Consider the following 57671-nt stretch of genomic DNA (forward strand, 5'->3'; position numbering starts at 1 on the left):
AGGATGGGCGCTGGATGAGGCCGAATACCGCGAATTCGAAGTCCACCACATGCCCACCCACGCCGGCCCCACCACGGGAACCGGGTTCGTGGACTACGTCCTTTGGGGATCCGACGGCAAGCCCCTCGCCGTCGTCGAAGCCAAACGATCAGCCAAGTCACCCTACGAGGGGCAGCAGCAGGCCAAGCTCTACGCCGACGCCCTGGAGACGGAGAAGGGCCAACGCCCGGTCATCTACTACAGCAACGGCTACGAGCACTGGATCTGGGACGACGCCTCCGGCTATCCGCCCCGTCCCGTTCAGGGCTTCCACACCCGGGACCAGCTCCAGCTCATGGTGGACCGCCGCACCACCCGGAAACCCCTCGCCACTGCGGCCATCAATACCGAGATCGCGGGCCGCGCCTACCAGCAGGCCGCCATCCGGGCGGTCACCGATGCCCTGGAAGCCGACAAGGAGCGTAAGGCGCTGCTCGTCATGGCGACCGGTTCCGGCAAGACGCGCACCGTCGTCGCGCTCTCCAGCCTGCTGATGCAGGCGAACTGGGCGAAACGCGTACTCTTCCTGGCCGACCGGGTCGCCCTGGTGGATCAGGCCGCCCGGGCCTTCAAGACCAATCTCCCCGGATCATCACCCGTAATTCTGGGGCGGGACGTGGAGGCTGACAGCCGCATTCATATCGCCACCTATCCGACGATGATGAACCTGATCAACGAACGGACCGACGACGGCACGGTCCTGAAGCAGCGGTTCGGGATCGGCCACTATGACCTGATCGTCATCGATGAGGCCCACCGTTCCGTGTACCAGAAGTACCGGGCCATCTTTGAGTACTTTGATGCGTATCTGGTGGGCTTGACGGCCACCCCGCAGTCCGAAGTGGACCGCAACACCTATTCCCTGTTCGACATCGAGGACCATGTCCCCACGTTCGCTTACGAGCTGACGCAGGCGATCTCCGACGGCTACCTCGTACCGCCCCGGACCGTGTCCATTCCGTTGAAGTTCCCCGTCGACGGAATCCGATACGAGGAACTCTCGGAGGAGGAAAAGGAGGAGTGGGACTCCGCTGAATGGGATGAGGACGGCGAGATCCCCGACGCAGTGGATCCGGCCATCCTGAACACCTGGCTGTTCAACGCCGACACCGTGGACAAGGCACTCGAGGTGCTGATGACCCGCGGGCACAAGGTCGCCGGGGGAGACCGGCTCGGAAAGACGATTATCTTTGCCAAGAACCAGAAGCATGCCGAATTCATCGCAGAACGGTTCAACACCAACTACCCCCAGTACGGGGGCACCTTCGCGAAGATCATCACGCACAGCGTCAACTACGTCTCCACCCTGATCGACGCCTTCGCCCGCAGCGAAGACAGTCCACACATCGCCGTGTCCGTGGACATGCTGGACACCGGAATCGACGTGCCCGAAGTGGTCAACCTGCTCTTCTTCAAGGTGGTGCGCTCGAAGACAAAGTTCTGGCAGATGGTGGGCCGCGGCACCCGGCTCAGACCGGAGCTGTACGGACCGGGCGAGGACAAGCAGGACTTCTTCATCTTTGACGTCTGCCAGAACATTGAATACTTCAACGCCGAGCTGCCCGGTTCCGAGGGGTCCCTGGGACAGTCCCTGGCGCACCGCAGCTTCGCCGTCCGGGCACAGCTGCTGGCCGAAGCCCGCGCTGCCGGGCTCGACGGCGACTTCATGCCGGCTCTTCAGGCGGGCCTAGTGGGGCAAGTAATGGGGCTGCCCCGGGAGAACTTCCTGGTGCGCCCGCAGTTGGAGTGGGTGGAGAAGTTCGCCAAAGCCGAGTCGTGGGGCACCCTTGGCAACCAGGATCTGACGGACCTGCAGACAAGGCTGGCACCCTTGGCGACGCTGGCTTCCGCCGCTGACACTGAGGAGGCCAAACGCTTCGACCTGCTGATGTACCAGGCACAGCTGGCCTCACTGACCTCTGCGGCCGCCGTCGAGCCGTACCGCAAGAAGATTGTCGAGATTGCGTCCGCGCTGCAGGATCAGCCGAACATCCCCGCCATCGCGGCACAGATGAACCTGATCCAGGCGATTCTGGAGGGCGAGGAGTGGGGCCAGGTCTCGCCGCAGTGGCTTGAGCTGATCCGCGTGCGCCTCCGGGGGCTGGTGCACCTGATCGAGAAGAAGCGCCGGAAGGTGGTCTACTTGAACTTCGAAGACACTCTCGGCGAGATCGTGGAAGGTGAGCTGAAGGGGACCGTGACCGGGTCGATAGATCTGGCCCGGTACCGCGAGAAGGCCCGACTGTATTTGCAGGGCTTCCTGGACCACATGGCCATCCATCGCCTCCGCCGCGGGCTGCCCCTGACCGAGACGGACCTTGCTGAACTCCAGCGCATGCTGATTGAAAGTGGCGCGGGATCACCCGAGGAACTTGAAGCGGCCACTGAGCAGGCCAAGGGTCTCGGACTGTTTGTCCGTTCTCTGGTGGGTATGGACCGCCAGGCTGCGTTGGATTCCCTGTCCGGGTTCCTGGGGGACAAGACCCTCAAAGCCAACCAGATGCACTTCGTTGACATGATCGTCCAGCAGCTCACCAAGAACGGCGTCGTGGACGTCGGGGCGCTGTACGAGTCTCCCTACAGCGATGCCGCCCCCGCCGGGCCGGAGAGTCTGTTCCCTGAGGCAGATGTGGATTTGCTGACCGAGGCGTTGAACCGGGTGCGTGCCTCGGCGATGGCGGGCTAGCAGCGCTGTGGAGCACGTTCTCCCCGACCATGATCGATGGACCACCCCACTGCCTAATCAAGGCTATGACGTACAGGCTGGGCATACCGCAACCAGACGTCAGGGAAGTGTTGCAAATTTATTTCGGTGGGACCGTCAGCTTTTGGTCCTTCAGCACTAGGAGCTATGTTGTAACGTCCCCAGTCGACGTATGCGCTGTTATCGGGGTTTTGCGGCAGCGCCCCGAAGGAGACACGGAATGCTGCACCGGAGCGGTGTCACCCGGCATGCGACCATTGCGGCCGGGGGCCACACAAAACGGAGCTTCAAAAGGAGAAGTTGATTGAGCAATTTTCCAATGCTTGCAAAGGTCGAGCCTGAGGCAGAGCTTTACCTCCTGACTGCTAAGTGCATCAACGCGTGGGGTATGGCATTGCTTGCTATACCGGGTCTGCAGTACAAGCAGCGTCAGGCGATCGTCAACTGCACGGAGTCCCTGCACAGGTTGGCGAGGAAGAGGGCCCAGGTAGTGAAAGCCGTCGGGGCCTGGGAGCAACCGAACGTCTCTCCAACTGAAGAGGCCCAGCACATGATTTATGACCTTTACGAAAGCTATTTTCAGTCGACGTATAAGAACGTGTCTCAGGTTGCCCAAGTTGTTGGTCTCTTCCCTCGGGTGTTCGGGAACGTGCCAGTACGCAGCATGAAGAAGTTCCTCGAGTTTTGCTCAAGGCTCGATGCGGAATGTGAAGACCCTTGCCGTGTCTTGGAAAAAGCAAGGCTGTATAGGACACTCCTGGACCACCCGGCAGGAGCCCAGGTCTCAAACTGGATGACGTTCCGTACGACGGATGACAGAGGGATCGTAGTTTTTCACCATGGAAAAGCGAGTCAGCAGGGTAACTTCCCGGAGGGAGCAGAAGCGCCCCCGAGCGGATTCCCGCCGGTTGCTGACTGGTACTTCGATCCCCCTTTTGTCCCCCATGTGGATGCGGCTCTCGCAAATCTAACCGCCCTTTTATTCTCCAGAATCCAGAAATTTGAGCTAGAACTAGCGCAATAGGCTGTCGTTTCGTTAGCAAGCTCATCCTCGAACACAGCCACATCGCGTACACGCGGAACGACGACCTGCCCAAGCTCTAGAAGAAGTTGTACCTTCTGCTCGCCTCAATGCCGAGCAGTCAAGCCAGCCAGCGAGTCCTTAGCCCCTCACCACCCAGAAAATGAGCAGGAGCATCATGTCGCGAACGGCTCGTTAGACCCCCGTTTGGGCACTGGCTGAGTCATTCTCCTGATCGGGGGAGTTCCTGGCCCACCAAGCTTCGACTACATCTACGAACTTGTTGTCTCCGGCAGTGAGCTCTGCTTCGGGTCGCAAACCCGCCCCTAACGATTCATGAACTTGTTCAACGTGTTCCCTTATCCGTTTCAGCACGCGATACGTGGCTAAAGGGCTGATGTCTGCACGTGTGGGCATGAATGATTCACGAACCAGCATCTGAGTCTTCTTGGAGAATTTCGTCTCATCACCAAAGAAATATGCGGAACCTGAGTAACCAAGGGCCTCCTCTTCGGGCTTAATGGAGCTGGTGTCGAACTGGCTGTAGAGCTTCCGAGCGAGGGCTGTCCGACGGGCTTCGGTAGTTGGGATGCCGTATCCATGCGTGTATAGGTCACGAAGCTTCCGTAGAGTACCGAAACCGTTACTTTCGATTTTCAATGGCCGCAAAGCAACGGACTCGAAGAAATGGCCTTCCCACTCCCTGAACCAAAGCTGGCCCTTCGGAAAGACCCAATGGTCGGGATTCTTGAATTGGCTAGCCGCCATTCGGGCGAACATGACCTCACTAAGGGAGATTGCCCGAGTCACGGCCATGAGGCCAGCATGCGAGGCTACGTTCCACGGGTTGATGCCTAAGGCCTTTTCAGCGTCCCACACAGCGTCCCCGCCGTTATAGTCTTCGCTACCGCGCTCGGACAACAATCGTTCGTATTCGGCGGTGAACTGTGCCTCTGTGACGGTCACAAGATACTTGTGCATAGCAAAGATTCTGTCTAGTTCTTCATTGAAGTCATGAAGATGGATGTGCCAGGAAGTTCTATCAGTAAGAAGATTTAAATATTGCATCCAGCTATTATTGCCTCGTCTGGCTCTAGTTGCTCATGGAATGGATCTTCTCGCGCGCAATGTCACTGCGGAGAGCCTAAACACTGACCCGCACCAAGCGGCAAGGAGCGCCGGCAGAAACTGAGGGACGAGGCAACCATTAGCTTTGGGTTACGAGACTCGCCGCCAATGCGGGTGCTGGCTGTCTCCGGCCTTATCGAGCACGAACGCGACGCTCTGCTCGGCACGAGTTACTCCGACGTATAGCTTCGCCGCAGCGAGCTCTTCGAGCGGCGTTCCCCTCTGGAGCAGCTTTTGCATCTTGTCTGTAGGAAAGATCAAAACTCGTTTACGTGTGAGGCCCTTCGCAGTGCCGAAGTTCATGAACGTCAAGTGGTCGTGGCTTTTCCAGGAACTGACATCCCAGCGCAGATTCTGGGCGCAAACCCTTCGATGTACGCTTCGACGTCTTCGGTTCGGACGAGAAACACGCCGTCATGACCCGTCGCGGTCGCATTCAATGACACTGTTCTCGGAAACGCCCAGATGCTGCCGAAAAGCGAGTCGGCGAACGCGGCGATTTCAGGCCGGCACCGCCACGTTTCCGACCGGTGAGTGATGACCAATCTGCCGGCTGCCTCCTGGCTACGGAACCAGTTCCACACCTGCATGTTTTTGTACTGCTTGTGCTTCCGTTCCGACGGGCTGGTCGCGATGACCGCCTGTCGTATGTCTCCGACCATTGTCAACGGAACGGTGGAACGCAGAAGTCCGGGATACGTTCGACCTCCTTGCCGCCTATAGGGACCGCGGCTGACACCTCGCCCTGAAGATTATGGGATGCCGCACATGGGGCCGTCGGTTTGGGAAGCGAAGACGTGGTCAAGCATCGACGCACTAGGCTTGCATTAACCCTGATGGGACACGTATGAAAAAGCGTGTACCTAGTACACGAATGCCGCACCCGGTGCTGCGCGACGGCGTCGGGTCCTGACAGTCCTGACGGACTCACGCTCCGCCCTGGACCCGCTGGCCCGCTGCAACCCGCGAAATGGGTGTCAATGAAGTTATCAACGCCCGGATGGTCGCGGGTGTCCGCGAAGACGCGAAGGTCGCGGTGGCGGCCTTCGCCGACACTGCCGGGAAAACTGCAGCGGCAGCCGGACTATCCGGCACTAGCCGTGCCAGAATCTGGGGGGATTAACCAGCCAGGGGATAGTCATGGATCGCTGACGTCGCCAGGTTCTCTGTAGACTGGCCGGTGTTTTTGGGCTGCAACTGAAGATTTTGGGGCACGGAACCGAATTGGCGGCCGTCCTGGTCAAACGCGGGCCTCCGAAACGAGCGGCAAGAACGGCCTCACTTTGACGATGACCCGAGGCCATTTCGTGTACCTCTCGGCCCAGAACCAGGGCGCGAAAGGAACCATCACCCGCCGGTTCACCGTCGACGGGGTAGTCGTGTCCACGAAAACCCCCAGCGGCGCGTACGCAATCGCCAGCTGTGATGGCAACGCGCGCTAGAAGCGGGTGAGAGCGTTCATGGTCTCCACCCAAGAGGTTCAAGCAAGGACAACCGCCTCGGCAGCAAGTCGCATCCGAGCGAGAGATGTGTTTCTGCGCGGCTACCACGATGAGTTTCGCATCGAACCGATGGGTCGAGGGCCCAGGAATGGGGCGGACGTGCTCAAGGATCTGCGGCGCTTTCGTATGGGCGTCGAGTACCCGGTCACTGACCGGACCGATGTCTGGATCTCCGACTACGACGAAAGCAGCCAGCAGCACCTTTCCGGTGTCCGGGTCGCCGGCGGTGTCGTGGTCGTAATGACGGATGAAAGGGACTGATAACGGCCCGGCGGAGAGATTCGAGCAGGGGGCCGCGCACATGGCGTGAAAGGCCCGGCTGCCGGGCATGTATTCTCGTACTAAATAATGAATTGGGGGACTAATTGCCAACTGTCTATTCCGTCATGTCTACATGGAAAATGCTCGATTCCCAGCCAAACAAGGGCCGGGTGAACCCCCGAAAAATCATTGCCGCCGCAGGAATTGTGGGTGCGCTGATCTTCAGTTCCGCATGCTCGGCTTCCGTGGCTGCGTCCCCGGACAGCACTTCAAGCCCCTCTGAAAGCGCATCAGCAACGCCGACCCCGTCAACGACACCCACTTCTTTGGCGCGGGGCGTTGTCGCCAAAGGCGTAGCCAACGACGGCATCGGCGATTATCTTCAGACGAGCATCACCGATGGTGACCCCGCGATGCAGTACGACCCCACGATCGTCGATGACGCCGCCAAGGCGCACTTCTCGGAGGCCGAACTCACCGAAGCCCAGAGGATGATCGTCAGGTTCATTGCCGAGGAGGCTATCGACTCCACCCTCAACGGCGGAACCGACATTGACGGCTGGTGGGCCGCCCACAAGGATCAGATTCACCCGATTAATCATGAGCCCATGCTCAATGACATGAAAGCGGGGAAGGTCATCCTCTCGACCGAGGCCTGGATGGCAAAACGGGCCGCGTCCTACGACCACGGAGCCAATACTTCCCGTGTCAAGACACGGGACATCACCCCATTGAAACTCGCCTATGTGGAGGGCGACGGAGGAGTCCAGGCTGTGTATCTCGACACGTCTGCATCCTACGAAATGCCCGTCACTTACGACGAACTCGGAAAGAAGGTCCAATCCACAACAGCGGAAATCTCCTTTACTGCCGCCAAAGACCCTGCTGACGGTAAATGGAAAATTGCCGGTTACTACACGGACTACAACACGACCGAATTCTTCAACGAATAGCACTCCGGCAGAGGCTTCTGGCGGCGGCCCAAGCTCACAGAACTCACACCGGCTCACAGAGATAACACTCATCGAGGCCGACGAACGTCCTGAGCAGGGCCCGGGGTGTGTAGGCTCCTGCTTGAGACGTTCAACCAGAGGAGTCAAAGTGAGCCAGAGCCACCAAGGCGATGAGTGGGTCAACAAGGATGTCCGAATTCCAGAGGGAGCGTATCTGGCGACATCGCATGAGACTCCTGGCGCGGATCGTGCACTCCTTTTTGACCGTGAATCCGGCAATAACTTGGGTCCGGCAGAGCTAAGAGATCCTGAGCAACTGCAACTAACAGATGAGGAAAAAGAGCGGCTCATAATCACCGGCCTGGCGGTGGGCGCTGCAGTAGGCTCTGCGGTGACTTTTGTTATTGCCAAGGGCCCAGAGATCAAGCGCGGATGGAATGAAAAGTTGTTGCCTGCTGCGAAGGCGAAGTTGAGCGCAATTAGAAATCGCAGGGCCGGCAGCACGGCGGCTGGAACGGAAGATGAGCCGACCGGTGGAACCGGCCCAGACGCCACCGCCAAACCACACCTGACTTTGGTGGACCCCGAAGCTGACAAGTCATCTCCGGGATCCGTAGCACCTGCAGCTTGAGGGACGGATCGGAGGGCCGGCGAGACGCCGGGAAGCGGACTCCGGGCGTCCGCACACATGGTGGGGCATGGAAACCACTGCCGCCGTCTCTACCAATATCGAAGCCGTCTCCGACCTTGTCCTGAAGCCCCAACTAGTCGATGTCCAACGTGACGGTCCTGGGGTGCGCCGCCGATGGGGCAGGTACGAAAATGCGTGTACTCCAATTCTGCCTTGGTCAGCTTTTGGAGTTTCCGCACCCTCCTCTCCTTCCTGGAAGACAGGGATTTCCTCGACCCCCGACGTGGAGGCGCGGACACCGACTCCGAGCAGGAAGTGCCGCTCGTACTGATCGTCAGGGTCGGCCGAAGGCTTGGCTGCGTTGGCCAATCCGGTGCTGTGGGGCAGCGACGGTCGTGTCGACGGCCTTCCAGAGCCCGCGGAGCCGGGCGAGTCGCCTGTCCGCTGGCCTTCTTGTTGCGCTCGGACGAAGCGATCGTCTCGCCATTGCCGGCCTTGAGCCGCGTTGCCCGTTACTGCCCCAGCATCGGCCAATGCAGAGGGAACATTGCGGGGCGGCCCGGCTTTCTTGGATGTTGGGATCATCTGCCGAACGCGGCAGTGCCCTGTGGAACCATACGATTACAAGCGGGTCTAGGGTCTGAGATGACTATTTGATGGAACTGCGTGAGAGGCCGCCTGAAGGGTCGCCGGGTGCGACACCCGTCAATTCCGAGATCACGTCTACCTGCTGCGGTGCGGTGCCAGCGGGAATGGGAATCTGAATGTCGTACTGCCCCTTCTCATCCACGGTGACGACTACCGGCGCGGTGAGCTTAACCTGCTCCCCGACTTGGTGGTACATGCCGGTTGAGTCCTGAGACGGCATGGCCATGAGCTGCGCGACGTAGACCGTGGCAATGGCACCGGGCTTCATTGTTCCGCCAGTGACTCTCATGCTGTCACCGGCCTTGGTTCCCATGGGGTCCGCATAGGCCAGCGCGTCGAATTCGTAGGGCATGGTGTACTGAGCGGCAGCGCTCGTCTCTGCCGTGTTGGTCGGTGCGGCTGTGGCCGAAGCGGACGCTGGAGCTGCGGGAGCCTCAACCGCCTTCACCGAAGTCGCTGCACAGCCCGTAGTCAGCAGGAGCGATGCCACCCCGGCGACCAGAAGCGACTTCTTGAATACGGTTGTCATGATTTCCTTGTTCTGCACTGCGTTCCCCCAAAATTGTGGCCGCGGTGCGGCGTTGAACTGATCCCGCCGGATGATACCGGCGGGCCTTGTGGCGATTCCCCTGGACCTAGAGGGAATTCTTCTTGCTCACGGCGCGGACGAGCGAGGCGCGGGCAGGGCGGACGAACCAGACCAGGGCCGCTGCCAGCAGTGCCCCGCCGATGCTGAAGAGCAGCGGGGCCGGGTTGAACGCTTCGGTACTGGAAGTCTGCGCGGCCGAAACCGTGACCGACTCAGGGGCGGCCGCTGCATCTGTCGCAACAGGTGTCGGCGCCGGGCTGGGCGTTGTTTCGGCAACAGGAGCCTCGGCGGCTGGCAAATCGGAGGCTGCCGCTGGTGCCGGGGCGGCCTCCGCGGGCACTTCGGCTGGAACGGCTCCCGCGGGAACACTGGTGTCCGGGCCGACAGCCGGACCGTACTGCGGCGCGGGGACGAGAGCTGGGGCCGGGGCCTGGTTGGCGCTGCCGGTCTTCGGTGCGACGGGGGTGTTCACCGGCGCCTTGGACACCGGGGCGGTGACCGGCGCCGGAGCCTGGACGGGTGCCTGGTAGGCCGGGGCAGGTACGGGCTGCGGAGCCGGAGCAAGGTTGGCCGGCGGGGGCGGAACCGTACCGTAGGAACCACTGCCGCCGTTTCCGCCGCTGCCGCCGATCTGGCCGGCCCCGGTGCCGCCGCCGGCGCCGTTTTCGTAGCAGTATTGCGCTCCGTTGGGTGCGGTCTGGCAGACGGTTTCGGCGTGGGCCGGGGCGGGTGCGAGCAGGAAGGCGGCCCCGGCAAGCAGGACCGTCACGCCGGCGCGGCGGGTAGGCGAAATGGTCAACATGGTTCCCCCAAGGACGGTGCCGGGATACGGCTCTGGACTGATCCTAACCGATGAAAAGACCATTACCGCAGGTCAGGGGTGCGTTACAGCGCCGCGGTTGGCACGCTGAACCGGTTCCGCTCAGTTAGGCTAGCCGAAGCCGGTCCGCCTGAGGACCCGTATTGGGGGATACACCATGACCACCACTTCGCACGTCCGCGCATCACGCACCGCTGCCACTCTGGGAGCCGTCCTCGTGGCCGCAGCCCTCGCACTCGGCGCCGCAGGACCCGCCCAGGCCATCACCTGCGCGCCGGGTTCGGTCCCGGCCGTGGCCGCTAACGGTGCCGAGTTTTGCTCACCGACCGGTACCGGCGGAGTCCCGGGCGGCGGCAGCGTCGTTGTCGGCGGGGGAGGCTCCACAGTTCCCGGCGGCGCGGCTCCGATAGGTGGCGGCAGCGGGGGAGGCAGCGTCCTCGTCTACCAGGCGCCGGCAGCCCCGGCACCGTATGTCCCTCCGGTCAAGGTCCCTGCCCCGGTGATCGCTCCGGCCCCCGCCCCGGCCTATGTTCCGGCAGCTCCCTCCCCGGCCCGGAACCAGGCAACACCGAACCCGCCGGTGAAGGGTGTGGATCCGGTTGAGAACCCCGTCGTCGCCGGCGTCCCCGCGGAAGCGCCAGCAGCCGGAGCTACCCCGGCGGAGCCGCCGGCGGCCGCTGCCCCGTCAGAGGCCGCTGCGACTCCGTCGGCTACAGCATCAGCCACCCGCAGCCCGTCGGAGACAACTTCGACGGAACCGATCCGCAGCGAGCAGGCGTCCCAGACCGACAACGGGACGGCCGCAGGGTTCATTGCCGGCAGCCTGGGTGTTCTCGTCGTGGCGGCCGCGGCCGTCTACTGGCGGAAGCAGCGGGCTGTCAAGGACTCCACCGTCGAGTAGCGACTTCGCAACAGTGCACAAAATGTCGCTGACGCTGTCCCATTCGTCGTCGTCAAGCTCGTCCACGTCGAGGGCGTCTAGGAGAGATTCGACTGACTGACTTGCTGCCCAGAAGCGGGAGGCCAGGGCTGCGAAGTGCTGGCGGGCCAGGTAGTGGCTAGGTCGACTACTCCATCAGGTCCTTTACGCTCCGCGAGGTCCTGGGCCATCGAGCGCATTTCTTGCGGTGAGTGAACCGGCTGGCGCCTTCCGCTAGTCAGCCGAAGCCACGGAAGGTTATCCGTTTCTGGTCCAGCTCGTTGGCTCCTTCCTGTGGCGCGAAGCCGAGCGTCAACAGGTGTTGACGATTTCTACGGGGCCCGGGCAAACGAGAAGGCAACGACCCGCTGGAACGCCGTGGCGCACCGCCGTCCACGTCCGCGTGGACAGCCAGCTGTACGCCGACCTTGAGACGCAGCGGTGATACGGAAGCGCGCGTCAAGAATTCTTTTCTCCGGCGTTTAGACTTCTACAGACTCCGCACATATCGGGACTGGGGGCAGCCGATGTGGACGCCCCCGTATCTGCCCTCCAAACAGAACGGGAACCATGTCCCTCCGCACCAAGACCCCATCGAAGGCACTCGGCCGGGCAACTGTCGCCGGTCTGGCCCTGACTTTGTCCCTGTCAGCTTGTTCCGCCAGCGGCGGGCCGATAACTTCAGCCCCGGCAGCCGCTCCTGGCCCTCCAGTAGTTTCCTACGGCCACGCCAAAGGCACCGGGCAAACAGTGGACACCGCGACCGGCCCTTACGAAACCCTCGCCCTGGACGCGAGCTCAAACCTCGTCGACTTCGGATACGGAACCACCCTGGCAGGCACAGCCTGGACGAAGGAGGACGGCGCCGCTGCCCAAAAGGTTGCCGTGGACTTCGTTATCGAAGAATTCCTGGACTCTCCTGCTCTCGAAGGAGGACCGGCCGAATACGAGGCGTGGCGCCTCTCCGACGGCAAGAAGTACCTGACCGAGGCAGCTTCGGAATCCGCGGCGTCACCTGAGGCGCAGGGTGTCATCCTGAGCAATGCCAAGGGCAAGACCCTCATCCCCGTCCTCATCCACGACGGCAAACCCCGAGTCAGCAAGGTCAGCCTGATGATCAACTCATTTGGGGAATCCAGCCTCGCCCGCGGACTCTCGTTCAACTTCGACTTCTCAGCCGACTACCGCGTCAGTGACGCTGAGGCCGCCGCATATGTGGGTGCCCAGTTCACCGGCCAGAGCGGCGCTGACTTCCTCAAATCCGACGCGGCGAAGCCCCAGCTGAAGGACGGCACCGGGGAGAACATCTACCGAGGCTTTGGCAGGGTGAACATCACCCTCGACAAGGACGAGACCGGCGCGATGAAAATCATTGGAGCCGAATCCCAGGCGACGTTCAACACGGATGACTTCACTTTCTAACCGGCTTTGACGACCGGAAGTTCATCCCATTCCGTCGTGTACCGCGGGGATAATGCCTGGCGTTTCATCCCCCAATCGGGTTGTTCCGCGATCCCGGCGATGCCGAGCCCGATGGCCCCGGTCCCGAAGCGGTCCATAATGTCTCCGAGCAGAGCGCCGATGCGCTTTTCCTCGTGGGCGGTCGCGAACATAGGCAGCTGCGGGCCGGCGCCGGCCGGCGAGAGGTCTGTGAGCATCACTCCGGCGCGGGCGTAGGGAACCCCGTCCACGAGGGGCCCTCCACCGCCCCTGTGGCGGTGGTGAGTAGAACCGGGTCAGCGGTGGGTGCGGGCAGTTTGACAATCGCAGAGGGGAACGAGGAGGCTTTGTCGTTGAAGTGGGAGGTGCCTGCGAAGCGCGACTTAGAAGTGGTTACAAAGATCTGTACCGAACGGAGCCGGCGCCACAAACTTTCAATTAGACGGGCCGCTCCGCGCCAGTTCTCAGGACAAGTGCCCCGCGGGATCCCGCCGATAAGTTCCTGGAAGTTCTTCCAAGTAGGTCTACAACTCACAGTCCGTCCTCGTCCTTCCTCGTTCGAATAGTCCTGAAACGGCTCCGCACGCAGTGTGAGATTCGGAGCCAGTTGAGCTATTAGGAACAAGTTGGACCAAGTCTGGTCAACTTGACCTTGATCCAACTTGCTCCGAATTTCACCATAGGCCGACGCACCTGGGAGCACCGAACTCTGGACGGATGAAGTGACGAGGGTGGTCGGAAGCCATTGGTTGCTGAATTTGTCCGTGCCGGCGGGACGAAGATCGACGCACCGGGCAAGGCCTGAAAGACTTCACTCTCCTGGTGACACTTGCGCCGCTACGAGCGGCGGATTCACCTCATGATCCGGTTCGAGGACTTCATCGCCGCGGTGCCTGCAGGGTTGCCGACAAAACCTGTCGGTCGCCCCACTGCGATGGGCGGCGAGCCGACTAGCCTCGCCGCCCATCATGGACCGTCTGGCGTCAGTCGGCGGCCTCCTCCAGCAGCGGCTTGAGCGCCGGGTGCTGGAGCGCCTCAGCGGCGTCGGGGCCAGCCAGCACCTGCTGGAATGCCGTCTGAACGCGCTGCGCCTTCAGGATCTCCTGCACCGTCCCCGGGTATACCATGAGGAAGTCGGACGCGGTGACCTGGTTCACGGTGAGGAACTCCTTGATCTCGTGCACACTCATTCCCGCTTTATCCTTCCCCTCGTCTGGATAGCCCTCACAATGGAGGAGGAATTTGTCCCAGCCGTCGAGTACGGCCGACGCGGAGAAATCGTCGATGTAGACGTCCCAGTCACCATCGAACGTCGTCGCGATCAGCAGGCGCGTTCCGTTGTCGAACAGGACGTACCTGGCGTTATGCAGGGTGCCGAAGTGGGTGATCGCCTTCGCGTTCGCGGCCTTTTGGTCCGGGGGCATGTTGTCGAAGACCTCGCGGATGGCTTGCTCGTGGCCAGGCTTTACCTTGAGAAAGACGCTCAACTCGGCGACCGGTCCGTCGTGCTTGCCCTTCCTCGGGGAAGTGACGGCGGGGTCGTATTTGTACTCAGACATGATCTTCTCTCTTTCGTTTGGGTTCTTGTGATCGGGGCGGGTCGTCCGCCGTCGGGCTAACTTTCGCGGCCGATTGGGTGACTCGTCATCGCCCAATCCATTGTGATTCCGTGGGACCCCCGCTCTGGAAGGGGCGTTTGCGTTTCAGTTCCCGCTCCCGGTCCGCGCGGTTGACGTCCCCGGGTCGTACTGGAGGGAGGCGGCGTTGGGCAGCCAGGCCGCCTCGTCGTAGAGGCTACTTAGCCGGCGCGGGAGCTTCTCCAGAACACGGTCGGTGCGGACCTGCTCCAGAGCGTCCACCAGGTAGTACGTGCTGGTCGGATGACCTTTGGCCGACGCGGCGGAACCGAGCTCCTGCACCACTGGGCGGGTCACGACCGCGTCCTGGTAGTCGCCAAGCAGGTCCTGGAGCTTCTTGGCCTGCCGGCCCAGCCGCCGGGCGGGTTTGCCGACGACGGGGGTGGCGACGTCGATCACGTAGCGGAGTTGCTTGTCGGCCTTGCGGGCCTCGTGCAGCGCCTGATCCCGCTCCGTCCCCGCCGGCAGCGCCTGGGCGGCCACGAGGTGACGGTCGAGCGTGCGCAGCGCCTTCGCGATGCTCTTTGGCAGCTCCTCCGCCGCGGGCCGCGCCGCGCGCTCGGTGAAGGGCGGGTCGGCCGGCGGCCAGTCCAGCTCCTGACGGAGCGCGGCGTAGCGATCGCTGTCGAGCGTGGCATGGGTGGTCTCGCTGCTACTGACGGCGAGCTGGTCCAGCTGGGTCCGGGCGTCGTCGACCACCGGGCCAACGATCAACTCCGACGGCAGGGCGTCGTGCTGTCGTTTCAGCTCTTTGAGTGTCGCCTGGGTGTCGTTCTCCTCGCCGAGCTGGCGGCCCAGCCAGGCCAGCTCGGCGCGCACCGGCCGGGTGACCTGCCGATCGAGGATGCGGGAGAAGCCGCGAAGGGTGGAACGTAGCTGGCGGATGGCGACCCGCATCTTGGTGACCCCCTTCGGGTCGCCGTCGCGCACCTGGCGCTCGGTCTCCCGAAGCGCTCTGGTCTCGGCGCGGAGGGCCTGCAGCACCACCTCGCCGGCCGTGGGCGGGGACGCGGTCGCCGTCTGGTTCTTCGACGACTTGGTGCGGCGGGTGGACGGCTCTCGGGTGTTCGTCGCGGTGGTGGTCATTAGTGGGCTCCGATGGTGGTGAGGCGGGCGCGGTCGGCGGAAGGGTCTGCCGGGGCGGTCTCGGGCAGCTCGGTGTCCAGGACGCCACCCTGGCGCAGGTACACGGTGCGGGTGGCCAGCGCAGTGACCGCGGGCCGATGCGTCGTCGCGATGATCGTGCGACCTTCGACGAGCCGGCCCAGCGCCTGGACGACGAGTTCCTCGGCGTGAACGTCCAGGCCGGCGGTAGGTTCGTCGAGGAGCACGACGGGGGCGTCGACGAGCAGTGCGCGGGCGATGCCGACGCGTTGGCGCTGCCCGCCGGACAGCCCGGTCCCGCCGGTACCGACGGTGGTGTCGAGCCCGTCGGGGAGGTCATCGGCGAACTCGCTGACCAGGGCCGCCTCGGCGGCGGCAGCCACCTCGGCGTCCGTGGCGTCGGGGCGGCCGTAACGGATGTTGTCGACCAGCGTGCCGGAGAACAGGAAGGTGTCCTGCAGGACCATGGCCACCTGCTGGTGCAGCCAGTGCTCCGGGACGTCGGGGACCGAGTGCCCGTCGAGCAGGACCTGGCCGGTGGTGGGGCGGTAGAGGCCGCCGATCACGGACAGGAGGGTCGACTTGCCGGCGCCGTTGTCACCGAGCAGGGCGATCCGCTCGCCAGGGGTGACGGTCAAGTCGACGTCGGTGAAGACCGGGCCGCGGCCGGTGCCGTAGTCCAGCGCGACCTTGCGCAGCTCGATGCGGCCGTCGACGCGGGCCGGCAGCGGCTCGTCGGTGCCCTGGTGGTCGGTGGGCTGGTCGAGGATGTCGGCGATCCGTTGGGCGGAGGCGGCGCCCTGGGTGAAGCTAGGTGCGAGCTTGGCCAGGGACTTCATCGGCGAGAGCATGCTCTTGAGGTAGCTGGTGACGACCACCAGCACCCCGACCTGCCACCAGCCGTTCAACGCTCCGTAACCGCCGACGAACAACACCAACGCGGTGCCCACGGCGGCGACCAGCTGCAGGGTGGGGGAGAACTTGGCGCTGACCTTGACCGAGCGCAGCGACAGGCTGAGCACGTTGTCGTTCTGCGTGGCGAACCGCTGGTCCTGCACCCGCTGGTTGCCGAACGCGTGAACGGTGCGGATACCCATCAGGGACTCGGTGACGAGCCCGGTCAGGTCTCCGGTGGCGGCGCGCTTGCGACGGGCGTACTGCCGGGTCAGGCCGGCGAAGTGGTTCGCGGTCAGGAACACCAGCGGGGCGACGACTAGCCCGATCAGCCCGAGGCGCCAGTCCACCGCGACCATCACGGCGGCGGTACCGGCCAGGGTGAGCACGGACGGGACGAGGTCGGTGGCCACATCCCGCAGGGTCGATTCCACCGTTGATGTGTCGGAGACGACCCGGCTGGTCAGCTCGCCGACGTTCTGCCGGTCGTGGAAGGCCATCGGCAGCCGCTGGGTGTAGGCGAACACATCCGCGCGGATGCGCGAGGTGATCCGCTGGCCGGACCCGTTCATGTAGATGTCGCCCAGGTAGGAGAACATCCCCGCGGCAGCGGTGATCACCAGCACGGCGGTCGCCGCGACCACGAGCATCGCCATCGACGAACCGCCGAACCAGCCGGCGACGGTGTGCAGGATCCCGCTCTTGCCCTGGCCCGTGCCTTGGCCCTTGTCCTGGAGAAGGTCGTTGATGACCAGCGCCAGCGGCCAGGGGGCGGCAAGATTGGCGGCCATTTGCCCGCCGTTCATCAGCACGCCCAGGAACAGCGACTTCCGCTCGGGCCGGCCGTAGTCCTTGAACCGCCACAGCTCGCACAGAGTGCTGAGATCCCAGCGCGGAGACCGGATGGGTCGCGGGTCGTTCTTGGACTGTGTGGTCATGGGTTGCTCCTTTGTACAGGGCTGGGATGGGCTATTGCGCCGGCGATGCGGACATGCATTGTAGTTCCGTACGCTGTATGGAACTACAAACATACAGCGTACGGAAGTCGCCCGCAACCCTGAGCCGTAGCCCAGGTTATTTCCATACGCTGTATGAATCTGATAGTGTCCGGGTATGGAAAAGGTGAAGAGTTCCCCGCGGGGAACCAGGAAGAGAGAGGTGCCTCTGACCGAGGCCGGGATCTATGCCGCCGCCCTGCGGCTCATCGACGCGGACGGGGTCGATGCGCTCACCATGCGCAAACTCGCGACCGCACTCGATGCGAACCCGATGTCGCTCTACTACCACGTGCCGAACAAGGACGCCGTGCTGCGCGGCGTTGCCAGAACGGTCGGCACCCAGTTCCACACCGTGACGCTGGAGGACGCACCCTGGCAGGAGCGCATCCGCCTGCTCGCCAAGGATTTCCGGACGCTGGCGCACAGCCACCCCAAGCTCATGGGCTACTCGTTCAGCCTCCAGTCGGACTTCATCCAACCCGACGACCCGTTCTGGATGGAGCTCACCGCGATCCTGGACGCCGCAGGGGTGCCGCACCCGGAGCTCCCGCATTTCACCGCTCTCGTGGGCTTCGCCATCAACGGTGTCCTCACCGCCGAACTCACCGGCGCGCTCCACCGGTGGTCAAGCCTCGATACCACGACTGCCGGCGAAGACGGGCTCACCCCTCCAGGCCCTGACGAGAACCGCGTCTTCCGCCTGACGCTGGACACGATCATCATGGGCCTTGAGAGCCAACTCGCCGCCGTTGGTGAGGGCCAAAGCGCCGACCATTGATTGTGCATTCCTGAAAACAGCCGTTATGCCGGGCAGGCAGGGAGCTACGGCGCCGGGGAGCAAATGACCGGCCTGGCCGCGGAGTCCGGCATCAGCCGCGAAACCCTCCACCAGTACCTCAGGTCAGGGAGCTGACGCACCTCGTTGTATATCGCAAGGCGTGGCCCGCAAAGAACCCTTAGATGCTTCCTGTGATGTGGTTGTTTTTTCACGTGGCATCGGGGGCCCTGGCCCGCCTGCGTCCGGGAAAGTCGTCCCGGCTTGTCCTCCGCGCGAGGGTGACCTTATGTGCGCACCTCCGAGGTTCTCAGTCAGATTCAGTCTCGCAGTACCAGCCGGCCCATGGCGTATGGGTCAGCACGCCGGCGCGCCGGCGCTCAAGGCGACCAGACGGAACTTGCGGTGGCGGAGATGTCGTTGCTTCATTGTTGCCGTTGGCTGTCATGATGCCTCCTTGATGGGCGTCTGTGGGAGGGGTTTCCGTTGCCATGGCGACTCCTTTGTTGAATTGCTTGCCTGGGTAGTTGAAGGTCGGACCCATCGGTGATGGGGAGGTGCCGGGGGCTGACGCCGGCCATGGTCGCAGGTCGCTCTTGGACTGTGTAGTCGTGGCGTGCTCCTCTGGGCAGGCCGGGGTGGGCGACGGCGCCGCCGGTGCGGGGTGCCCCACTGAAACATGCGCCGTATGGCAATGTGACTGCACAACGTACGGAAAATCGACCGCAATCCGGATCCAGCCGGCGGCGGTAATTCCCTCGCACTGCGGTTCATCGACTCGGAGGGGTCGCGGCGTTCACCATGGACAAACCTCGCGACCGCGCTGGATGCGAACCCGATGTCGCTGTATCACCACGTGCCGAACAATGGGCTACTCGTTCAGCCATCGGGCGGACTTCATCGGGCCAGAAGACCCGTTCTGGATTCTGCTCACCACGACCCTGGAGGACTTTCAGGGGTGTTCTTTGACTCTGAGGATGACCGGCGGTTCCACGATCCGCAGCCGGCAGGGAGTAACCGAGGAGTCGAGGCCAGAGGAAAGAATGGACTGGCGGGCGTGGTCCTGGAGTTCATCAAAGGCCGCGGCCGTGACCCTGGCATGCGCGAGATGAACCACGATCTCATACCCTGGCAACCTGGTGACGGCCCGGCGGCAGACGACGTAGAGGGCCCGGAGGTTGGTGCGCGTCACAACGCCCCGAACGTGGACTTTGGCTGTCTCCTCGACGGCGTCTATTCGGACGACTACTTTGATCCGCAGATCCCTGTGGGACGGGTGGGCAAAGCACGAGCCGGACTGGTGGTGTTGGGAATGGTTCACGGAGCAACAGGGCTCCCCGGCAGCCCAGTAGCTGACTGTGGCGAGTCGTTCATGGACTGTGCGGTCATGGGTTGCTCCTCAGTTCAGGACGGGGGTGGGCGAAGGCGGCCGGCGATGCGGAGGTGCGGAGGTGCACCAAAGAAACATACCTCGTATGAAACTACAACCGTACGGCGTATGAAAGTTGCCCGCAACCCGGGCCCCGTGCGGGCGGCTATCATTACGCCGCGACGCTGCGCCAGTTCCATACGCTGTACGACTCTGGTATTGTGCGCGTATGGAAAAGGCAAAGAGTTCCCCGCGGGGAACCAGGAAGAGAGAGGTGCCTCTGACACAGGCCGGGATCTACGCCGCCGCCCTGAGGCTCATCGACGCGGACGGGGTCGAGGCGCTCACCATGCGCAAACTCGCGACCGCGCTCGATGCGAACCCGATGTCGCTGTACCATCACGTGTCGAACAAGGACGCCGTGCTGCGCGGCGTGACCCGAATGGTCGGCAGCCAGTTCTGCACCGTGACGCCGGAGGACGCACCCTGGCAGGAGCGCATCCGCCTCCTCGCCACGGATTTCCGGACGCTGGCACACAGCCACCCCAAGCTCATGTGCTACTCGTCCAGCCACAAGGCGGACTTCATCCAGCCTGAAGACCCGTTCTTGGTCGCGCTCACCGCGATTCTCGACACCGCAGGGGTGCCGCGCTCCGAGCTCCCGCATCGCACCGCTCTCGTGGGCGCCGTCATCACCGATGTCCTCACGGCCGAACTCATCGGCGCGTCAAGCCGCAATCCCGCCAGTGTCGGAGAAGACGGGCTCGCCCCTCCAGACCCTTACGAGAACCGCGTCTTCCGCCTGGCGCTGAACGCGATCATCATGGGCCTGGAGAGCCCGCTCGCCGCCGACGGTGACTTCCGGGGCGCCGGCCATTGATTGTGCAGTCCTGAAGCGTTGCGGCCTGAGAGTGCCGTGGTCGGTCGGACTCAGGCCGCAACGCATGAGGAGGGCACCCATGACGTCCGCATAGGAGCTCTCCATGCGGCCGCTGCAGATGCGCAGTGTGCTGCGGCTAGCTTGGGGCCGCGGTCGGGTCGGTCGAGGCGCTGCCGGCAGTGCTCATGAGCTCGGCCAGCCGGGTCAGGCCGTCCACGGTCGCGTCGTGGTAGGCGTAGCTGTAGGTGGGGGTATTGAGCGCGAGTGTGAGGAACAGTTCGACCCTGCCACCGAGTTGGAGAACGACGTGCCCCAGGCCGACGACCTCGGAGGCGATGTCGCCGAAGCAGTGGACGCCGAGCAGCTTGCGGTTATCGGTGCGGAAGATCAGCTTCAGCAGCCCGCCGTGTCCGGCGATCGCCCCGCGCACGGTGGTGGCAAGGTCGCAGCGGCCCACCGTGTAGGGGATGCCGCTTGCCTGGATCTGCTCTTCCGTCGCACCCACGCTGGCGACTTCGGGTAGGCCGTAGACGGCGCTGCTCGCGGTCTGGTCAATCTCCACACCGAAGAAGAGTCCGCAGGCGTGGGCCGCCGCTGCGCGTCCCTGCTGCATGGCGCCCGAGGCGAGCCCTACCCCGACAGCATCGCCGGCTGCGTAGATCCCTGGGGCGGACGTCCGGTAGTAGCGGTCGACGAGGATCCGGCCACGGGCGTCGGTGCGCACGCCGGCCTGTTCGAGGCCGAGCCCTTCGGTGTTGGGCGTGCGACCGGCGCACACCAGGACGGCGTCCGGGTCCAGGACGCTACCGGTCGAGAGTGTGACCCTGAGCCGGCCGTCGACGCGACTGACCCCTTCTGCGCCGGTGCCCAGCACCAGCCGGACTCCGCGGCGCTGGAACTCATCGGCCACCAGCCGGGCCACTTCGCCATCGATGTTCGGCAGCAAGCGATCGGCATTACTGACGAGGGTGGCGGGAATACCAAGGGCGGTGAACACGGTGGCGAACTCGACGCCGATCGGGCCGCCACCGACGATGACGATGTCTTTCGGGACCGTGCGAAGGGAGTAGATCTCGTCGGAGTCGTAGACGTCCGGATCTTCGTAGGCGATGCCGGGGTAGTGCGTCGGACGTGACCCTGTCGCCATCAGGACCGTGCGCGCCGTAACCTCGCGCGCCTGTCCGTCCGGGGCGGTGACGTGGACGGTCCGGGCGGCGTCGAGGCGGGCGGTGCCCTGCAGGTAGGCGATGCCGCGTGCCACGAACCGGTGTGCGACGGCCTCCTGCAGCTGGTCGCGCACCTGCTCGATCCTGGCTTGCAGGGTCGGCATCACGGCCTCCAGCGGCGCCGCCGCCCGCACGCCGTAGACCTCCTCCTGGCGGTACCCGGTGAGGTAGAGCGCAGCTTCGCGCAGGGCCTTCGTGGGCGCGCCGCCCGTGGTCGTGACCACCCCGCCGGGAGTGCTCCGCTCGACGACGAGCACGGTGCGCCCGAAGGCGGCCGCGAGCTCAGCCGCGACCTCCCCGGCCGGGCCCGCGCCGATCACCACCAGATCATAGCTGTTGTCCATCGCTGCATCTCCCTTCGTACCTGTTCGGCCCGGCAAGCCATCAGTCGCTCGGGGAAACGCGGCGGAGCAACGCCGATGCGCCGGCCTCCCGGCTGATGGTGCTCTGCAAGGCCAGCTGGTGCCCCTTTCGCTGATCGCCACCCACGGTGAGCCAGAACTCGGCCGCGTGATCGACGAACGCCTCCGGATGGCGGGACACCAGCTCGTCGTAGCGGGCCGCGGCGCTGGTGCGCCACTGATCCGCCTCCTGGAGCTGGCCAGCGTCGCTGAGCACGCCGGCCAGGGTGGCCGCATACTCAGGGTCATCGCTGTTCACCGCGAGCGGGCGCAGCCGGTCGATGGCGGTGTCCCGGGCGCCCAGGGCCGCGTCGACCTCGGCGAGGTGCCCCAGCGCGGGGGCGAAGGCCGGCACCCGGCTAACGGCGGCGTCGAACCAGGCGCGGGCGGCAAGAAGGTCGCGTTCCCTGAGCCACATCAGGCCGCGCCGGAAGTCGAGTTCGGCGACTGGGAACGGGGAAACCCCCCGATAGCGGCGTCGGGCCTCGGTGAACAGGCGCTCCGCCTCCGGGGCCCTGCCCTGCTCGGCCTCCATCACAGCCAGCCCGCCCAGCGTGGCTAAGTCGGGACAGCGGCTCTCCGCGTCCCGGCGCAGTATGCGTGCTTCGGCGTGGCATCCGGCCCCCTGGAGGATCGCCGCCCGTTCCGCGTCCAGCGCGGCCCGGTCCACACCTCCTCGTCCCCCTGCGTCCAGGTCCGCGGCGGCTTCGGTGAAGCGGTGGAAGGTGGCCCGCGTCCTGGCCCGGGCCAGCCGGGCAGTACCGTCGTCCGGCGCATCGCGCACCATTGTCTCGGCCAGTTTCGCGGCGAGCTCGTAGTCCGCGATACGGCCCAGCAGCTGCCCGTGGAGCAGGAGCAGGTCGACCAGCAGAGCCCGTTCGACCACCGTTGGTCGGGCCCCTGTCCCGTGCCCGGATCGTGCCGCTGCATGCCGCGCCGCCAAGCCGTCGATCTGAGCCTGCAGGTTCGTCAAGGCCAACATCCCATTCGTGGTCCGTGGCCCGTGGTCCTCTTCCGTCAGGCCGGTGATGATGGCGCCTCCTCCGGTGGTGCGGACGCCACGGCCAGCAGCACGGCCTTCACGTCCGGCGGGTCCGGGTTGGGGGGATTCAAGTACGGGAAGCTGCGGCTCGCCGGCTGGGTCGGCCCGTCCACGCCGTCGCTGATCCGCGGTCCGTCCAAGCCGCCGACCAGCAGCGTGTAGAGAATGTCCACGATGTCGTCGTCGGGCGCTCGGCCGCCGCAGGTGGTGTGCGGGCGGCCGGCGAGCACCGCACGCTCGATCTCCAGGAAGCCGCCGTCGGAGAACGGCTTGGACGTGTCGACGACGAGGAAGTCCGCCAGCAGGAGCTCGGTCAACGGATGGACGCCCCGGTCCTCCGGCGCCCAGTCGATCCTGCCGTCGAGCCGGTCGAAGAAGGGAAGGTTCGCGTTCAACCGGGCCCGGTACGCCCCGGCATAAGCCGGGCCCACGTCGAACGTGTCCTCGGCGTTGTAGAGGTCGCGGAGCTCAAGGTCACGGTTGACGGTGTCGAACTTCTTGTCCTGCAGGATGAAGTTCTTGATCTCCGGCCGGCCCATGCGCTCCAGCCGGACCGGGTGGCCGCCGGCCGTCACGGTTTCGCCGACGACGGCCAGCAGCGGGCCGGCGTCGGGGCCGAGCACCGTGGCGGTGTCCAGTTCGAGGACGATGCTGAGCACGTTGGCGCCGTTCACGGCGTTGACGCCGTCCGGCCGGAACGACAGCCGCTCCAGCTTGTGGTTGCTCGACTCGGCTACCAGGTCGATGAAGAACGGATCCATCCGCGGCCCGGCGAAGACCCGCACGCCGTGCATCGCGGTGTGCTTCTCGTCGCCCACCCGGAACGGGATCTCCGCTCCGCCTGGGGTGGTGCACGTCCCGGCCTGCACCACGGCGTCGCCGTCCGGGGACGGAACGGCGAAGTTGAAGTCGAATGCGTACTCGTCGGCGCCTGCCGCGAACGCCGGTCGGCCGCCGGCCGTGGTGGCCGTCACCGCCCGGAGGCGGAAGCGGTAGCGCAGCGCGTCGGAGAACAGCGCGGTGGGAGCGGCGGAGGGGAACACGTCCATCACGAGCACCAGATGACCTGGGCGCTCGGGGCTGGGAAAGGTGAACACGTCGGTGATGTCGGACGCCGGGTCGGCGAGGGCCCGCGGTCCGGAGAAGTGGTCTGCCATGACGAACCTCCTGGTCTCAGGTGTCGAGGTCGGCGAGCCAGCGCGTGGCCCGCAGGCCGGGCATGAAGCAGTATTCACCGCCCCGGTTGACGACGAAATTGGGTAGCCCCTGCATCCGGCGGCGGATCGGACGGTTGGGGATGGTGAACTGACCGCCGTCCTGGACGCCGATCAGCGGGTCCCGCTCATCGGGCGCGCCGATGAACTTGCCGTCGTTGACCCACTGCCGCTGGACGAACTCGAACTGCCGGGCCAGATGGGCGCCGACGAAAGCGAACATCAGGCCGCGGTCGGCGCCGTCGTCCTCGAGGACACCGGGGGGCAGCGATGGGCCGTAGTTGGTGCCGCGCCGGATCATCCGGTGCAGTTGGACGTGGCCGGTGATGACCGCGTCACGGGCGTTCATCCGGCGGGCATGCGACCCGACCGGGCACTTCAGCCCCCGTTGGTCGTCGCCGTAGAGGAAGGCGTTGTGGCGCGCCGGGTCGGCGCCCAGCTCCGGGTCGTCCTTGTCCGGGGCCAGGGCGAGCGGCGCGCCGCTGGGCCAGCGCCCGACCATCTTGGCGGCCAGCCACTGCTGCTCGGCGTCGTCGGAGGCGTGTTGCTGCAGGTAGGTGCGGAAGGCCGCCACCCGCTGGTGCAGCTTGCGGAAGGCCACGTAGGTGCCGTTGCGGCCCAGCACCTCCGGCTGCGGCACGGGCGCCACGTCGCCGGTCTCGTCCTGGTAGCCCAGGACGAACTCGCCGGCCTTCAGCGGTGCCTCGTGCGGGTTGTTGCCGAGGATCCCGGTGCCCTCGACGGCCGGCTGGCCGATGCTGTCCCGGAAGCCGAACTGCTCACGGCCGTCCGGTGGCACGTGCACGTCCAGCTGCCAGAGCGCGGTGACTCCAGGCAGGTCGCGCACGGCGTCACGGGCGAGCAGGAACAGCGTGTCCATCAGCCCGGTGTCCTGGGCCAGGACGGCCACCACGAGGTGGAGGTCCTTCGATCCCAGGGGCGCCTCCCAGTGCTCCGGCGCGTTCTCCCCGACGTCCCCGATGTGCTCCGCGCGAGCCGCCATGCCCTGCTGGAACTCGGGCGCGAAGCTGGCCAGCGACTCGGCCGACACGCCGAGCGCCTCCAACCCGGCGAAGCTGAGACCCACCCCCAACGACACCGGCCTGCCCGGGTCGAACCGGCTGACCGGGTCCAGCAGGGGGATCAGCCGCCGCAGCAGCTCCCGACCTGAGCGCCGGTCGTCGATCCGCAGTCCCAGATAGGCGCCCGCGTACGGATGCGGCCGGGGCATCAGGGCGGCGGCCTGGATGTCATCGAGCTCTAACAAGGTCTTCGCCTGCGTGGCCATGGTGTCTTCAGCGGTCCTCTATAGCGATGGTTGCCGCAGACCGCAGGGCCGGGGAAGACGCTGGGGTCTGCAACCGGGTTCAGTCGGCGGCCTCGTCCAGCAACGGCCTGAGCGCCGGGTGCTGCAGCGCCTCAGCGGCGTCGGGGTCGTCGAGCACCCGCTGGAAGACCTCCTGCAGATGCTGGGCCTTGAGGATCTGCGGCATCGTCCAGGTACCCAGGTTATTGAAGTAGCCGGTGGCCGGGCTCTGTACGGACTGGACGATCGCCTTGAGCCCTCCGACGGTCTGCTTCATGTGCGTCACGACACCGGGGCTGTTCTGATCAAACGCCTGCACCCCACCGGACGACTCCAGCCAGGTCGTGACGTGCGTGTACTGGGCGGTGTGCTGCATCCAGTCCAGGAAATGCTCGATCCCGATCAGGAGGAAGTCCTCGAAGTAGGGGTCCCATTCGTTCTCGAACGTCGTGGCCCACATCATCCGTTTCCCGTCGTCGAAGATCACGTGGCGCTGGTCCCGCAAGCCTGTGTGGATGTTCTTCTCGACGGGGACCTGGGCCAGCGTGTCGGCGAACCGCACAGTGGCCGCGCGCAGCTCGTCCTCGTGGCCAGGGAGGACATCCCAGTACGTGGCCAGCTCGGACACCACTCCGTAGCTGAGCCCCTTCCCCGACTTCACGTTGGTCATGGGAGTCATTGCCTTCCTCCTGTCCGTCCGGTGAACAGGCCTCTTCAAGGAGGGCATGGACCCGACGTTACGAAATATTGAGGCGCAGAGCTGCCGTATCTTGAGGCGCAGGGCTGCCTCGGCTGGGCTTAGAACGATGAATAAGTTGAGTCGCAGAGCTGCCATCTTGAGGCGCAGAGCGGCCTAGGTGAGCTTCGAACGATGGAACAAAGTGTACCCCCGGTGCAATGAATGTGTAAGCGTCGTCGTGCTGGCCAGCAGCATCATCATCGTGATTGTCGTCGACGACGAAGGCGCAGCACGGCTACCGTCGCCCCCGTTCAGGGATCGCGGACGAACAGGTCGGCGACCTCGTTGTCGATCCGCCGGCGGGCCTCGAGTTCAACGAGTGCGGTGGCCTGGTAATCCCTCCAGGCTGCACTCTTCCGGTGGCCGTTCGAGGATCAGAACCGGTTCCATCTGGTCTGCTTCCACACTGGTCCCGTCCTCGTCGGATACCCACGTCCTCGTGGTCATGGCCCTGTCCGGGGCCGGGGTCGAGACTGGCCGTCAGCGTCACGATCTCATGGGGAGAGCTGTCCAAGAATGCGGGAGAGCTCCCACACTTCTATAAGGCGCTGCAGCTTCCCTTGGCCGTCACTGGCATCCATTCGGCGATTCTTGCGTCGGTCGGCCGGGCTCAATAGGGGAGTGACTACCTTTCAGCGCCCGGCGGCGGCCTCACTTTCCGTCTCGTCCCTTGAAGGGATGGGTTGAAACATTGGCCACACGCGCGGTATCGCGAACCTGCCAAGAAGGCAGCGGTCGCGCAGAGGCCTGTGGTGAAGAGATAGCCCAGTGGCGATCGGGCCCTGCTGTCGTGAGATCTTCCCAGTTGAAGCAACAACCCGGCGTTTAGGACGTCTCGGGACCTTAGCCCCTATCATTCCGGTTCCGACGGTCAAGACTGGAGGTGAGAGACAGCGTCCCTCCAAGGTGCTGGAGCGGCTGTTGGAAGCGACTGAGCGTCCTCGGTCGCCCGAGGCGGCGGAGCATCCCGGGGCCCGGCCGTTGACGCCGTAGTGCAGTAACGGCCCGGCGATCGTTAGCGTGGCTCGTCCGCCGCAACTTTCAAGGAGAGCAATGCCCCGAATACAGCCGCCGCCGCCACTGCGCGAACACCCGGTCGTGATCAGGTTCCGGGAGAAGCGCGCCGAGCACCCGCAACTGAGGATCGCCGATGCAATCACCGGCTTTGCCGGATCGATGCCTTTCGTTTACGTCCATGTGGTCGTCTTTGCAGGGTGGATGCTCTTCGTCGAGGAGAGCCCGTGGCCGACGCTGACTCTCGTCGTTTCGCTGGAGGCGATCTTCCTGTCGACCTTCGTCATGATCGGGCAGAACCGCGCATCGGCCTTCCAGCAGGAGAAGGCTGATCACGACTTCATCGAGCAGGAAACCGAGCTGAAGTCCAACACCGAGCTCACCCGTGAGATCCACAAGCTCACGACGGAGCTGCATCGACGTGTGATCGGTCAGTGATGACCTGCGCCTATGGCCCGGGGGGTGCCGCCCCGATTGCCCGGAGGCCCCTGGCTGCCCGCGGTGTGGTCTGGCCGCGGGGCGCGGTGACTCGTTCGACCGGATTCGCCACCAGTTGGGTCGGGGTGTTCATCGCCGGGATGGTGCTCGCCCTGGCGGGCAGCGCGGCCATCCGCGAAATCCGCGCCCGGCGACGGCCGGAACCTGAGGGCCGCGCCGTTTCGGCGGCGGGCCATGCCGCCTTGATCGTGAACCCCCGCAGCGGCGGCGGTAAGGCCGAGCGCTTTGGCCTGGTCAGCGAATGCCGGGCCCGGGGCATTGAGGTGCTCATCCTGGAACCGGGGCAGAACCTGGCCGAGCTGGCCGAGGCCGCGGTGGCCCGCGGCGTCGATGTGCTCGGCATGGCTGGCGGGGACGGTTCCCTTGGGCTGGTCGCGGAGGTGGCCGCCCGGCACGGTGTGCCCATGGTCGTGGTGCCCGCTGGCACCCTCAACCATCTGGCCATGGACCTTGGCCTGGACCGCGGCAATGTTCTGGGGGCGCTCGACGCGTTCGGAGTGGCGGTGGAGCGCCGCATCGACCTCGGTCAGGTCAACGGCCGGGTGTTCGTCAACAACGTCTCGCTCGGGCTGTACGCGCAGATCGTCCGTTCCCCCGAGTACCGAGATGCCAAGGTGGACACCACCCTGAGCATGCTGCCGAGCATGTTGGGGCCCGGCAGCCAACCATTTGACTTGCGCTTCACCGGTCCGGCGGGGGAGCAGTACACCGGCGCGCACGTCGTCCAGGTCTCGAACAACCCGTATGGCCGCACGCCCGCCACCCTCGCCAACCGGGCCCGGCTGGACGGCGGCTTCCTTGGGGTGATCGCGGTCAAGCTCCCGGACGATCCGGCGGAAGCACGGCGCCAGCTGAGCGCGGCCCGCGGACACCCGGAGAGGTTCCCCGGCTCCCTCGCCTGGAAGCCCTCAACGTTTGAGGTGGATTCGGGAGGGCCGATCGACGTCGGCATGGACGGGGAGGCGCTCCGCATGGCGGCCCCACTGCTGTTCAGCATTTGGCCGGGCGCACTGCGGATCCGTCTTCCCCGAGAGACCCGGCTTTCCCCGGCGGCCCGTCCGCTCCCGGCCCGTTCGGCGCAGTGGGACTTGCTGCGCAGCGCTCTCGGCCGTTGGTTGGAGCTCCGACCACTGCGGCCGCGTACCACCCCGCATTAGCCACCGGGGTGAAATGGGATGCCTGTTGCGAAACTGCCACCCTAGACGAGCGAGCTCCTCACCGATCGGGCCTTGCCACAAGTTGCCCGTGACATTGGGTCCGCGAACGCCCGGGATTGATCGCCGGGCCCGTATGACACCTTCTTGCCCTGTCATTGATGACACGGGGGGGTGTCGCCTGCTCGGAGGTGCGCGTCGGCTGCTAATAGGGACACGGTCGGTCCCGCTGGTGCCTGGTCCCTTTGTAACGTGGGTTCCAGCAGCGGGTGTCGTGACCGCGGAACGTGGTGCGAAGGGGCGCAGGATGGACGAAGGATACGAGGTCTACTGCGGACTCGACGGCGGCAAGTCCGGGCATAACGAGCCCACAGTCCCTTGACACACTCCCCGCATGAGCCGCCGCGGGCGAGCGACCAAGCCGGTAACGGCGCGGGGCGAAAACCCTCGCAGTTAGTGCCAGGAAGAAGGCACACAAGGTGACGGGTCTGTCGCTCACAGCAAGGCCCGAGGGAGACTGAGGCAGGCCACGGGCGGGCAGCACGGCGATAGGACTTTCGGCCCTAAAACGCCCGCGAGCTCGAGGCCGGGTGTAGAAGGGGAAGGTGGGATCACCCCGTCCGAATGGACGCCGCCGGTTTCGGAAACAACGATCTCCGGACAAGCCCCAACCAACCAAGTCACAACCACGTCACAACACTGTGAAAGGAATTGCCATGACCCTCTCCGATGATCTGAGCAAGCTCGCGGCCCGCGCCAAAGCTGCAGAGGATCGATCTGCCGCCGCACAGCAGGATGCGCACGCGAAGTTGCAGCAAGACGTCCAGAGCGCGCGTGAATCGCTGCATAAGAACACGGACCAGCTGCGCGAGGCAGCCGAAGCGAACCAGGGCAAGGTCGCCGCGTGGTGGAGCGGCGTGCAGAAGAGCTGGGAAGACGACATCGCGTCGATCCGTGGGGATATTGAGTCCAAGAAGGCAGAGCTCGACGTCAAGGCCGCGCAGCAGAGGGCAGACGACGCCGAGGCAGACGCCAAATTCGCGATCAAGTACGCCTATTGGGCAGTAGAGGAAGCCGAGTACAGGGTGCTCGACGCCGCGTTGGCTCGAAAGGACGCTGACAGCATGGCCGCGGACGGCAGTTGATGCCGGCGTCCACTCCCTGAAAGTTCGCAGTGGACCGGAGGCGGGAATGGTCGAAGAAATCGGAGCCGTTTCTTGAAACGCCCTCTGCGCTCGGGTTTGTGCGTTGCGTCGGGGTGAGACGCCTACATGACCAACGCGTATTCGTTCATCACTCTGTCCGCTCTGTCTTCGCGGCTGTCGAGTGGAATGCCGGCAGGTAGGTGAGGCTTCCCGAGACGGAGTCGGAGGTGAACATCACGGTGCGATCCGGGCGGACAACCGCAGCAGCGATCCGATGTCGGACGAGCCACTGGTGGAGTTCAGATCCGGGGTCGGGGACGACGGGTGCCGCGCCTTTGTGAAGGATCCGTTGGCGTTCCTCGGGAGTCATCGCGAGGGCTAGCAACGCGAATCCGTTGCCGGCGATGTCGTCGAATCGGTTGGCGTCCGGGGTGACTGAGGTGCGGGCGTTGGGGCAGAGACGTCCGACGGCGGAGGTGCGGGCGAGTGCCGAGAGTCGAGAGCCGAGGGGTATAGCTGTCCCGGATTGTGCGGGGATGCCTGCCACGAGGTGCAGGCCCGGTGCGAGGAACCTCCGCAGGCCGGTACCGACGCGACCTCCCGCGGTCATGGTGAGGCCGAACAGCTTTGCGACGGTGATGGTTCTTCTCGCGTGCCGCTTGCGCTCGGTCTGGTAGCTGGCCAGCGCGGTTGCGGGGAGCTCGCCGGCAAGAACCCCGGCGAGCTTCCAGGCCAGGTTCATTGCATCCCGGAGTCCCGCCCCCATGCCCTGACCGATGAAGGGAGGACTCAGGTGGGCGGCGTCGCCGAGGAGGAAGATGCGCCGGTCGCGCCACTTGTTGGCGACCTGGGCGCGGAAGGTGTAGTCGGAGACGCGGATCACGCGCAGGTCGTCCACCGGGACGTTGCCGGTCCAGGGCCGGATCAGCGGATGGAGGGTATCCATCGTCGCGAAGTCGGCGGCAGTCTCGTCGGGCAGCAGTCGGAATTCCCAGCGGTAGCGGACCTTTCCAACGCGCATGTAGGTACCGGCGCGGTGGGAGTCGCACAGTTGGTGGATGCCTTCCCACTGGTTCAGTGGCGCCGAGGTGTCAATGTCGATTACCAGCCAGCGCTGTTCGAAGCCCAGGTCCTCCATCTTCGCTCCGATGGCCCTCCTCACCACGCTGTTGGCGCCGTCGCAGCCGAGGACGTGGCTGGCACGGACCGACTCGCGTTTCCCCGTGGCACGATCCGTGAAGTCCACCTGGGCTGTCGCGTTGGCTTGGGTCACGCGGAGAACCTCGACATTTCCGCGCAGGGTCACCGTAGGCATAGTCCGGAGGTTGTTACGCATGAGCTGCTCGAGGTCCGGCTGGTCGAACATGTTCGCTTGTGGGTAGCCGTGGGCGCCGCCATCGGCCCGTCTCTGGAACTCCGCGATCACCCCGTGGTCGGGTGCGAGCAGACGTAGCCCGTGTGCAGGGCGGCTGAGCCCGGCGAATTGCGTCGCCACGCCCAGGCGGTTGAGGATGCGGTAGACCTCGTCGTCCAGATGTACCGCCCGTGGTAGCGGGTAGACGCCCTCCCAGCGGTCCAGGACGAGGCATTCGACGCCGTACTGGCCGAGCAGGGTGGCGACGGCCAGCCCGGAAGGGCCAGCGCCGACCACGACCACCGGCAACGAGCCAGCGATGCGGGCGCTCATCCTATTGCCGCCGCAATGAGAACAAGATAGCTGACGAGTCCCGCCGTCATGACCACCGCCGGGGCGATCTCACGTGGATCGTCGCCGTTCCTGAGGTGGGTGACGCAGGCTCCCGTCATCAGAAGCACGAGGCCGACGGCTGCCGCGAGGCCGATCCACGCCTCGACCAGCCCGAGCAGGAGGCCGAGGGCGGCAAGCAGCTCCAGGGCGCCGATGCGCTGGTAGGCGGTGCTGGTGAAGCCCACATGTGCGGCGCGGGCGGGCATCCCCGCCGCGCCGACCACTTTTGCCAGGCCGAGCATGGTGAAGCATCCAACCAGCGCTATCGTGAGGACGATGATCATCGTCCCGCCTTTGCCCGGGGCCGGTGCGTGATCCGCCATCGGACACCATACTCGTCGAGGGTGCGCTTGACGGCCGCATGCGATGCCTCGTCAGCACTCACGGTGACGACTATTGTGCCGTCCTCGATGTCGATCTCCACGGAGTGCACGGAGGCTATCTGCAGGGCCTCGCTGATGGCTACCCTGGTGGCGTCCGCCCGGAGTGCGAGCTTGTATGGTTTGCCGACGGCAGTGACCGGAATCTGGTCGACGATTGTGACGGACTTCGGCGAGGACGCCCGTTCCCCGACCCGGTCGTCCGCCCAGCGGATCAGGTCCTCGGTCCTGGTGGCCGCACCCGCGGCCAATGTGACGTAAGCGACCGGTACTTCTCCCGCATGCCGGTCGGGTCTGCCGACCGCCGCTGCGCCGGTCACATCCGGGTGGATGAGGAGGGCGTCCTCGATGATTGCGGGGTCGATGTTGTGGCCGCCTCGGATGATCAGGTCTTTGGTGCGACCGGTGAGCTGGATGAATCCGTTCTCATCGACCTGTCCGAGGTCGCCGGTGTCGAGCCAGCCGCACCGCAGTTTGCCGAGGCCGTCGAGCAGGAGGCCGTCGGGGCCGTGGCCGATGACGTAGCCGGGGAAGACCGTCGGGCCTTTGATCACCAGCAGGCCCCTTCTGCCTGGTCTGAGATCATGCCAGTGTCCGGCGTCGTCGACATGCACCGCCTTGATCTCTTGGTAGGGCAGTCGACAGCCTAGCGAGCTCCCGGTGGCGCCTGGGAAGCTCCGGACGCTGACGCACGTCCCTTCCGTCAGGCCGTAGCCTTCGATCAGGGGGACGCAGGTGGCTGTCTCGAAGCCGACACGCACTGCCGCGGGCAGGGGACTGGCTCCGACCATGGCGTAGCGCAGGCTGCTGATGTCGGCGTTGACGGGAGTCGCGGCGAGTGTGGCGTAGACGGTAGGGACGGCGCTCATCGCGGTAAGCCGGTGGTGTTCGACGAGCTTCCAGAAGACCTTGTAGAGGGCAGGGTCGCGATAGCCCAGCGGCCCGGACCACACAACCGTCTGGCCCTTGAAAAGGGGAGCGAGGACGGTCACCATGAGGGCGTTGACGTGGAACAACGGCAGGGCGGCGAAGTACACCGCGTCCTCCTCGAGGAGGTCGTAGGCTGCGATCATCCAAGAGTCGGCGATCTCGTTGGCGTGGGTGTGTGCCGCCAGCTTGGGGGCACCGGTCGTGCCGCCGGTGTGGAAGAGTGCCGCCAGATCGCCTGGTCCGGGCTGATCACCGTGGAACTGCTCAGACGACGCGTCTGCTGCCCGGCGGGTCAGATAGTCCACGCTTGCGGATCCGACGGTCGCGGCTTGCCCGGCTGGTCCCTGCCCGGTCGGTGACAGGAGGAGCACACAGTCCACCAGACCCTTCTTCGCCAAGCTGAATGCGACCTCGGTGACGACGGGATCGAGATCGGGCCCGGCGGCCACCAGCACACGCGCCCCCGAGCGCTGGAGCAGCTCGGCGATGTAATCCTCGGACAAACCGGGGTTGATCGGGACGGCGATCCCGGCAGCCTGGGCGGCCAGGGTCGCGGAGATGAGCTCCTGGCAGTTGGGCGAGAGCAAGGCTACAGTGTCCTTCCGGCCGACCCCGATTTCTGCCAGCAGGTTCGCTATCCGGTTCACATCGGCGAGAAGCTCAGCGAACGTCAGCTTGACGGGTTCCTGCCAGCGCTCAGTGTTCGGAAGTACTGCCGCCGCCGTCCGATCCGGCCACAGCCGGGCGGCTCGGCACAACAGCTCGTACGTCGATGCCGGAAGCCCGCGTTCGGAGAGAGGGGTCCTCTCGATCTCGACGACGTCGTCCGGGCGCGAATACCAGGGCCAGAGCGGCGTGCCGTTCACTGGGCATCCTTCACCGTCGTGCGCTGGCGCCCCAGGTCGATCTTCCCGTCGTCGGTGCTGATGGCGATCTCGACGACGTCTCCGCTCTTGAGGTACTTCGGATTGCGGCCTTGGGCCTTGAAGAACAGGCGCCACTTAGTGGCCGCGGGCAGCAGATTGCTGATGATCTCGACCGGCTTCGGCGGTGCGCTCAGTGCGGTGCCGACAGGGGTGCCCGTCAGGACCAGGTCGCCCGGGGAGAGATGCTGGAAGCGGGTGAGTGCCCGCAGCGCCTCGACGGGGAGGTAGATCATGTCGGCCACCGTCATGTCCTGACGGATCTCGCCGTTCACCCACAGCCGCAACCGTAGCTCACCAAAGCGGTTCCAGTCCTCGGCGTCGAAGAGCACGAGCGTCGGTCCGGTGGGCGTAAAGCTCGGGTAGGACTTGGACTCATAGAACTGGGTCTTCGGGAGTTGCAGGTCGCGGGCCGAGATGTCGTTGGTGATAACGAGCCCAGCGACGTAATCGGCGATCGTGTCAGCGGTGATGACAGAGCCGACCGGGGTCTCTTGGCCCATCACGAGGCCGATCTCAGCCTCGTAGTCGAGGAACCGCACGTGCCCGGGCCGGACGACGTCGTCATGGGGCCCGCTGATCGAGCCCGAGGACTTGCGGAAGAAGGTCAGCGGGATTTTCTTAGGATCCATGCCGGCGTCCCTCACGTGCGAGGCGAAGTTCGTCATCTGGGCCACCACGCGGCACGGCACTGTGACCGGCGAGATGAGGTCCAGGTTTTCCACCGGTACAGTTTCGCTGCCGCCGATCGCGGCGTTAATGGCCGCGCGATCGGCGAGCAGTTCGCCCGTGGTGGTCGCGGGCGTGGCGATACGGGCGGCGCCGGTGGGCGTGTGGACCCACCAGCCGTCGGCCGTGCGCAGGATGGAGACGGTCATGAGGTGGCTACTTTCATCAGGCCGCGGAGGCGCTTGTAATCGAACTCGTTGTCGGCGCGGAGCGCGGAGACTATCGAGGCCAGCTCACGCAGCGACTCTCGGCCAGGGGCGATACCGAGGAAGTCCTTGCTGGCCGGGGGCCCCCACTGGGCGAGATTGGTGGCGGACATTTGTGCCCAACCGGGCTCGAGGGTGCAGTCGAACATGTCCCCATCGGTGAAGTGTTCGACCAGGAAGCCGTTGGGGTCGCGCCAGTAGTCGAAGATTTGACTGCCCTGGATGTGGCGGCCGATCCCCCAGGAACGGTGGTACCCAAGGTCGCGCAGTAGCTCACCGCCAGCGGCGAGGGCATCGATGTCAGCGACCTGGTATGCCGAGTGCACGTAGCGATTCGTCGGGCCCAGCGTCATCGCGATGGTGTGATGATCGGTTGGTGTCGAACCCCGGTCGCAGCGGATGAAGCTCATTGTCGGACCGCGCTCGCGCTGGCCGGGGTAGTAGAGGAAGTCGCTGACGATCAGGCCCAGGTGCTCCAGGTACCAGTCGAGGGTTTCACGGTACTTTGTGCTCTGCAGTACGACGTGACCGAGGCGTTGGACCGTCGCTGGTTGACGCAGTGGCCGCTGGGTCTGGTTGGCCCGCGCCACCTCGTGGCCGGCGTTGAACGTCAGGGGCGTCTGGGCCGGCAGCGAAGGGAGTTTGTGCGTGTCTGCGACGACGCGAATCGCAGCGCCGCTCGGATCCACGAGGTCGACCCCAATGCCGCCGATCGACTCCGGTAGCTTTTTCGAGGTCGTACCTGTCGCGTTGGCCAGGCGAAGGACGTCCGAGGCCTCGGCCGCAGTGAACGCGGCGCCCAGGTATTGCGATCTCGGTCCTCGCCGTACGATCACGCACGGCGCTCCGGTGTCGGTGCCCCGGAGGTGCAGCTCGTCAGGGGTGCGCAGGCTCGTGGCGAAGCCGAAGGCGTGCGCGAAGGTCTCTGCAGCGAGCAGGTCTGGCTTCTGGAACTCGAGCCAGGCGATGTCATGCACCTTGATGATCGGGTTCGCCGCTCGTCCGCGGTGCTCGCCTCCCAGTGCCCCTTGCTCACTGTGCAGGTCACTGTGCAGGTCGCTGTGGGTCCCAGCGTGGTCATGGTGGTCGTTCATGTTGTCCTCTCTTTCTGACTATATCTTCGATTATGAAGATATCGTCAGTCAAGAGTATCTGAAGATTTATTCAGACATGACGGTGTGCTGGTAGAATTCGTGTGACCGGATGAATTCAAGGAGCCAGCGATGACCCAAGCCCCAGCCGCCTCCGCGGAACCTACCCGGACGCATCGACGGAAGGCGCAGACCCGCGCCGCGTTGGTCCGGGCCGCACAGTCCTTCCTGGCTCAAGGACAGACCAACACGCCGGTGCTGGAGATTACTCAGGCCGCGGACGTTGGGATTGGCTCGTTCTATAACCACTTTGCGTCGAAAGACCAGCTGTTCGAGGCCGCGGTAGAGCACGTCATGGACCTCCTCGGCGCGGTCCTCGACGAGCTCACCACCGACGTCGAAGACCCCGCCGTCGCGTTTGCGACCAGCTTCCGGTTGACCGGTCGCTTCCACCGCCGTGAACCACAGCTCAGCAAGGTGATCCTGCACAGCGCCCTCGACCTCCTCGGCGCGCAGAAAGGACTGGCACCGCGTGTCCGGCGTGACATCGAGGCCGGCGTCGAATCCGGTCGGTTCACAATGACAGACGTCGACGTCGCCGTGGCGTGCGCCGTCGGCGCGGCAACCTTCCTCGGACAGCTAATCCAAGCCGAACCCGACCGCGACGACGCCGAAGCGACGGACCGGGCGACCGAGGCACTCCTGCGAATGCTGGGTGTGTCTGCCAACGAAGCGCATGCAATATGCCGCATCCCACTCCCCGAACTCCAGACTGCAAGGCTGCGCGGTGCAGTCGACGAGGCGTCAACAAAAGGAGACACGGCCCGCTGAATCGCGCTACCCGGGCCCGCTTGTTGGCTACTCAAGCAGGCGCGCAGCTCCTCGATACTGGACGGCTCGCATTACGCATGGCCATTGACGCCGCGGCGCATGTCGCTAGAGTGCGGGTCCGGAGTCCCCCCTGTCTTGGGCCGGCGCCGATGGCACTACCGTCAGCGCCGCGGCCCGCAGGCGAGATGCCCTTCCTGCCAACAGGTGAGCCACCACGTAATCTGATGCTGTGAACCAAGGGCAGAACGTGACCCCCTCCCCATCCAGCCAGCGACCCGGCGCGGACGCGCAGCAACGTTCAGAAGCCCTGAAGGAGCGCGTCTACGTCACCTTTACCGCGCTGGCCGTGACGATCGCTTTCGAACGCGACGCCGAACATGCCACCGTAGGCGACGCTGCACTCACGCTACTGCTCACCGTCGCGGGCACGCTGCTGGCCGTGTTCGTTGCAGATGTAACCGCACACATGATCAGGACCAGCGCGCTGCCATCCCGGACGGAAATCGCCCACCTCGCGTATGTGAGCTTCGGATCCTTGGGAGTGCTCCTGGCGCCAATGGCGATCCTCGGACTCAGCGCGCTTGGCGTGATCGAACTGGCACCGGCGCTCCGGATCATCGCGGTAACGCTCGTCGCCACGCTGATCGTCGTAACGCTCTTCGCCGTGCGGCGTTTGAGGGTGAAGCCATGGCTTAAAATCCTGGTCCTTGCCATCATGACGGCACTCGGACTCGCAGTGCTCGCCATCGAGCTCGCCGTCCACTGAGCTACAACGCAGCCACTCACCCGCGGCGGACCGCCGTTCAACGCGACACCCACGCGTGACAACGACAGCCGAGCCGTTAGGAACAACGAAGTTCCGGGCCGGCGGCAGCATCACCAACAGTTCAACCAAGCTGAACCCACAGATATCCGATTGCTGAGGGAATCCAAACTGGGCCGGCTCACGCCGGCCCAGCCGCAACGGCCTTCCCGGTCATAGGCCGTGCTTCAACGTGGGGGTTCAGCGGTGCTTCGCTCTGAAACCAGAGATGCCTTCTGGTCCGAAGCGAGAACCCCGCATACCCATTGATAAAACTGCAAAGAAGATGGGATCTCCCAACTCCTGTTCTCTACATCGGCAAGGCAGGCGGTCAAGAGGGAAGGACCAGTCTGTGGGGAGGTTGCGGCTGTATCGCCACCTGGGCGGGGAGAGAGCGCCACTCATCGGGGAGACGGGCGATTTGGTACGTCGAGGATGCCACCAATCAACTCCTTATCTCTTGGACCGACCGCCCACCTCGACACTTGATCCAGAATGCGTCGAGAACAACTCGTGGAACACTTCCGAAGAAATTTTAGGATGCTGGTTTCGGCCACCAGCGATGCGGCAAAAAAATACAAACATCAGCCCCTGTACCGCTGGACCAGGAGGTGGCCCGACGCCGTCAGCCCGCCTGACCTTAACCTGCCCGGTCGAGGAGTTCAGCCCGGTGCGTGACAGCAGCGGAGTAGTCCCGGAGGGCTTGGTCCGTCTCGGGCAACATTCTGGCGAGGACCCAGTCCAGGGGCCCGCTGAAGGAGACGGTGACCTTCAGGTGCGTTTGGCGCCCTGCAGGGTGACGGCCACGGTGCGGACTCCTTTGTACAGCCCCAATCGCCCACGCAACGTCCACGTCATGGTCTCGGCCGGTACCAGGTCCACGTGCAGCCTGAGGGTACGGTCCCCGCCCCGGGCACTTCGTATGCGGATTTTTCCGCCGTGCCGCAGGTCGCCCGTGAAGTAGGTAAACCCTGAAGCCCAGACCGTCAGGTTGCTGTTGTCGGTGAGGACCTCCCACGCCGTAGAAAGGCGGGCATTGATCAGAGCCTGCGACTCAAAGTACTGCACGCGCCAACAGTGTCTGCCGGTCCGGATCGGCCGGCGTTTCACAGACCAGGTTCACCCACTGTTCACCTGCAACTGATGACACGAGCATCTTGATGCCAACGCTCTTGTCCGCTTGCGTCGACATCTGCGTTCGATGCAAGCGGAGGAAGAACTAGATCGCGTCGCCGAGATGATCGGACGCCGCTGAACCCGACGTGCTGACGCCCGGGAACTCGGCGAACAGACTCAGAGCCCCCTCACGGCGCGGACTTCAAGCGTCAAAGCACCCGGACTACGGTCCGCGGGCCGTCACGCAGCGCCTGGTGAACGCGCTCGGCAACAATGCCGTGGCAGCCCTCCTTGGCATGAACAAGGACCCGGCCGAGCCGGTGGGTATACCGGCAGGATGCCCCGAACGAAGAGAACCGTGCCCGGCACGCGGACCTGGATGCCCTGGTGGGCCATCTGCACAGTGCATTTACTCCCCCCAAGGCTTCCTGAGGCTGAGATTATGCTTCATCCAGCGAAATTTCCTTGGGGGTCCCTGACGGGGCCCCAACGCGGGATCGCCAGGAAGCAGGAAGTCCTAGTAATTACTAGGTCTTCCTACTATATTTGAGGTCACAATCCACATCTTCGACAGGACTGGGCATGTTTGAACTCAACGAGGACCAGCAGTCGCTGGTTGCGATGGTGCGGGACTTCGCCAATGAGGCGCTGGCTCCTCACGCCGCGAAGTGGGACGAGACCAAGCACTTTCCGGTGGACGTGCTGGCCGAGGCTGGCGCGCTGGGCATGGGCGGCATTTACGTCCGGGAGCAGTTCGGCGGCTCCGGGCTGACGCGCTGTGATGCGGTGCTGATCTTCGAGGAACTGGCCAAGGCGGATCCGACGATCGCCGCCTACATCTCCATCCACAACATGGTCGTGTGGATGATCGACTCGTTCGGCAACGATGAACAACGCGCACAGTGGGTACCCCAGATGGCCTCAATGGAGGCGCTGGGCAGCTACTGCCTCACCGAGCCTGGCGCCGGCTCCGACGCTGCAGCGCTGAGCACCAAGGCGGTGCGTGACGGCGGAGACTATGTGCTGAACGGCGTCAAGCAGTTCATCTCCGGGGCAGGGTCTTCCAGCTACTACATCGTGATGGCCCGCACCGCCGATACCGGAAGCCGCGGCATCACCGCCATTGTCGTCCCGGCGGACACGCCGGGCCTGTCGTTCGGGGCGAACGAGAAGAAGATGGGGTGGAACGCCCAGCCGACCCGCCAGGTGGTCTTTGACAATGTCAGGGTTCCGGTTGCCAACCGGCTCGGGGAGGAAGGCAGCGGTTTTGGGATCGCGATGAAGGGGCTCAACGGGGGCCGCATCAACATTGGGGCCTGTTCCTTGGGCGGCGGACAGACGGCCCTGGAAAAGTCGGTGGCCTACCTGAAGGATCGGCAGGCGTTTGGCGGTCCGCTGATCAACCAGCAGACCCTGCTGTTCCAGCTCGCCGACATGGAAACGGAGCTCGTCACCGCCCGGACGCTGCTCTGGCGGGCAGCGGACGCGCTGGACCGCGGGGCGCCCGACGCCGTCAAGCTTTGCGCCATGGCCAAACGGGTCGCCACGGATGCCGGGTTCAACGTCGCCAACAGCGCGATCCAGCTCCACGGGGGCTACGGCTACCTGTCCGAATACGGACTGGAGAAGATCGCCCGTGACCTGCGGGTCCACCAGATCCTGGAGGGCAGCAACGAGATTATGCGCCTGATGGTCGGGCGCATCGTGGTGGGGGACTAGGCCTTAGGGCGGGGTGGAATCGCGGTCCGCGGACCGGCCCGGCGCCCCGAGGACGGGGCGGGACTCTGAAGCCGACAGATCGAGGCATGCCGGTGACGGCATTATCACCGGCTCCTTCACCGACACTGAGGTCCGGCGGCGCCTTCGCGAAGTCCTTTCCGTCGCCCACTTCCGCGCTCTGCCCCGCTTCGCCATACTTGGCTCATCGCCTTCCGATGCCAGCCCTGCACCTTGGGGAATGCTCGGACGCCGATAGCGAGTGGCGCACTGCGCGCCCTGGCCGTGAATCCGGCGGGATCCCATCTGGAGAGGCATGGGCAGTCCCCTGGGAAGCGGGGCAATGAGCCTGCTTCCTCCCTGCAAATCTGGCAAATCTGATAGTGAGGGCAATGATGCTTTCAATCAAGAACATCCCGTGGGCGGAGCTCCTGAAAGAAAACCACCATCACCCGTCCCCCCGCGATTGGTCGGACCAGGTGATCTACTTCCTCCTGATCGACCGGTTCTCTGACGGCAAGGAAAACGGCTACAAAAATCTAGCCGGGCTGGCCGTTCAAGGGACCACCCCGCTGTTTTCGGCGGCCGACGCCGGCAACGCCGTCACGACGCAGGCCGACACTGCGAAGTGGGAGTCCGCCGGCGCCCAATGGCTTGGCGGCAACCTCAAAGGGATCACATCCAAAATCGGCTACCTCAAGAGACTGGGCATAACCACGCTGTGGATCAGCCCGGTACTGCGGCAGCGCCCCGGAGTGGACGATTACCACGGCTACGGGATTCAGAACTTCCTGGAAGTCGACCCGCACTTCGGCACAGACAAAGACTTCAAGGACCTCGTCGCGGCCGCGCATGCCGCCGGGCTCTACGTCATCCTGGACGTGATCCTGAACCATTCCGCCGACGTTTTCCAGTACAACACCGTTGATCCGGCCGGCAACTTTTACACGCCTGAGTGGAGCGGCGCTACCTATCCTGTGCTCGGATGGCGGGATCCCGCCGGGGCCGCCACGCTGCCCTTCCCCACGCCAGTTAACCCGGCGGACGAGGACAGTGCCGTTTGGCCGGAGGAGCTCCAGACTGCGGACGCATTCACTCGCAAGGGGAACATTGTTCATTGGGATGCCAGGCCGGAGACGACGGAGGGCGACTTCTCCGGATTGAAAGACATTCACCAAGGGGCTGGACCGGTGTCCGACTACGCGCCGTCAGGAGCCCTTCGAATCCTCGCGGAGGCCTACGAGTACTGGATCGCCTACGCGGATCTTGACGGTTTCCGTGTCGATACCGTCAAGCACATGGACCATGGGGCGACCCGGTACTTCACCTCTGAGATTCATGAGTTCGCTGAGACCATCGGCAAGGATTCGTTCTTCCTGGTCGGAGAGATCGCCGGAAGCCGTGAATACGCCATCAGTACGCGTGACGAGACCGGGCTCGACGCTGCTCTGGGCCTGGGGGACGTTCAGCGCTTCATGGTGGACGCCGCCAAAGGCACAGGCGACCCCGCCAACTACTTCGAGCTGTTCCGCAACTCGAGCCAGGTCGACAAAGCCTCTCACACGTGGTTCCGCAACCACGTGGTCACTGCCTTTGATGATCACGACCTGATCAGGCTGGACAAGGAATGGAAGGCGAGGTTTGCTGCCGACCCGGATGGGCGGGCACTGGAGCTCGCGATCCTCGCCATGAACGCAACGACGCTGGGAATCCCCTGCATCTACTACGGAAGTGAACAGCGTTTCGACGGCAAGTTCCCGTCCGGCTTGATCCCTCCTCCTGACAAAGAAGACAGGCCGGACCGCTATATCCGGGAAACGATGTTCGGGGGCCGCTTTGGGTCGTTCAGGAGCCGGGACAGGCACTTCTTCGACGAGACGGGGCAGACCTATCAGGAGCTGGCCAAAATCCTGGCCGTCCGGACCAGCGACCTCGCACTCCGCCGCGGGCGGCAGTATATGAGGCCGATTTCCGAGGACGGCATCGTCTTCTGGTATCCGAACAAGATCGGCCCGGGGCGGATGACGTCGATCGTCGCCTGGAGCCGAATCATCGCGAACCGGGAAGTAGTGTGTGCAATCAACACGGACCTGGCAGCGCCAAGGACAGTGTGGGTGACCATAGACGCGCGCCTGCATGCCGTTGGCTCCAAGTTCCAATGTGCCTATTCGACGAACCCGGCCCAGCTTGGATCGGGGGTGTCGGCTGAGGCGCGGAACGGTTTGGCGATCAGCGTCACCGTCCCGTCAGCCGGCTTCGTCATCATGACGCCTTAGACCCTGAAAGTGATCACGCAGCAAGGGAGCAGGCCATGCCTGCTCCCTTGCTGCGTGATCAGGGGCTTCCTATCGGGCCTGCGTCCGTGTCCTCGTCATCACGGTGCCGGCTGCTCGATCGGTTCCGAATCCGAGGGCACCTCCGGCGCCGAAGTCTGTTCGGTTTCGGGGGCGAGGTCCGCCGGCGTGGAGTCGCTTGATTCGTCGGCTCCTGATTCGTCGGCTCCCGGGTCTTCAGTTCCGGCCGAGCCGGTGTCCCCGCGACTGGGGCTGCCATCCGTAGTCAGGCCGTCCGTAGTCATGCCCTCTTGTTGGTTAGCGCCTTCCTCGACTTGCCCAGGCACTTCCACCGGGTTCTCGGCCGGTTCGTCTGTCTCGTCCGGGACAGTCGGATTGCCGGTCAATGCTTTGCCCAGCGTCGTTGTGGGCCCGGTCGCACCGCCGTCGATGCTCGACGTCGACGAGACGAGGCTGGAGATGGGCTGATTGGTTCCGAATTCGACAGCGGTCACACCGACCATCGCGACAACGAATGCGGCGGCACTGACCGCCCCGAGCCTGATCCAGGTCTCGGGCGTGAACTTGCCCCTCACACGTTTGGCTCGAGGTTCGTCGCTCTCGGCCGGTGCGCTGGCGGCGAGCATGTCGCCCTCGTCAGCGCGCAGTCCGGGCGTGCGTCGTTGGGGGATCTTCTTCAAGGCGACGGTGGCGGCCGAACTGAGTGTTCGGGCATAGAGAGCGGCGCCCACTGTGGCAACGATAGAGCCGAGTGCGGCGCCGATCAGCGTCCCGGCAACGCCGAGAAAGGACCCCACCAAGGCAGAGGTCACCGCGGCCAGAGCCGAGCCAATAGTCTGGGTGCCACTGAGTCCGAGGAGCTGTTTGGGCTTGTCTTCGATAGTGGAGTCTTCAGGCATATTCACAACGCATTTCAGTCAGGGAATGTTACGAAGAGATAACGTTACCTGCCTGCGGCTGGTTCTCCACTGGGGCCGTAATTGTTTGAGATGCTTCTCACGGGCACGACGAGCGTCAGTGTTCATGCGATCGCCGCCTCCGGGGGAGGTGGAGAACTATCGATGATCCAGGGACTTCGGGATGTTGTCGCTGGTCAGGCCGACGGGGCCGGGCCTCGCTTCCAAGCCCTATGTTGGGTCGTGCCGTGAGTAGGAGGAGCCGGAGGGCGTCCGTTCCAACAGTTCGAAGTCGATCAAGTAACGGCGCAGCATTACGACGTCATCGGTATAACTGAGGAGCCGTTCATTTACCTGCTTTTCCGTTAACTGTTCGCCGGGCTCGATGGCTTCGCTGACAATCCAGGCGAGGAGCTCCCGCCGCTCCGCCATGTTGGCCGGATACCGCTCGATCCTGCCCAGGCGCATGAAGCGAGCCAACCCGGTCTGCGCTTGTCGTCGGGGTTGCTGGGTGAGTAGGCCGCTGAAGATCGCCTCGGACGCCTCCAGTTCGTTGGCAGCATTCCGTTCGACGAGCCCGGACTCAAGCAGGGCGGCGATGGCCCTGTCTCGCCGTCGGGCATTCAGCTCAGCAACCACGTCGGGGAGCTTGGCGCCCAGCACGATTTGCGCGTAGGCGGTCCGCGCGTCCTTGTTGGCTAGGGCTGCCACCACTCGCCGCCAGTGCGGTCCGCTCAGCCTCGGCCCTCCGGTCACAGCGTTTCCCCACTCTGCATCTGCCACCGCCTGTGCTGGTCACCGTGTGCTTCGTCAACACGCAAAATCGTAGTCCTGCGTGGGTGCGACGGACAGAGTCTCTAGTCGGATGAACTCGGATTAGCTGTTGTCCGTAGTAACAGGAATCCGGACGGCCCTGCCGCTGACCACTATCCCGCCGGCGGCGGGAATGTTCACTGTGAGCAAGCCCGGCCGGCCTACGTGTCGTCCCTGGCGGATGAGGACCCTCGATGGAGGCTCGACCAAGCCCAGGAAGCGCAGGTAGGCGCCGACCGCAGCCGCGGCGGCCCCTGTTGCAGGGTCCTCCGTGATGGCGCCCACCGGGAATAGATTCCGGGCTTCGAATTCGCCATCTGCAATTCGGCAAAGGATCGTCACGGTTGCTGCCCAGCCCTGAACGTCCATGAGGCGGCGCACCGCCTCCGGATCGAAGGCAATGGAATCGAAAAGAGTAGTCTCGGCGAGGACCAGCACCGGATGCCAGTTTCCCGAATACGCGATCCGCGGCGGATAGGCCGGATCGAGATCGCCCAGCCCGACGCCGAGCAATCCGAGGAGTTTTGCCAGGACGGCGTCGTCGAATTCGGCCAGCCGCGGCTCAACGGCGGTAAACGATGCGGTGATGTCGGCGCCATCGCCTGCCGTCTCGATGACGACCGGGCCGACAGGGGTGTCGAAGGTGAAGGATCCAGCCCCGTCGCGAATGCTCAGCGCAACGGCCAACGCAATCGTCGCATGGCCACAGAATGGCACCTCGGCGATAGGCGAGAAGTACCGAACCCGGCTCCGACGCGCGTCGCCGTCGACGCCCTGCTCCGTCACAAAGGCGGTTTCGGCATACCCGACGGCGGCCGCCGCGGCCAGCATCCCGGCTTCATCCATGTGGCGGGCATCCAGAACCAGCCCGGCAGGATTGCCGCCGTCTGGCGTCGTGGAAAAGGCCGCATATCGGAGGACCTCGGGGGAGTTTTCCATACCCCCGATCCTCCCATGCCTAGTCACCGCATCAGAGGCCATCCCCTCATAGCGACGGTCTACCGCCAAGTCCTCTGGACCACCCGGCACGTGTCCCGCTCGTTCCCCGGTATTGCCCTTGAGAGTGGCTCGACCGGCTGCTCTCCGCGGCGCTACCGTTGAAGTGATGTCTGGGATGGACAAGTTTGACGGGTTTCTGGCCACAGCGCGGACGGCGTACGCCCGCGGCGACTGGCATGCCGCTTACCGGCAGCTCAGCCAGGCACGGGAGATATCGGAACTGGAGACGGAAGACTTGAGTCTCCTGGGCAGAGCCGCGTGGTGGCTCGGACAGGTCAAGGAATCGCTAGAAGTTTCCGAGGACGTCTACCACCGCTTCCAGGACGACGGCGACGCATCAGACGCGGCCATGAAGGCCCTGCACCTGGGGCTGCTGTGGTTCATCCGCGGAGATGTGGTCATCGCTTCCGGTTGGGTGAGCCGTGCCCGGAGACTACTGCAGGACCTTCCAGAAGGTCCGGAGCACGGCTACCTGCTTTACCTGGACGCCTGCCTCGCGCTTAGTCTCGCGGACCCGGGCCCCGCGAGGGAGACCGCGGCCAAGTTGCAGGATTTGGGCCGGAGCCTGCGCGAGCCCGCACTCACCTCTTTCGGTTTGGTGCTCGCCGGCCTGGCAGACCTGCGCAGCGGCAGCACCGCATCGGGCTTCGCCCAGCTGGACGAGGCAATGCTTCCGGTGCTCGCCGGCCGGCTGCCGCCGGAATGGGCAGGAGAAATCTATTGCACGGTGATCCACGCGTGCCACGACCTGGCCGACCTGCACCGGATGCGTGCCTGGACTGACGCCACCGAGCAGTGGGGCGAGCAGTTCGTGGGAGACGTGGTGTATGCCGGCATCTGCCGCATCCACCGGCTGCAGCTGCTGAGCATCGAAGGCAGCTGGGATGCGGCGGAACATGCGATCGAGCAGAGTGCGGCGGCGCTCGTGGGCCGGAACAACTGGGTGGCGGGCGAGGCCTACTACCAGCTGGGCGAAATACGCCGTCTTCGCGGGGACAGCAGCGGCGCCGAGGAAGCTTACGCCCGGGCCACGGAGTTGGGGACCGAACCGCAGCCGGGCGCTTCGTTGCTCCAGCATGCCGGCGGGAAGAACGAGGCGGCGTGGGCCGGGCTGTGTGCCGCCTTGGCCGGGCGGGACCGGCTGGCCTGCGCACGGCTGCTGTTGTCCGGCGTCGAAATCGCCCTGGCTCTCGGACACTTTGATGAGGCCGAGCGGCTCTGCGCCCGGATGGAGGAAACCGCAGCGGTGTTCGCCACCGCCGGCTTCCGCGCCTGGGCCGGGCACGCCCGGGCCGCACTGCTGATCGCGCAGTCGCAGCACGCCGAGGCGTTGCCCGTGCTGCAGGCAGCCGTCCACGAGTACCGGACCCTGCACGCCCGCTATGACACAGCCAGAGTCTACGAACTGCTCGCCCAGGCGCACCGCGGGCTGGGGCAGGCCAGCGTCGCCGCTGCGGATTCCGCGACGGCGCTGGCGATCTACAGCGAACTCGGTGCCCTGCCGGATGTCCGCAGGCTCGACGGCGGCCGGCTTCCTGGCGGGCTGACCGAGCGCGAGGCGGACGTGCTGGCGTTCACTGCCGCGGGAGCCAGCAACAAGCAAACTGCCGAGGCATTGTTCATCAGCCAGAAGACGGTCGGCAGGCACCTGGCGAACATCTATGCCAAGATCGGCGTCTCCTCGCGCACGGCCGCCGCAGCCTGGGCTCACGAACACGGGCTGCAGCCGCGCCGCTAGGTCCCGCTGCCTTCCCGCCGACGCCGGGCAGCACCGGCAGACGGCGTCTGCATGATTCGCCCCATGGGCTCCAACCAGAACGCATCATTCGCCCGATGCCGACGGCACGTGGCAATTCCTACGCTGGAAGCAATCAGGCACAGACGCCTGCAGCAAAGGAAGGAACAACAATGACCATCGAGCTAGAAACCTCACTGGCGGAGTTCGACGCCGAGGCCTCCACGGCATTTGCGGGACGCTTCGTGGGCATCCTGAACGACGCCGCGATCGCCCTGCTGACCAGCGTCGGGCACCAGACCGGCCTGTTCGAAAAGCTGGCTGGCCTGCCTGCCGCCACCAGCGAGCAGATAGCCGACGCCTGCGACCTCAACGAGCGCTATGTGCGCGAATGGCTGGGCGGGATGACCGCGGCGCGCGTGATCCACTACGACCCGGCGGCCGGGACGTACTGGCTGCCCCGCGAGCATGCCGCCGTCCTGACCAGCGCCGCGGGCCCGGACAACATGGCTATTCTGATGCAGCACATTTCCATGATGGGCGAAGTTGAACAGAAGATCATCGAGCGCTTCCGGCACGGCAGCGGGCTGTCCTACGAGGACTACCCCCACTTCCACCGGAACATGGCCCAGACCAGCGCGGCAGTGCACGATGCAGCACTGCTGGACGTGATCCTGCCGCTGGTACCCGGTCTGCCTGAACGGCTGAACGCCGGGATCGACGTCGCCGACGTCGGCTGCGGCAGCGGCCATGCGATCAACGTCATGGCGCAGGCTTTCCCGGCCAGCAGGTTCACCGGCTATGACTTCTCCGAGGGAGCCATCCGTGCCGCCCGCGGCGAGGCGGAACGGTTGGGCCTGGCGAACGCCAGCTTCGAGGTCGTTGACGTGACCGGCCTGGACGTCGAGGCCCGCTTCGACGCGGTGACGGCTTTCGACGCCATCCACGACCAGGCGCATCCGGCGGCGGTGCTGCGTAACATCCACCGGGCGCTGCGGCCGGACGGGATCTTCCTGATGGTGGACATCAAGGCATCCAGCAAGGTGGAGGAGAACATTGAGCTCCCCTGGGGCAGCTACCTGTACGCGATCTCGACCTTCCATTGCATGAGCGTTTCACTCGGGCTCGACGGCGACGGGCTGGGCACCGTCTGGGGCAAACAGCTCGCGCAGTCGATGCTCGCCGACGCCGGCTTCGCGAACGTGGCGTCCCAGGACATCGAATCGGATCCGTTCAACGCGTACTTCATCGCCAGGAAGTAACACGCTGCCGCCAGATATGAATCGGAAGAGCCAGGACCATGCCGTGAACTGGTCCCCGGAAGTCGGACTGTGAATTCAGGTCCGACTTTCGGGGAGCAGCTTTTATGTATGAGCGCAGTTCGTTGTCCGAGGAGAAAACGGAAGACCTTGGGCCACCCGAAGCGATCCAGGAGGGCTGCGGGAGGGTTATTTACAATCGCCAGACCGAAGGCCAAAATGAGTCAAAATCGCGGCCTCCTATGCCGGAATGGTCAGCACCGACCGTTTGCCGCAGCAGGCGAAGCTGAGGAGCTTTCAATGACGATCCTGAGTGTTACGCACGAGGCCGAGGCCACCGGGTTGACGGCTGAGATCTACGATGCCGACCGCCGAACGCTCGGCTACGTGCCGAGCCACACGAAGGCCATGAGCCTGAACCCGGAGGCATTCCTTGCCTGGGAGTCCCTCACAAAGGCCATCAGCTCATCCCTGGGCATCCGCCGCTACGAGTTGGTGACGCTGGCCGCGGCCCAGGGCATCGGATCCAGTCATTGCAGGCTGGCTCACGGGAAAAAGACGCTCACGATAATCGGCGAAGAGCAGTTGCGTGCCATCGCCACGGACTTCCACGATGCGGGTCTTCCGGAGGCGGAGGTGGCCATGATGGACTACGCCGTGAAGCTCAGCACCGATGTGGCTTCCATGAGCGAGAGCGACGGGCAGCGACTCCGCGACTTCGGGTTCAGTGACCGTGAGATCGCCGACATCACCCTGGCTGCGGCTGCACGAAACTTCTTCAGCAGGGCGTTGCTGGCCATGGACGTTGACTTGGACGTCCCCGACGGGATTAGCGACGAGCTGAGAGACGCGCTGCTGGCACCGCTGTTCCGGGTTCAAGGGCCAGGGCCCGACGGCGACTCCCGCGGCTGCGCTAGTGATTGAGTCCCGGTGCTCCAGCGATAGCCGACGTCCCATGGTCAGAAAGGAATATTCGCTGGCTCGTCGCGTCCGGTCGACAGCCCAATGCGCGGACTCTGTCGCCGGGCCTTCGTGTACGACGGGGGGACCGACTTCCGTCGTAGGCTGAACCTCGGACCTAATCGACAGGAGGCCGAAGTGACGGAAACGACGGTGGCCGAGGTGATGGCCGAGCTGGCGCAGCTTGAGGACCCGAGGGCACGCGAGGTGAACGAGAAACGCGGTGACGATCACGGTGTGAATCTGAGCAAATTGCGCGCTCTGGCGAAGCGGCTGAAGACACAACAGGACCTCGCGCGCCGGCTGTGGGAGACAAATGACACCCCGGCGAGACTGCTGGCGATCCTGATCTGCCGCCCGAAGGCGTTCGAGCCGGACGTGTTGGACCGCATGTTGCGCGAGTCGCGAGCACCCAAGGTGCACGACTGGCTCGTGAACTACGTGGTCAAGAAGAACCCTCACTCCGAAGACCTGCGGCTGGCCTGGTCCGCCGATCCGGATCCCGTGGTTGCGAGTGCGGGCTGGGCCCTAACAACCGAACGCGTGGCGAAGAAGCCCGAGGGCCTGGAGCTCGCCGGACTTCTCGATGTCATCGAGGCGGAGATGAAACACTCCCCGGATCGCCTGCAGTGGGCAATGAACCACTGCCTGGCTCAGATCGGGATCGAGCACGCCGAGCACCGCACTCGTGCAATCGACATCGGTGAGCGCCTGGAGGTGCTCAAGGACTACCCGACTTCCCCGGGCTGCACGTCTCCGTTCGCGCCCATTTGGATCACGGAGATGGTGCGCCGACAGCCCGACCAGTAGGAAGGTTCCGGCTCACGCCCGGACATCATGCTGATCAGCCAAGAACGCGGCCACGAAAGCTTCGGCCACCGACACGGCTTTGGTGCCGTGCTCAAGGTGCGGTGGCCAGGGTGGATCCTCCGGGCCTGCGGCAGGGAAGTCGTGCCCGGCTGCGAATTCGTACCAGTCCGGGAAGGGGTCCTGCGGCAGGTCCAGGTCGGGATCCCGGCCGCGGTCCGGGGGCGGGTCCAGGTCGGGATCCCGGCCGGGGTCCCGGGGCGGGCGTTCGTTTAGGCCTTCGTCGGTGGCCAGAATGTTTGGTGGCCAGTGGGGTGGTTCCCAGTCCTGTTGTTCGCTGGGGTAGTTCCGTCCTGAGGGTGAGGTCCAGCCGGGCGGTTTGTCTTTGCTGGCACCGGCGGGTGTCCAGGCGGAGCCGTGTTTGAGGCGGTGGTGTTTGGGGCAGGGCTGTCCGAGGTTGTTGAGCCCGGTGGTGCCGCCGTCGGCCCAGGCCAGGAGGTGGTCGGCCTCGTTGTCCAGGGAGGGGTTGTTGCAGCCCGGGAAGGGGCATCGGCCGTCGCGGAGCCGGAGCCATTGGCGCATAGCCTTTGTGAGGCGGTAGTTGGTCCGGCCGATTTCCAGCGGGGCCCCGTCGCGGGGGTCGGTCAGGACCCGGTGGAAGGACTCCGCGCCGTCGGCGATCAGGGCCCGGGCCATGGACGGCGGGATCGGCCCGTACCCGTCCAGGACCGCCGGTTCCTCCCCGGCGCCGAGCAGGGACAGGACCGGGACGGTGATCAGGACCTGCGCCCGCGGGACCGGCACCTCCCCGGTCAGGCCGTTGCCGTCGGCGTCGGTACCGGTGGCGCTGTTGGTGGTGAGGAGCCAGGTGGCGGCGATGTCGGCGCGGAGCTGGGTCAGGGTCCGGGGCTCGTCCGGGCCCTGGAGGGCGCGGGCGGCGGCGGTGGTCCGTTGCCAGATCCCCGCCGCGGTATCGGCCGGGAGGTAGGCGGAGAGCCACGCCATCCCGTCAGAATCCGGGCGGAATTCGACCCGCCGGTCTTTGGCGCTCTTGGTGTGGCGTTGTTCGATGCTGACCGGGTGGTGGCGTTCGCGCCAGGTGCGGGCCTTGGCGCGAAACCGGTACGGGACGAGTTCCCCGGCCGGGCATCCGCGGGCCGGGTTGGGCGCGTCGGGGTCCAGGAAGTGCGCCTCCAGTGCCGCCGCCCCGGCCGGGTCCAGGTCACCGGTTTCGTCGACCATGATCCGGGCGTGGGCCCAGGAGATCGTCCCGTCCCGCAACGCGTCCAGGGTCAGCGGCAGCGACGTCGTCAGGGCCCGGCTCTCGCCGAGCAGGGCTCCGGCGGCGTGTTCGCTGACCGTCAGGACACAGGCGAGTTCGGCGACCATCGCCATTTCCTGGACGGTGCGGTCCCGCAGGGATGCCGTCGGGGACGCCAGGGCCCGGGTCGCCGCCGCATAGTCCGCGGTCAGCAACACCTTCAACGCCGCGAACCGGGATTCCACAACGGCCAACCCTGAGAGCCCGTCCAGGCTGGCGTCCGCCAGAAGCCGCAACGGATCCGCCCACGGCGGACCAGACCCGGCACCCCGGGACGGACCGGCGCCGGACGGAATGATGCGGGCCGAATCAGCGTGGTCCTCCCCGGAACCGGTGAAGACAGCCAAAGCAGCAACGGACGCGGCGACAGCCGCCAGGGCCTCCCTGCTCTCCGCACTCCAGACCGTGCTTTCCATGCGTTCAGACTAGAAGATGGCTACGACAATTTTTGTTCCATCCGACCCAGTGGAATACCACGGTGATTCACGACGTCGTGCCTGAACAAATAGCGGAACTGAAGGCGCGGCTCGGGGGCGATATCGCCCTGAGCGGCGCCAATTTGGCCTCCTCTTTCATGCGGCACGGCCTGATCGACGGATTTCAGATTCTCGTCCATCCCGTGGTCCTGGGGCAGGGCCGGCCGCTGTTCGAGGCCCCTGATGTCCGGATGGGTCTCCGGCTCGAAGGGACGCAAACGTTCCCCAACGGCGTGGTGTTGCTCCACTACTCCAACGACCGCCCCTGAAGCGGACCAGCGTAGGCCAGGTTAGCGATCCACCAGCCTCAGCGGCCGTTCCCCCAATTGCACCAGGATTTCCTGGCCCCAGGACGCCGTGAGACGGTCGTCCTCCATGCCGTCGCCGAACACCACGAGCTGGTCGGATGCAACGGTGACGCGCAGTGTTTCGCCGGCCGACAGCACCCCCTCGGTCAAGGAGGCTCCGGTGATGGGGGAGGGCCAGGCCTCACGGACGAACCACGCGAGCCGGGGATCCGTTGGTGCCGGAAACGCGCGTCCTCCGCGTTCCAGGGCGATGGAGGCGCACCAGCCGGTGGCGCCCGTGCCCGTTGAGACGATCACGCCCGACGAGGAGTGGCGTTCGGCCCGGCCGTCCGGGGTGGTGAGCTGGTATCGGGCCGACTGGTGCGAGGCGTGCCCGATAAATACCTCGTTGAGCCCCGAGAGTTCCTGCCCGTCGTCGAGCCGTGCCGTCACCGTGGCGAGTTCCCGGCAGCGCACCCGTTTCGCCGGGCCGGCGAGGCCAGCCTCATGGAGCAGCTTTGCCGCAGCGTCGGGCGTGTGCCGGACCAGGACACCCGGATTCGCCCCCGGTTCCGGATCGATCCCGATGACGGGCTGGCCGTTGAGATACTTCGCCGCGTTGGCCACGAGCCCGTCCTGACCCACCACAGCGATGATGTCCTCCGGGGTGAGCAGGAAGCGGCTCAGGTCGGCGCGCTCCACCTCGGCGTGACGCCACTCGGCCGGAACAGCGGCGCGGACAGCCGCCAGAGCCGCGGTGAGCAGGTCATGGCGCTCCTGCACATCCTGGAGCGTGCGGCCGCGGGTCCGGAGGAAGAATTCGGCCTGGCCGCGGGTGGCGTGACGGTCCAGGAGTTCCTGGAGTTCGGTGCGCCGGTGGACGATGACGAGACGGGGGTTTGCCATGACCGGAGGCTACTTCCCGACCGGGACGGCGGTCGCAGCCCTGACACCGGCCGCAGTAGCAGGGCCGGCCGCAGGTTCCCTGACCAGCCCGGCGAGTGCACCGCTGAGCAGGTCCGGGGTGATGGTGAGGTTCCCGATGTTGGGCAGTGATGCGGCAGCGTCGCGCAGGGCCAGTGCCAGCAGGGTTGCCTGTTCCATGTCCCGGTATACGTCCATGGTGGCGGCCTCGCGTGCCGCGTCTGCCTCGCCGACGAGTCGGATCTGGTTCGCTTCGGCGGAGGCGTTGATGCCCTGGCGTTCGGCCGAGGCCTGCGCCTCAATGAGTCCCGCGGCGGCTTTTTCCTCGGCCTGACGCCGTGCGTTGGCGCCTTCCTGGGTGACCAGGTGCTCGCGGCGGGTGGCCAGTTCGATCTGGCTCGCCATTTCGTTCTCGGAGATTGTCCGTTCGCGTTCGACGGCGACGGCCCGGCGCTCGTACACGGCGCGGTCCGCTTCGGCCTGGAGCTGTTCCCTGACCGGTGTCTGCAGTGCCCGCTCGACATCGGACTCCGGCCTGACCGCCAGGACCTGCACCGCAAGGATCTCGATGCCGGTGGACTGGAGCCGCGAGTCCGCACGGAGGGCTTCGGTGAGAACGCTACGGAGCTGGCTGACTCCTCGTTCCAGTGCCTCGGCGAGCGTGGTGGTGGCGATCTGGTCGATGGCGTGGCTTTGGCACAGCTGGCCGATGATGGTGGCGACCTGCTCCTTGCCGGTTGCCTGCGCCGAGCCGGCCGGCTGGAGGCCGAAGTCGAGCCGCGTGGAGACGGACACCGGGTCGATGAAGCGGTAGGTGACGTTGGCCTGGACACTCACGTCCTGGTGGTCACGGGTGATGGCATGGAAGAGAGTGGGCAGTTCCTGGTCATCCACAGGAACTTCGCTGAGCACGGAGTTCGCCGGCCGGAACCAGAAGGCCTGGCCCACACCCTGATGCCTGACTTGGCCCTTCTGCAGGTGGACGACGTGGCCGGTGGGGCTGCCAAGGAAGTGGCTGATCCAAGGGTAGCGCTTGATGCTGGCCATGGAGTTCTCCTAAACCGTTCGATATTGTCGTCAACTTGACGATAACTGAACTCTAGAACACGCCCCGAGTTATTGTCAAGGTGACGATAAGTCCCTACTATGGATTCATGCCTGAATCCCACTCGGCACCTGCGTCCTTCCCGGTGACGGTCGACGTCGTCGCCCTCACCGTGGTCGACGACGGCCTGCGAGTCCTGCTGGTCACCCGCCTCATCGAGCCCTTCCGCGGCAGGCTCGCACTGCCGGGCGGTTTCGTGCTGCCCGGCGAAGACCTCGTGACTGCGGCGGGCCGGGAACTCGCGGAGGAAACCGGCGTCGAGCAGGTCCCTGGCCACCTGGAGCAGTTGGGGAGCTACGGGCCGAGGGGGCGGGACCCTCGCGGCGATGTGCTCACAGTGGCCCACCTGCTGCTCGCACCGAACTTTCCCGTCCTGTCCGCCGGGAGCGACGCCGAGCACGCCGCCTGGTACCCGGTCGGCCAGGTCTTGGGTGGCGAATTGGAGCTCGCCTTTGACCACGGGCGGATCCTCGCCGACGCCGTGGAGCGGGCGAAGTCGAAGCTCGAATATTCCCCGCTGGGGGCGGCCTTTTGCGGCGAGGAGTTCACCGTCGCACAGCTCCGGACTGTGTATGAGGCCGTCTGGGGCACGCGCCTGGACCCCCGGAATTTCCACCGCAAGGCCACGGGAACGCCTGGTTTTCTGGAAGACACAGGGCGGATGACGACGGGCGAGACCGGCCGCCCGGCGGCGCTTTTCCGGCTGGCCGGCGCCGCCCGTCCCGCCGCTGGCCAGCCAATCAGGGCGGTGCTCAACCCGCCGCTCATGCGGCCGCGTGACTGACGCAGCGCGGGAGTTCAGTCGATTGCCTCGATGCCAAGCCGCTTGAGTTCTTCCAGGTGGCTCCGCATGTTCTGGAGCACCTCGGGGGAGTGCGGCGGCCAATCCAGGATCTCGTCAACGACCCGCAGCGGAGCTTGGGTGCGGTAGGAACGAGTCGGGTTGCCCGGGAACTTCTTGTCCGTCAGATTGGGGTCATCCTCAAAGGGGCCCGTGGGTTCCACACGGTAGATCCTGCCCGGCCCCTCGCCCACGCCGAGTTCCGCTCCCCAAGTGGCCGCATCCAGCGTCGCAGTCACGTAGACGAAGTTCGCACTCCTCCGTTCCCCGAAATTCGAGCTATGACCGGGTTTCAACAGGTCCCCAGGCAACAGGTCAGCCTTCGTGCCGTGGTAGAACGGCCCGGGGTCTTTGGCCCCGGACTGCGGAGGTCGGTTCTCCATCTATGTCCTCCTCGGAGTTGGGCTTCCAGAGTAGCCGGCTGACCGTTGACGTCGGCGGGAATCGCTTCGCTCCCTTTTTGGGAGGCGTGGCTCGCATGAAATTGAGGGACTATGGCCCTAGTCTTCCTCCTCGGCAAGGCGTTAACTTGTTGGGCTGGGGCGCGCACCGTTTCCCCTCGCAGCAGGCCATGTTCCACCCCGAACCGCACACCGAGAAGGAAGGCGGCATCGTCAGATGCACATTAAGGACCATTGGGACCGTCTGGACCCTGCCACGCGGAAGTGGTTCATTGACAACCCCGGATGCCAGATCCTTCCCAGGACCATCACCGCAGTTGTCTCCAAGGCGGCGGGCGAGGATCTCGCCAGTGGGCAGCACGGCGAGACGGTCATATCCCAGGAGGATCATGACTTCATCCGTTCGAAGGCGACCGAGGTCTCTAACGCCTGAACCACTCCGCGGTCACAGGGTCACACGAAAGGCGCACCTCCAGGACAGAGATGCGCCTTTCGCGTCAGATGCCTGCCGTCTGGCGGCCCGCCATGACCCGGGACAGGAACTCCTCCACAACCGCGGCGAACTCATCAGGCCGTTCGATCTGGGGCATGTGCCCCGTGTTCGAGAAGACATACGACTCGGCACGGGGCACCGCTGCGGTCGCCGCCTTCAGCTGGCTGCACGGGATGACGTGGTCATGGTCGCCCCAGACAACGAGCGTCGGAATGTCCGACTGCGCTAAGGCCGCCACGAGGGCCGTCCGCCATTCTGCCCGGATGCCGGCGATGGTTCCGAGATCGCGGGCGATGTCGTGGGTCGTTTGGCGGTGGGCCGCCCGCTGCGACAGCGCGAATGCATGGTCGACGCGGGCATCGGTCGCCAGCTCCTTGTCGTAGAAAAGCGACTGGACCGTGCGGCGCGAAGCTGACTCGGCGGGACGCATGAGAACTGCAGCGAGCGGCCTGACCGTGAGCAGGCGCAGGACCAGGGCAACCCTCTGGCCGAATCCGGCGCTGTCGGCCAGAACCAGTGCCGAAACGCGGTCGGGATGGTCGGCAGCGAACCTCATGGCGACGGCACCGCCGAGCGAATTGCCGATGACCGGCAGCGGTTCGTGCACCCCGAGGGCGTCGAGGACTGCAGGCAGGGCATCAGCAAGCTTCGCCAAAGTCGCCGGCCCGGCGACTCGGTCGGAGTACGCGAAGCCGGGCAGGTCAACGCTGTAGACGGTGTGGCGTGCCGAGAGTCGCTGGTGTTGCTCGTCCCAGTCATGGAGGCTCTGGCCAATGCCGTGCAGGAGCAGCACGGGGTCCCCGGTGCCGGTCTTTCGGTAGCGCAGGCGCCGGCCCGCGACGTCGAGGTGTGCTGTTCCCGGCAGGTCGAGAGGGTCCTCGCACGCCTCCGGGGTTTCCCGTCCAGGCGCGGCCACCCGCTGCCCGCGTCGACCGAAACGAACGTGGTCCGTCAGCCTGCCGGCCCTGAGCAGGGCGAAGTCGCGCACATAGTTCTGGTGCAATCGCCAAGGCGAGCCGGCGCCCTGCCTGGGCAGATGTTGGGCGTCGCGAAGAATATAGCCGGCCTTCAGGTCGATCAGGGACGTCAGCTCAACCTTCGCGACGTCGGAGGGAGCCTGGGGCGTGACCCATTGCAGGTCCCGACGGTCGAGGTACTTCAGCAGCCTGCAGATGTAGCCGGCTACCAGATCCGCCTTCAGCGTCCACGACGCGTTGGTGTAGCCGACGGTGAGCGCAAAATTGGGAACACCGTCCAGCATCATGCCCTTGTAGGTCACGGTCTTGCCCACGTCCACCGGCCCGCCGTCGACCCGGAGAGTCATCCCGCCCAGCACGAGCAGGTTCAGGCCTGTCGCCGTGACGATCACGTCGGCCGGGATCGATCTCCCCGAGACCAGGTCAAGCCCGCCAGGGGTGATCCGTGAGATCCGGTCGGTCACGATGTCGGCAGTGCCCGCGCTGATGGCGCGGTAAAGGTCGCCATTGGGGATCGCGCAGAGCCGCTGGTCCCAGGGCTGATACGACGGGGCCAGGTGC

General features: G+C 65.1%; 51 protein-coding genes (2 of these 51 only partly in view). 24 read left to right on the plus strand and 27 right to left on the minus strand.

Going from position 1 to position 57671, the window contains the following annotated elements; translation table 11 throughout:
• Window positions 1–2725: the 3' portion of a DEAD/DEAH box helicase family protein gene (locus ACZYZ5_RS04155; RefSeq protein WP_463899365.1), read on the plus strand. Its footprint begins 728 nt before the window's first position; 2725 of the gene's 3453 nt are visible here — the last part of the coding sequence; its start codon lies beyond the left edge, outside the window; its stop codon occupies window positions 2723–2725.
• A 322-nt stretch (window positions 2726–3047) separates the two neighbouring features.
• Window positions 3048–3767, plus strand: a complete 720-nt coding sequence (locus ACZYZ5_RS04160; protein ID WP_463899366.1) for a hypothetical protein — start codon at window positions 3048–3050, stop codon at window positions 3765–3767.
• Between the two features lie 192 nt (window positions 3768–3959).
• Here ACZYZ5_RS04160 and ACZYZ5_RS04165 read toward each other — a convergent pair whose 3' ends face one another.
• Window positions 3960–4832 (minus strand): hypothetical protein, encoded by an 873-nt coding sequence (locus ACZYZ5_RS04165; RefSeq protein ID WP_463899367.1) that lies wholly within the window; start codon window positions 4830–4832, stop codon window positions 3960–3962.
• Between the two features lie 1349 nt (window positions 4833–6181).
• On the opposite strand from ACZYZ5_RS04165, the gene ACZYZ5_RS04170 reads away from it, so the two are divergent.
• The 4 genes from ACZYZ5_RS04170 to ACZYZ5_RS04185 all read left to right on the plus strand — a co-directional run bounded on the left by ACZYZ5_RS04170 (window position 6182) and on the right by ACZYZ5_RS04185 (window position 8239).
• On the plus strand, window positions 6182–6334 hold the full coding sequence (locus ACZYZ5_RS04170) for a hypothetical protein (RefSeq protein WP_463899368.1): 153 nt from the start codon (window positions 6182–6184) through the stop codon (window positions 6332–6334).
• Window positions 6335–6493: 159 nt separating this feature from the next.
• Complete coding sequence (locus tag ACZYZ5_RS04175; RefSeq protein ID WP_463899369.1) at window positions 6494–6655, plus strand: hypothetical protein; 162 nt, start codon at window positions 6494–6496, stop codon at window positions 6653–6655.
• A 125-nt stretch (window positions 6656–6780) separates the two neighbouring features.
• Entirely contained in the window at window positions 6781–7608 is an 828-nt protein-coding gene (locus ACZYZ5_RS04180) for a hypothetical protein (RefSeq protein ID WP_463899370.1), read from the plus strand.
• Window positions 7609–7756: 148 nt separating this feature from the next.
• Window positions 7757–8239, plus strand: coding sequence for a hypothetical protein (locus tag ACZYZ5_RS04185; protein WP_463899371.1), 483 nt, complete (start codon window positions 7757–7759; stop codon window positions 8237–8239).
• 649 nt (window positions 8240–8888) lie between these two features.
• Here the strand turns inward: ACZYZ5_RS04185 and ACZYZ5_RS04190 are convergent.
• Both ACZYZ5_RS04190 and ACZYZ5_RS04195 read right to left on the minus strand, forming a co-directional pair.
• Entirely contained in the window at window positions 8889–9434 is a 546-nt protein-coding gene (locus ACZYZ5_RS04190; RefSeq protein ID WP_463899372.1) for a hypothetical protein, read from the minus strand.
• Window positions 9435–9522: 88 nt separating this feature from the next.
• On the minus strand, window positions 9523–10278 hold the full coding sequence (locus tag ACZYZ5_RS04195) for a hypothetical protein (protein WP_463899373.1): 756 nt from the start codon (window positions 10276–10278) through the stop codon (window positions 9523–9525).
• Between the two features lie 175 nt (window positions 10279–10453).
• Here ACZYZ5_RS04195 and ACZYZ5_RS04200 point away from each other — a divergent pair, with 175 nt between their 5' ends.
• Window positions 10454–11197 (plus strand): hypothetical protein, encoded by a 744-nt coding sequence (locus tag ACZYZ5_RS04200; RefSeq protein ID WP_463899374.1) that lies wholly within the window; start codon window positions 10454–10456, stop codon window positions 11195–11197.
• Between the two features lie 768 nt (window positions 11198–11965).
• A complete protein-coding gene (locus ACZYZ5_RS04205; protein ID WP_463899375.1) occupies window positions 11966–12637 on the plus strand; it encodes a hypothetical protein in 672 nt (223 codons plus the stop codon).
• Here ACZYZ5_RS04205 and ACZYZ5_RS04210 read toward each other — a convergent pair.
• From ACZYZ5_RS04210 to ACZYZ5_RS04225, 4 genes are all read right to left on the minus strand, one after another.
• Window positions 12634–12906, minus strand: a complete 273-nt coding sequence (locus tag ACZYZ5_RS04210; protein ID WP_463899377.1) for a DUF4113 domain-containing protein — start codon at window positions 12904–12906, stop codon at window positions 12634–12636. The genes ACZYZ5_RS04205 and ACZYZ5_RS04210 overlap by 4 nt on opposite strands.
• 732 nt (window positions 12907–13638) lie before the next feature.
• Window positions 13639–14214: a hypothetical protein gene (locus tag ACZYZ5_RS04215; protein ID WP_463899378.1), complete on the minus strand. Its 576-nt coding sequence runs from the start codon at window positions 14212–14214 to the stop codon at window positions 13639–13641.
• A 144-nt stretch (window positions 14215–14358) separates the two neighbouring features.
• Window positions 14359–15378 carry a CHAD domain-containing protein gene (locus ACZYZ5_RS04220; protein ID WP_463899379.1) on the minus strand — a complete coding sequence of 340 codons (1020 nt, stop codon included), beginning with the start codon at window positions 15376–15378 and terminating at the stop codon, window positions 14359–14361.
• Entirely contained in the window at window positions 15378–17228 is a 1851-nt protein-coding gene (locus tag ACZYZ5_RS04225) for an ABC transporter ATP-binding protein (RefSeq protein ID WP_463899380.1), read from the minus strand. Before ACZYZ5_RS04225 ends, ACZYZ5_RS04220 begins: the two co-directional genes overlap by 1 nt.
• A gap of 220 nt (window positions 17229–17448) precedes the next feature.
• On the opposite strand from ACZYZ5_RS04225, the gene ACZYZ5_RS04230 reads away from it, so the two are divergent.
• Window positions 17449–18066 (plus strand): TetR/AcrR family transcriptional regulator, encoded by a 618-nt coding sequence (locus tag ACZYZ5_RS04230; RefSeq protein ID WP_463899381.1) that lies wholly within the window; start codon window positions 17449–17451, stop codon window positions 18064–18066.
• A gap of 949 nt (window positions 18067–19015) precedes the next feature.
• Here ACZYZ5_RS04230 and ACZYZ5_RS04235 read toward each other — a convergent pair.
• Complete coding sequence (locus ACZYZ5_RS04235; RefSeq protein ID WP_463899382.1) at window positions 19016–19384, minus strand: hypothetical protein; 369 nt, start codon at window positions 19382–19384, stop codon at window positions 19016–19018.
• A 322-nt stretch (window positions 19385–19706) separates the two neighbouring features.
• On the opposite strand from ACZYZ5_RS04235, the gene ACZYZ5_RS04240 reads away from it, so the two are divergent.
• Entirely contained in the window at window positions 19707–20312 is a 606-nt protein-coding gene (locus tag ACZYZ5_RS04240) for a TetR/AcrR family transcriptional regulator (RefSeq protein ID WP_463899383.1), read from the plus strand.
• Between the two features lie 136 nt (window positions 20313–20448).
• Here ACZYZ5_RS04240 and ACZYZ5_RS04245 read toward each other — a convergent pair whose 3' ends face one another.
• From ACZYZ5_RS04245 to ACZYZ5_RS04265, 5 genes are all read right to left on the minus strand, one after another.
• Window positions 20449–21882, minus strand: coding sequence for an FAD-dependent oxidoreductase (locus ACZYZ5_RS04245; protein WP_463899384.1), 1434 nt, complete (start codon window positions 21880–21882; stop codon window positions 20449–20451).
• A gap of 40 nt (window positions 21883–21922) precedes the next feature.
• Window positions 21923–22825 carry a tetratricopeptide repeat protein gene (locus tag ACZYZ5_RS04250; protein ID WP_463899386.1) on the minus strand — a complete coding sequence of 301 codons (903 nt, stop codon included), beginning with the start codon at window positions 22823–22825 and terminating at the stop codon, window positions 21923–21925.
• Window positions 22826–22956: 131 nt separating this feature from the next.
• Window positions 22957–24138 carry a DUF4331 family protein gene (locus ACZYZ5_RS04255; protein ID WP_463899387.1) on the minus strand — a complete coding sequence of 394 codons (1182 nt, stop codon included), beginning with the start codon at window positions 24136–24138 and terminating at the stop codon, window positions 22957–22959.
• A gap of 16 nt (window positions 24139–24154) precedes the next feature.
• Window positions 24155–25483, minus strand: coding sequence for a Dyp-type peroxidase (locus tag ACZYZ5_RS04260; RefSeq protein WP_463899388.1), 1329 nt, complete (start codon window positions 25481–25483; stop codon window positions 24155–24157).
• Between the two features lie 79 nt (window positions 25484–25562).
• Window positions 25563–26180, minus strand: coding sequence for a hypothetical protein (locus ACZYZ5_RS04265; RefSeq protein ID WP_463899389.1), 618 nt, complete (start codon window positions 26178–26180; stop codon window positions 25563–25565).
• Between the two features lie 1113 nt (window positions 26181–27293).
• On the opposite strand from ACZYZ5_RS04265, the gene ACZYZ5_RS04270 reads away from it, so the two are divergent.
• From ACZYZ5_RS04270 to ACZYZ5_RS04280, 3 genes are all read left to right on the plus strand, one after another.
• Complete coding sequence (locus ACZYZ5_RS04270; protein WP_463899391.1) at window positions 27294–27692, plus strand: DUF1003 domain-containing protein; 399 nt, start codon at window positions 27294–27296, stop codon at window positions 27690–27692.
• Between the two features lie 86 nt (window positions 27693–27778).
• Window positions 27779–28909, plus strand: coding sequence for a diacylglycerol/lipid kinase family protein (locus ACZYZ5_RS04275; RefSeq protein ID WP_463899392.1), 1131 nt, complete (start codon window positions 27779–27781; stop codon window positions 28907–28909).
• Between the two features lie 713 nt (window positions 28910–29622).
• Window positions 29623–30051 (plus strand): hypothetical protein, encoded by a 429-nt coding sequence (locus ACZYZ5_RS04280; RefSeq protein ID WP_463899393.1) that lies wholly within the window; start codon window positions 29623–29625, stop codon window positions 30049–30051.
• 148 nt (window positions 30052–30199) lie between these two features.
• Here ACZYZ5_RS04280 and mhpA read toward each other — a convergent pair whose 3' ends face one another.
• Genes mhpA through ACZYZ5_RS04305 form a run of 5 tightly spaced genes read right to left on the minus strand, consistent with a single transcriptional unit; the run spans window position 30200 to window position 36060 of the window.
• Entirely contained in the window at window positions 30200–31738 is a 1539-nt protein-coding gene (mhpA, locus tag ACZYZ5_RS04285) for a bifunctional 3-(3-hydroxy-phenyl)propionate/3-hydroxycinnamic acid hydroxylase MhpA (RefSeq protein ID WP_463899395.1), read from the minus strand.
• Window positions 31735–32082, minus strand: coding sequence for a DoxX family protein (locus ACZYZ5_RS04290; RefSeq protein WP_463899396.1), 348 nt, complete (start codon window positions 32080–32082; stop codon window positions 31735–31737). Before ACZYZ5_RS04290 ends, mhpA begins: the two co-directional genes overlap by 4 nt.
• Window positions 32079–33974 (minus strand): acyl-CoA synthetase, encoded by a 1896-nt coding sequence (locus ACZYZ5_RS04295; protein ID WP_463899397.1) that lies wholly within the window; start codon window positions 33972–33974, stop codon window positions 32079–32081. Before ACZYZ5_RS04295 ends, ACZYZ5_RS04290 begins: the two co-directional genes overlap by 4 nt.
• Window positions 33971–34909, minus strand: coding sequence for a fumarylacetoacetate hydrolase family protein (locus ACZYZ5_RS04300; protein ID WP_463899398.1), 939 nt, complete (start codon window positions 34907–34909; stop codon window positions 33971–33973). Before ACZYZ5_RS04300 ends, ACZYZ5_RS04295 begins: the two co-directional genes overlap by 4 nt.
• Entirely contained in the window at window positions 34906–36060 is a 1155-nt protein-coding gene (locus ACZYZ5_RS04305; RefSeq protein WP_463899399.1) for a VOC family protein, read from the minus strand. Before ACZYZ5_RS04305 ends, ACZYZ5_RS04300 begins: the two co-directional genes overlap by 4 nt.
• Before the next feature lie 129 nt (window positions 36061–36189).
• On the opposite strand from ACZYZ5_RS04305, the gene ACZYZ5_RS04310 reads away from it, so the two are divergent.
• Window positions 36190–36888: a TetR/AcrR family transcriptional regulator gene (locus ACZYZ5_RS04310; protein ID WP_463899400.1), complete on the plus strand. Its 699-nt coding sequence runs from the start codon at window positions 36190–36192 to the stop codon at window positions 36886–36888.
• A gap of 247 nt (window positions 36889–37135) precedes the next feature.
• Window positions 37136–37654: a hypothetical protein gene (locus ACZYZ5_RS04315; protein ID WP_463899402.1), complete on the plus strand. Its 519-nt coding sequence runs from the start codon at window positions 37136–37138 to the stop codon at window positions 37652–37654.
• An 807-nt stretch (window positions 37655–38461) separates the two neighbouring features.
• Here ACZYZ5_RS04315 and ACZYZ5_RS04320 read toward each other — a convergent pair.
• A complete protein-coding gene (locus tag ACZYZ5_RS04320) occupies window positions 38462–38758 on the minus strand; it encodes a hypothetical protein (RefSeq protein WP_463899403.1) in 297 nt (98 codons plus the stop codon).
• Window positions 38759–39388: 630 nt separating this feature from the next.
• On the opposite strand from ACZYZ5_RS04320, the gene ACZYZ5_RS04325 reads away from it, so the two are divergent.
• Both ACZYZ5_RS04325 and ACZYZ5_RS04330 read left to right on the plus strand, forming a co-directional pair.
• A complete protein-coding gene (locus ACZYZ5_RS04325; RefSeq protein WP_463899404.1) occupies window positions 39389–40525 on the plus strand; it encodes an acyl-CoA dehydrogenase family protein in 1137 nt (378 codons plus the stop codon).
• A gap of 389 nt (window positions 40526–40914) precedes the next feature.
• Window positions 40915–42798, plus strand: a complete 1884-nt coding sequence (locus tag ACZYZ5_RS04330) for an alpha-amylase family glycosyl hydrolase (protein WP_463899700.1) — start codon at window positions 40915–40917, stop codon at window positions 42796–42798.
• Window positions 42799–42896: 98 nt separating this feature from the next.
• On the opposite strand, the gene ACZYZ5_RS04335 is transcribed toward ACZYZ5_RS04330, so the two are convergent.
• From ACZYZ5_RS04335 to ACZYZ5_RS04345, 3 genes are all read right to left on the minus strand, one after another.
• Window positions 42897–43721: a prolipoprotein diacylglyceryl transferase gene (locus ACZYZ5_RS04335; protein ID WP_463899405.1), complete on the minus strand. Its 825-nt coding sequence runs from the start codon at window positions 43719–43721 to the stop codon at window positions 42897–42899.
• A gap of 222 nt (window positions 43722–43943) precedes the next feature.
• Window positions 43944–44423, minus strand: a complete 480-nt coding sequence (locus ACZYZ5_RS04340) for a DUF2087 domain-containing protein (protein ID WP_463899406.1) — start codon at window positions 44421–44423, stop codon at window positions 43944–43946.
• A gap of 165 nt (window positions 44424–44588) precedes the next feature.
• A complete protein-coding gene (locus tag ACZYZ5_RS04345) occupies window positions 44589–45464 on the minus strand; it encodes a PhzF family phenazine biosynthesis protein (protein ID WP_463899407.1) in 876 nt (291 codons plus the stop codon).
• Window positions 45465–45639: 175 nt separating this feature from the next.
• On the opposite strand from ACZYZ5_RS04345, the gene ACZYZ5_RS04350 reads away from it, so the two are divergent.
• From ACZYZ5_RS04350 to ACZYZ5_RS04365, 4 genes are all read left to right on the plus strand, one after another.
• Window positions 45640–47262: a LuxR C-terminal-related transcriptional regulator gene (locus ACZYZ5_RS04350; protein WP_463899408.1), complete on the plus strand. Its 1623-nt coding sequence runs from the start codon at window positions 45640–45642 to the stop codon at window positions 47260–47262.
• Between the two features lie 170 nt (window positions 47263–47432).
• On the plus strand, window positions 47433–48521 hold the full coding sequence (locus tag ACZYZ5_RS04355) for a class I SAM-dependent methyltransferase (RefSeq protein WP_463899409.1): 1089 nt from the start codon (window positions 47433–47435) through the stop codon (window positions 48519–48521).
• A 297-nt stretch (window positions 48522–48818) separates the two neighbouring features.
• Window positions 48819–49442, plus strand: coding sequence for a carboxymuconolactone decarboxylase family protein (locus ACZYZ5_RS04360; protein WP_463899410.1), 624 nt, complete (start codon window positions 48819–48821; stop codon window positions 49440–49442).
• Window positions 49443–49616: 174 nt separating this feature from the next.
• Window positions 49617–50288: a DNA alkylation repair protein gene (locus ACZYZ5_RS04365; RefSeq protein WP_463899411.1), complete on the plus strand. Its 672-nt coding sequence runs from the start codon at window positions 49617–49619 to the stop codon at window positions 50286–50288.
• 12 nt (window positions 50289–50300) lie between these two features.
• On the opposite strand, the gene ACZYZ5_RS04370 is transcribed toward ACZYZ5_RS04365, so the two are convergent.
• Entirely contained in the window at window positions 50301–52022 is a 1722-nt protein-coding gene (locus ACZYZ5_RS04370; RefSeq protein ID WP_463899412.1) for an HNH endonuclease signature motif containing protein, read from the minus strand.
• 77 nt (window positions 52023–52099) lie between these two features.
• On the opposite strand from ACZYZ5_RS04370, the gene ACZYZ5_RS04375 reads away from it, so the two are divergent.
• Window positions 52100–52351 (plus strand): dihydrofolate reductase family protein, encoded by a 252-nt coding sequence (locus ACZYZ5_RS04375; protein ID WP_463899413.1) that lies wholly within the window; start codon window positions 52100–52102, stop codon window positions 52349–52351.
• 21 nt (window positions 52352–52372) lie between these two features.
• Here the strand turns inward: ACZYZ5_RS04375 and ACZYZ5_RS04380 are convergent, their stop codons facing one another.
• Together ACZYZ5_RS04380 and ACZYZ5_RS04385 are read right to left on the minus strand one after the other, a co-directional pair.
• Window positions 52373–53275 carry a diacylglycerol kinase catalytic domain-containing protein gene (locus tag ACZYZ5_RS04380; protein WP_463899414.1) on the minus strand — a complete coding sequence of 301 codons (903 nt, stop codon included), beginning with the start codon at window positions 53273–53275 and terminating at the stop codon, window positions 52373–52375.
• Between the two features lie 9 nt (window positions 53276–53284).
• Complete coding sequence (locus ACZYZ5_RS04385) at window positions 53285–54340, minus strand: SPFH domain-containing protein (protein ID WP_463899415.1); 1056 nt, start codon at window positions 54338–54340, stop codon at window positions 53285–53287.
• A 107-nt stretch (window positions 54341–54447) separates the two neighbouring features.
• On the opposite strand from ACZYZ5_RS04385, the gene ACZYZ5_RS04390 reads away from it, so the two are divergent.
• Window positions 54448–55182, plus strand: a complete 735-nt coding sequence (locus tag ACZYZ5_RS04390) for an NUDIX hydrolase (protein WP_463899416.1) — start codon at window positions 54448–54450, stop codon at window positions 55180–55182.
• 14 nt (window positions 55183–55196) lie between these two features.
• On the opposite strand, the gene arr is transcribed toward ACZYZ5_RS04390, so the two are convergent.
• Window positions 55197–55622: an NAD(+)--rifampin ADP-ribosyltransferase gene (arr, locus tag ACZYZ5_RS04395; RefSeq protein ID WP_463899417.1), complete on the minus strand. Its 426-nt coding sequence runs from the start codon at window positions 55620–55622 to the stop codon at window positions 55197–55199.
• Window positions 55623–55857: 235 nt separating this feature from the next.
• On the opposite strand from arr, the gene ACZYZ5_RS04400 reads away from it, so the two are divergent.
• Window positions 55858–56073 carry a hypothetical protein gene (locus ACZYZ5_RS04400; RefSeq protein ID WP_463899418.1) on the plus strand — a complete coding sequence of 72 codons (216 nt, stop codon included), beginning with the start codon at window positions 55858–55860 and terminating at the stop codon, window positions 56071–56073.
• 64 nt (window positions 56074–56137) lie between these two features.
• Here ACZYZ5_RS04400 and ACZYZ5_RS04405 read toward each other — a convergent pair whose 3' ends face one another.
• A protein-coding gene (locus ACZYZ5_RS04405) for an alpha/beta fold hydrolase (RefSeq protein ID WP_463899419.1) crosses the window boundary here: on the minus strand, window positions 56138–57671 show its 3' portion. Its footprint extends 878 nt past the window's final position; only the last 1534 of its 2412 coding nucleotides appear in the window; its start codon lies beyond the right edge, outside the window; it ends in the stop codon at window positions 56138–56140.

Source organism: Pseudarthrobacter ribosi (assembly GCF_055412865.1).

What these genes read in the sequence shown, in the direction of transcription:
- ACZYZ5_RS04170 (WP_463899368.1), top strand. Translation starts at nt 6,182, where the DNA reads ATGACCCGAGGCCATTTCGTGTACCTCTCGGCCCAGAACCAGGGCGCG.
- ACZYZ5_RS04200 (WP_463899374.1), top strand. Translation starts at nt 10,454, where the DNA reads ATGACCACCACTTCGCACGTCCGCGCATCACGCACCGCTGCCACTCTG.
- ACZYZ5_RS04245 (WP_463899384.1), bottom strand. Translation starts at nt 21,882, where the DNA reads ATGGACAACAGCTATGATCTGGTGGTGATCGGCGCGGGCCCGGCCGGG.
- ACZYZ5_RS04400 (WP_463899418.1), top strand. Translation starts at nt 55,858, where the DNA reads ATGCACATTAAGGACCATTGGGACCGTCTGGACCCTGCCACGCGGAAG.
- ACZYZ5_RS04330 (WP_463899700.1), top strand. Translation starts at nt 40,915, where the DNA reads ATGATGCTTTCAATCAAGAACATCCCGTGGGCGGAGCTCCTGAAAGAA.
- ACZYZ5_RS04290 (WP_463899396.1), bottom strand. Translation starts at nt 32,082, where the DNA reads ATGATCATCGTCCTCACGATAGCGCTGGTTGGATGCTTCACCATGCTC.
- ACZYZ5_RS04370 (WP_463899412.1), bottom strand. Translation starts at nt 52,022, where the DNA reads ATGGAAAGCACGGTCTGGAGTGCGGAGAGCAGGGAGGCCCTGGCGGCT.
- ACZYZ5_RS04270 (WP_463899391.1), top strand. Translation starts at nt 27,294, where the DNA reads ATGCCCCGAATACAGCCGCCGCCGCCACTGCGCGAACACCCGGTCGTG.
- arr (WP_463899417.1), bottom strand. Translation starts at nt 55,622, where the DNA reads ATGGAGAACCGACCTCCGCAGTCCGGGGCCAAAGACCCCGGGCCGTTC.
- ACZYZ5_RS04310 (WP_463899400.1), top strand. Translation starts at nt 36,190, where the DNA reads ATGACCCAAGCCCCAGCCGCCTCCGCGGAACCTACCCGGACGCATCGA.
- ACZYZ5_RS04215 (WP_463899378.1), bottom strand. Translation starts at nt 14,214, where the DNA reads ATGTCTGAGTACAAATACGACCCCGCCGTCACTTCCCCGAGGAAGGGC.
- ACZYZ5_RS04280 (WP_463899393.1), top strand. Translation starts at nt 29,623, where the DNA reads ATGACCCTCTCCGATGATCTGAGCAAGCTCGCGGCCCGCGCCAAAGCT.
- ACZYZ5_RS04360 (WP_463899410.1), top strand. Translation starts at nt 48,819, where the DNA reads ATGACGATCCTGAGTGTTACGCACGAGGCCGAGGCCACCGGGTTGACG.
- ACZYZ5_RS04305 (WP_463899399.1), bottom strand. Translation starts at nt 36,060, where the DNA reads ATGAACGACCACCATGACCACGCTGGGACCCACAGCGACCTGCACAGT.
- ACZYZ5_RS04380 (WP_463899414.1), bottom strand. Translation starts at nt 53,275, where the DNA reads ATGGCAAACCCCCGTCTCGTCATCGTCCACCGGCGCACCGAACTCCAG.
- ACZYZ5_RS04165 (WP_463899367.1), bottom strand. Translation starts at nt 4,832, where the DNA reads ATGCAATATTTAAATCTTCTTACTGATAGAACTTCCTGGCACATCCAT.
- ACZYZ5_RS04355 (WP_463899409.1), top strand. Translation starts at nt 47,433, where the DNA reads ATGACCATCGAGCTAGAAACCTCACTGGCGGAGTTCGACGCCGAGGCC.
- ACZYZ5_RS04385 (WP_463899415.1), bottom strand. Translation starts at nt 54,340, where the DNA reads ATGGCCAGCATCAAGCGCTACCCTTGGATCAGCCACTTCCTTGGCAGC.
- ACZYZ5_RS04225 (WP_463899380.1), bottom strand. Translation starts at nt 17,228, where the DNA reads ATGACCACACAGTCCAAGAACGACCCGCGACCCATCCGGTCTCCGCGC.
- ACZYZ5_RS04220 (WP_463899379.1), bottom strand. Translation starts at nt 15,378, where the DNA reads ATGACCACCACCGCGACGAACACCCGAGAGCCGTCCACCCGCCGCACC.
- ACZYZ5_RS04345 (WP_463899407.1), bottom strand. Translation starts at nt 45,464, where the DNA reads ATGGAAAACTCCCCCGAGGTCCTCCGATATGCGGCCTTTTCCACGACG.
- ACZYZ5_RS04300 (WP_463899398.1), bottom strand. Translation starts at nt 34,909, where the DNA reads ATGACCGTCTCCATCCTGCGCACGGCCGACGGCTGGTGGGTCCACACG.
- ACZYZ5_RS04255 (WP_463899387.1), bottom strand. Translation starts at nt 24,138, where the DNA reads ATGGCAGACCACTTCTCCGGACCGCGGGCCCTCGCCGACCCGGCGTCC.
- ACZYZ5_RS04390 (WP_463899416.1), top strand. Translation starts at nt 54,448, where the DNA reads ATGCCTGAATCCCACTCGGCACCTGCGTCCTTCCCGGTGACGGTCGAC.
- ACZYZ5_RS04195 (WP_463899373.1), bottom strand. Translation starts at nt 10,278, where the DNA reads ATGTTGACCATTTCGCCTACCCGCCGCGCCGGCGTGACGGTCCTGCTT.
- ACZYZ5_RS04180 (WP_463899370.1), top strand. Translation starts at nt 6,781, where the DNA reads ATGTCTACATGGAAAATGCTCGATTCCCAGCCAAACAAGGGCCGGGTG.
- ACZYZ5_RS04260 (WP_463899388.1), bottom strand. Translation starts at nt 25,483, where the DNA reads ATGGCCACGCAGGCGAAGACCTTGTTAGAGCTCGATGACATCCAGGCC.
- mhpA (WP_463899395.1), bottom strand. Translation starts at nt 31,738, where the DNA reads ATGAGCGCCCGCATCGCTGGCTCGTTGCCGGTGGTCGTGGTCGGCGCT.
- ACZYZ5_RS04265 (WP_463899389.1), bottom strand. Translation starts at nt 26,180, where the DNA reads ATGACTCCCATGACCAACGTGAAGTCGGGGAAGGGGCTCAGCTACGGA.
- ACZYZ5_RS04325 (WP_463899404.1), top strand. Translation starts at nt 39,389, where the DNA reads ATGTTTGAACTCAACGAGGACCAGCAGTCGCTGGTTGCGATGGTGCGG.
- ACZYZ5_RS04350 (WP_463899408.1), top strand. Translation starts at nt 45,640, where the DNA reads ATGGACAAGTTTGACGGGTTTCTGGCCACAGCGCGGACGGCGTACGCC.